Annotated in this window: 52 protein-coding genes and 2 pseudogenes; 24 read left to right on the forward strand and 30 right to left on the reverse strand. The window is 70.9% G+C overall.

All coding sequences use genetic code 11. The annotated features are described in order from the left end of the window. Positions 1 to 44: 44 nt before the first annotated feature. The 4 genes from AB0D04_RS24025 to AB0D04_RS24040 form a co-directional block, all read right to left on the reverse strand. Positions 45 to 1580, reverse strand: a complete 1536-nt coding sequence (locus AB0D04_RS24025) for an amino acid permease (RefSeq protein WP_362706799.1) — start codon at positions 1578 to 1580, stop codon at positions 45 to 47. 72 nt (positions 1581 to 1652) lie between these two features. Then, positions 1653 to 2594, reverse strand: a complete 942-nt coding sequence (locus AB0D04_RS24030; protein WP_362706801.1) for a hypothetical protein — start codon at positions 2592 to 2594, stop codon at positions 1653 to 1655. 465 nt (positions 2595 to 3059) lie between these two features. After that, positions 3060 to 3359 carry a hypothetical protein gene (locus tag AB0D04_RS24035; protein WP_362706804.1) on the reverse strand — a complete coding sequence of 100 codons (300 nt, stop codon included), beginning with the start codon at positions 3357 to 3359 and terminating at the stop codon, positions 3060 to 3062. Further along, a complete protein-coding gene (locus tag AB0D04_RS24040; RefSeq protein ID WP_362706806.1) occupies positions 3356 to 3517 on the reverse strand; it encodes a hypothetical protein in 162 nt (53 codons plus the stop codon). The genes AB0D04_RS24035 and AB0D04_RS24040 overlap by 4 nt, the downstream gene beginning before the upstream one ends. Positions 3518 to 3652: 135 nt before the next feature. Here AB0D04_RS24040 and AB0D04_RS24045 point away from each other — a divergent pair, with 135 nt between their 5' ends. The 3 genes from AB0D04_RS24045 to AB0D04_RS24055 all read left to right on the forward strand — a co-directional run bounded on the left by AB0D04_RS24045 (position 3653) and on the right by AB0D04_RS24055 (position 6787). Beyond that, positions 3653 to 4294 (forward strand): TetR family transcriptional regulator, encoded by a 642-nt coding sequence (locus AB0D04_RS24045; RefSeq protein WP_362706808.1) that lies wholly within the window; start codon positions 3653 to 3655, stop codon positions 4292 to 4294. A gap of 184 nt (positions 4295 to 4478) precedes the next feature. After that, positions 4479 to 5153, forward strand: coding sequence for a TetR/AcrR family transcriptional regulator (locus AB0D04_RS24050; protein WP_362706811.1), 675 nt, complete (start codon positions 4479 to 4481; stop codon positions 5151 to 5153). 104 nt (positions 5154 to 5257) lie between these two features. Continuing rightward, on the forward strand, positions 5258 to 6787 hold the full coding sequence (locus tag AB0D04_RS24055; protein WP_362706814.1) for an MFS transporter: 1530 nt from the start codon (positions 5258 to 5260) through the stop codon (positions 6785 to 6787). A 61-nt stretch (positions 6788 to 6848) separates the two neighbouring features. On the opposite strand, the gene AB0D04_RS24060 is transcribed toward AB0D04_RS24055, so the two are convergent. Beyond that, the gene (locus tag AB0D04_RS24060; protein WP_362706817.1) at positions 6849 to 7346 is read right to left on the reverse strand and encodes a MarR family transcriptional regulator; all 498 of its coding nucleotides are present in this window, start codon (positions 7344 to 7346) and stop codon (positions 6849 to 6851) included. A 146-nt stretch (positions 7347 to 7492) separates the two neighbouring features. Then, positions 7493 to 8539 carry a questin oxidase family protein gene (locus tag AB0D04_RS24065; RefSeq protein WP_362706819.1) on the reverse strand — a complete coding sequence of 349 codons (1047 nt, stop codon included), beginning with the start codon at positions 8537 to 8539 and terminating at the stop codon, positions 7493 to 7495. Positions 8540 to 8825: 286 nt separating this feature from the next. Between AB0D04_RS24065 and AB0D04_RS24070 the strand changes: the two genes are divergently transcribed. Beyond that, positions 8826 to 9251, forward strand: a complete 426-nt coding sequence (locus AB0D04_RS24070) for a pyridoxamine 5'-phosphate oxidase family protein (RefSeq protein WP_362706821.1) — start codon at positions 8826 to 8828, stop codon at positions 9249 to 9251. A gap of 69 nt (positions 9252 to 9320) precedes the next feature. Next, the gene (locus AB0D04_RS24075) at positions 9321 to 9899 is read left to right on the forward strand and encodes a pyridoxamine 5'-phosphate oxidase family protein (RefSeq protein ID WP_362706824.1); all 579 of its coding nucleotides are present in this window, start codon (positions 9321 to 9323) and stop codon (positions 9897 to 9899) included. A 13-nt stretch (positions 9900 to 9912) separates the two neighbouring features. Here the strand turns inward: AB0D04_RS24075 and AB0D04_RS24080 are convergent, their stop codons facing one another. The 3 genes from AB0D04_RS24080 to AB0D04_RS24090 all read right to left on the reverse strand — a co-directional run bounded on the left by AB0D04_RS24080 (position 9913) and on the right by AB0D04_RS24090 (position 11761). After that, positions 9913 to 10398 (reverse strand): PPOX class F420-dependent oxidoreductase, encoded by a 486-nt coding sequence (locus AB0D04_RS24080; protein WP_362706827.1) that lies wholly within the window; start codon positions 10396 to 10398, stop codon positions 9913 to 9915. 68 nt (positions 10399 to 10466) lie between these two features. Beyond that, positions 10467 to 11018 carry a hypothetical protein gene (locus tag AB0D04_RS24085; protein ID WP_362706829.1) on the reverse strand — a complete coding sequence of 184 codons (552 nt, stop codon included), beginning with the start codon at positions 11016 to 11018 and terminating at the stop codon, positions 10467 to 10469. 149 nt (positions 11019 to 11167) lie between these two features. Then, a complete protein-coding gene (locus AB0D04_RS24090) occupies positions 11168 to 11761 on the reverse strand; it encodes an N-acetyltransferase family protein (protein ID WP_362706832.1) in 594 nt (197 codons plus the stop codon). Positions 11762 to 11971: 210 nt separating this feature from the next. Here AB0D04_RS24090 and AB0D04_RS24095 point away from each other — a divergent pair, with 210 nt between their 5' ends. The 4 genes and pseudogenes from AB0D04_RS24095 to AB0D04_RS24110 all read left to right on the forward strand — a co-directional run. Continuing rightward, positions 11972 to 12973 (forward strand): sigma-70 family RNA polymerase sigma factor, encoded by a 1002-nt coding sequence (locus AB0D04_RS24095; RefSeq protein WP_362706834.1) that lies wholly within the window; start codon positions 11972 to 11974, stop codon positions 12971 to 12973. A 263-nt stretch (positions 12974 to 13236) separates the two neighbouring features. After that, on the forward strand, positions 13237 to 14010 hold the full coding sequence (locus AB0D04_RS24100) for a DeoR/GlpR family DNA-binding transcription regulator (protein WP_362706836.1): 774 nt from the start codon (positions 13237 to 13239) through the stop codon (positions 14008 to 14010). A gap of 19 nt (positions 14011 to 14029) precedes the next feature. Next, on the forward strand, positions 14030 to 14977 hold the full coding sequence (gene pfkB / locus AB0D04_RS24105) for a 1-phosphofructokinase (RefSeq protein ID WP_362706838.1): 948 nt from the start codon (positions 14030 to 14032) through the stop codon (positions 14975 to 14977). Between the two features lie 94 nt (positions 14978 to 15071). After that, positions 15072 to 16087 (forward strand): annotated as a pseudogene (locus AB0D04_RS24110) (fructose PTS transporter subunit IIB); the annotation flags it as partial. Between the two features lie 500 nt (positions 16088 to 16587). Here the strand turns inward: AB0D04_RS24110 and AB0D04_RS24115 are convergent. Continuing rightward, positions 16588 to 16998, reverse strand: a complete 411-nt coding sequence (locus AB0D04_RS24115; RefSeq protein ID WP_362706839.1) for a phage tail protein — start codon at positions 16996 to 16998, stop codon at positions 16588 to 16590. 187 nt (positions 16999 to 17185) lie between these two features. Here AB0D04_RS24115 and AB0D04_RS24120 point away from each other — a divergent pair, with 187 nt between their 5' ends. Further along, on the forward strand, positions 17186 to 17719 hold the full coding sequence (locus tag AB0D04_RS24120; RefSeq protein ID WP_362706841.1) for an NUDIX hydrolase: 534 nt from the start codon (positions 17186 to 17188) through the stop codon (positions 17717 to 17719). A 3-nt stretch (positions 17720 to 17722) separates the two neighbouring features. On the opposite strand, the gene AB0D04_RS24125 is transcribed toward AB0D04_RS24120, so the two are convergent. Then, entirely contained in the window at positions 17723 to 19048 is a 1326-nt protein-coding gene (locus tag AB0D04_RS24125; protein WP_362706843.1) for a hypothetical protein, read from the reverse strand. A 107-nt stretch (positions 19049 to 19155) separates the two neighbouring features. Between AB0D04_RS24125 and AB0D04_RS24130 the strand changes: the two genes are divergently transcribed. The 4 genes and pseudogenes from AB0D04_RS24130 to AB0D04_RS24145 all read left to right on the forward strand — a co-directional run bounded on the left by AB0D04_RS24130 (position 19156) and on the right by AB0D04_RS24145 (position 22807). Then, the gene (locus tag AB0D04_RS24130) at positions 19156 to 19596 is read left to right on the forward strand and encodes a DUF6415 family natural product biosynthesis protein (RefSeq protein ID WP_362706924.1); all 441 of its coding nucleotides are present in this window, start codon (positions 19156 to 19158) and stop codon (positions 19594 to 19596) included. Positions 19597 to 19801: 205 nt separating this feature from the next. Next, entirely contained in the window at positions 19802 to 20083 is a 282-nt protein-coding gene (locus AB0D04_RS24135; protein WP_362706846.1) for a hypothetical protein, read from the forward strand. Between the two features lie 2067 nt (positions 20084 to 22150). Further along, positions 22151 to 22453, forward strand: a pseudogene (locus AB0D04_RS24140) (PTS lactose transporter subunit IIC); the annotation flags it as partial. 30 nt (positions 22454 to 22483) lie between these two features. Further along, complete coding sequence (locus AB0D04_RS24145) at positions 22484 to 22807, forward strand: hypothetical protein (protein ID WP_362706848.1); 324 nt, start codon at positions 22484 to 22486, stop codon at positions 22805 to 22807. A 7-nt stretch (positions 22808 to 22814) separates the two neighbouring features. Here AB0D04_RS24145 and AB0D04_RS24150 read toward each other — a convergent pair whose 3' ends face one another. Then, positions 22815 to 24998 (reverse strand): efflux RND transporter permease subunit, encoded by a 2184-nt coding sequence (locus AB0D04_RS24150; RefSeq protein WP_362706851.1) that lies wholly within the window; start codon positions 24996 to 24998, stop codon positions 22815 to 22817. Between the two features lie 185 nt (positions 24999 to 25183). Between AB0D04_RS24150 and AB0D04_RS24155 the strand changes: the two genes are divergently transcribed. Then, complete coding sequence (locus AB0D04_RS24155; RefSeq protein WP_362706853.1) at positions 25184 to 26032, forward strand: AfsR/SARP family transcriptional regulator; 849 nt, start codon at positions 25184 to 25186, stop codon at positions 26030 to 26032. A gap of 139 nt (positions 26033 to 26171) precedes the next feature. Further along, a complete protein-coding gene (locus AB0D04_RS24160; RefSeq protein ID WP_362706856.1) occupies positions 26172 to 27056 on the forward strand; it encodes an NAD(P)-binding domain-containing protein in 885 nt (294 codons plus the stop codon). A 64-nt stretch (positions 27057 to 27120) separates the two neighbouring features. Here AB0D04_RS24160 and AB0D04_RS24165 read toward each other — a convergent pair whose 3' ends face one another. Continuing rightward, the gene (locus tag AB0D04_RS24165; RefSeq protein ID WP_362706858.1) at positions 27121 to 28446 is read right to left on the reverse strand and encodes an Ig-like domain-containing protein; all 1326 of its coding nucleotides are present in this window, start codon (positions 28444 to 28446) and stop codon (positions 27121 to 27123) included. 81 nt (positions 28447 to 28527) lie between these two features. Continuing rightward, positions 28528 to 29727: a CoA transferase gene (locus tag AB0D04_RS24170; protein ID WP_362706861.1), complete on the reverse strand. Its 1200-nt coding sequence runs from the start codon at positions 29725 to 29727 to the stop codon at positions 28528 to 28530. A gap of 333 nt (positions 29728 to 30060) precedes the next feature. Here AB0D04_RS24170 and AB0D04_RS24175 point away from each other — a divergent pair, with 333 nt between their 5' ends. Beyond that, positions 30061 to 30321: a hypothetical protein gene (locus AB0D04_RS24175; protein WP_362706863.1), complete on the forward strand. Its 261-nt coding sequence runs from the start codon at positions 30061 to 30063 to the stop codon at positions 30319 to 30321. Between the two features lie 41 nt (positions 30322 to 30362). Here the strand turns inward: AB0D04_RS24175 and AB0D04_RS24180 are convergent, their stop codons facing one another. Then, positions 30363 to 30935: a YIP1 family protein gene (locus tag AB0D04_RS24180; RefSeq protein ID WP_362706865.1), complete on the reverse strand. Its 573-nt coding sequence runs from the start codon at positions 30933 to 30935 to the stop codon at positions 30363 to 30365. A 138-nt stretch (positions 30936 to 31073) separates the two neighbouring features. On the opposite strand from AB0D04_RS24180, the gene AB0D04_RS24185 reads away from it, so the two are divergent. After that, on the forward strand, positions 31074 to 31802 hold the full coding sequence (locus AB0D04_RS24185) for a VIT family protein (protein ID WP_362706868.1): 729 nt from the start codon (positions 31074 to 31076) through the stop codon (positions 31800 to 31802). Positions 31803 to 31831: 29 nt separating this feature from the next. Here AB0D04_RS24185 and AB0D04_RS24190 read toward each other — a convergent pair whose 3' ends face one another. From AB0D04_RS24190 to AB0D04_RS24210, 5 genes are all read right to left on the reverse strand, one after another. After that, positions 31832 to 32956 carry a P1 family peptidase gene (locus tag AB0D04_RS24190; RefSeq protein WP_362706871.1) on the reverse strand — a complete coding sequence of 375 codons (1125 nt, stop codon included), beginning with the start codon at positions 32954 to 32956 and terminating at the stop codon, positions 31832 to 31834. A gap of 39 nt (positions 32957 to 32995) precedes the next feature. After that, positions 32996 to 33817: a L,D-transpeptidase family protein gene (locus tag AB0D04_RS24195; protein ID WP_362706873.1), complete on the reverse strand. Its 822-nt coding sequence runs from the start codon at positions 33815 to 33817 to the stop codon at positions 32996 to 32998. A 426-nt stretch (positions 33818 to 34243) separates the two neighbouring features. Further along, the gene (locus AB0D04_RS24200) at positions 34244 to 35389 is read right to left on the reverse strand and encodes a low temperature requirement protein A (protein WP_362706876.1); all 1146 of its coding nucleotides are present in this window, start codon (positions 35387 to 35389) and stop codon (positions 34244 to 34246) included. Positions 35390 to 35417: 28 nt separating this feature from the next. Beyond that, positions 35418 to 35744: a nuclear transport factor 2 family protein gene (locus AB0D04_RS24205; RefSeq protein ID WP_362706878.1), complete on the reverse strand. Its 327-nt coding sequence runs from the start codon at positions 35742 to 35744 to the stop codon at positions 35418 to 35420. A 151-nt stretch (positions 35745 to 35895) separates the two neighbouring features. Further along, on the reverse strand, positions 35896 to 36927 hold the full coding sequence (locus AB0D04_RS24210; protein WP_362706880.1) for a methyltransferase: 1032 nt from the start codon (positions 36925 to 36927) through the stop codon (positions 35896 to 35898). A gap of 180 nt (positions 36928 to 37107) precedes the next feature. On the opposite strand from AB0D04_RS24210, the gene AB0D04_RS24215 reads away from it, so the two are divergent. Both AB0D04_RS24215 and AB0D04_RS24220 read left to right on the forward strand, forming a co-directional pair. Continuing rightward, on the forward strand, positions 37108 to 38373 hold the full coding sequence (locus AB0D04_RS24215; protein ID WP_362706883.1) for an amidohydrolase: 1266 nt from the start codon (positions 37108 to 37110) through the stop codon (positions 38371 to 38373). Between the two features lie 132 nt (positions 38374 to 38505). Beyond that, on the forward strand, positions 38506 to 39603 hold the full coding sequence (locus tag AB0D04_RS24220; RefSeq protein WP_362706886.1) for a MerR family transcriptional regulator: 1098 nt from the start codon (positions 38506 to 38508) through the stop codon (positions 39601 to 39603). Positions 39604 to 39760: 157 nt separating this feature from the next. On the opposite strand, the gene AB0D04_RS24225 is transcribed toward AB0D04_RS24220, so the two are convergent. From AB0D04_RS24225 to AB0D04_RS24240, 4 genes are all read right to left on the reverse strand, one after another. Next, positions 39761 to 40651, reverse strand: a complete 891-nt coding sequence (locus AB0D04_RS24225; RefSeq protein ID WP_362706889.1) for a serine protease — start codon at positions 40649 to 40651, stop codon at positions 39761 to 39763. A 237-nt stretch (positions 40652 to 40888) separates the two neighbouring features. Next, positions 40889 to 42097, reverse strand: coding sequence for an FAD/NAD(P)-binding oxidoreductase (locus AB0D04_RS24230; protein WP_362706891.1), 1209 nt, complete (start codon positions 42095 to 42097; stop codon positions 40889 to 40891). A gap of 76 nt (positions 42098 to 42173) precedes the next feature. Continuing rightward, entirely contained in the window at positions 42174 to 42938 is a 765-nt protein-coding gene (locus AB0D04_RS24235) for a sulfite exporter TauE/SafE family protein (protein ID WP_362706893.1), read from the reverse strand. A gap of 1 nt (position 42939) precedes the next feature. Next, on the reverse strand, positions 42940 to 43740 hold the full coding sequence (locus AB0D04_RS24240; protein WP_362706895.1) for a GntR family transcriptional regulator: 801 nt from the start codon (positions 43738 to 43740) through the stop codon (positions 42940 to 42942). A 222-nt stretch (positions 43741 to 43962) separates the two neighbouring features. Between AB0D04_RS24240 and AB0D04_RS24245 the strand changes: the two genes are divergently transcribed. Together AB0D04_RS24245 and AB0D04_RS24250 are read left to right on the forward strand one after the other, a co-directional pair. Then, the gene (locus AB0D04_RS24245) at positions 43963 to 45375 is read left to right on the forward strand and encodes an MBL fold metallo-hydrolase (protein ID WP_362706898.1); all 1413 of its coding nucleotides are present in this window, start codon (positions 43963 to 43965) and stop codon (positions 45373 to 45375) included. Between the two features lie 246 nt (positions 45376 to 45621). Further along, positions 45622 to 46134 (forward strand): AMP-binding protein, encoded by a 513-nt coding sequence (locus AB0D04_RS24250; protein ID WP_362706901.1) that lies wholly within the window; start codon positions 45622 to 45624, stop codon positions 46132 to 46134. A 71-nt stretch (positions 46135 to 46205) separates the two neighbouring features. On the opposite strand, the gene AB0D04_RS24255 is transcribed toward AB0D04_RS24250, so the two are convergent. Beyond that, positions 46206 to 46601: a MerR family transcriptional regulator gene (locus tag AB0D04_RS24255; RefSeq protein ID WP_362706904.1), complete on the reverse strand. Its 396-nt coding sequence runs from the start codon at positions 46599 to 46601 to the stop codon at positions 46206 to 46208. A gap of 139 nt (positions 46602 to 46740) precedes the next feature. On the opposite strand from AB0D04_RS24255, the gene AB0D04_RS24260 reads away from it, so the two are divergent. Continuing rightward, positions 46741 to 46974 carry a hypothetical protein gene (locus tag AB0D04_RS24260; RefSeq protein WP_362706906.1) on the forward strand — a complete coding sequence of 78 codons (234 nt, stop codon included), beginning with the start codon at positions 46741 to 46743 and terminating at the stop codon, positions 46972 to 46974. A gap of 39 nt (positions 46975 to 47013) precedes the next feature. On the opposite strand, the gene mscL is transcribed toward AB0D04_RS24260, so the two are convergent. The 5 genes from mscL to AB0D04_RS24285 all read right to left on the reverse strand — a co-directional run bounded on the left by mscL (position 47014) and on the right by AB0D04_RS24285 (position 52900). After that, on the reverse strand, positions 47014 to 47517 hold the full coding sequence (gene mscL, locus AB0D04_RS24265; protein WP_362706909.1) for a large conductance mechanosensitive channel protein MscL: 504 nt from the start codon (positions 47515 to 47517) through the stop codon (positions 47014 to 47016). A gap of 662 nt (positions 47518 to 48179) precedes the next feature. Beyond that, complete coding sequence (locus tag AB0D04_RS24270) at positions 48180 to 49085, reverse strand: S-methyl-5'-thioadenosine phosphorylase (RefSeq protein ID WP_362706912.1); 906 nt, start codon at positions 49083 to 49085, stop codon at positions 48180 to 48182. 100 nt (positions 49086 to 49185) lie between these two features. Further along, positions 49186 to 49536: an FmdB family zinc ribbon protein gene (locus tag AB0D04_RS24275; RefSeq protein WP_362706915.1), complete on the reverse strand. Its 351-nt coding sequence runs from the start codon at positions 49534 to 49536 to the stop codon at positions 49186 to 49188. Between the two features lie 148 nt (positions 49537 to 49684). Further along, positions 49685 to 50986 (reverse strand): MFS transporter, encoded by a 1302-nt coding sequence (locus AB0D04_RS24280; RefSeq protein WP_362706918.1) that lies wholly within the window; start codon positions 50984 to 50986, stop codon positions 49685 to 49687. Positions 50987 to 51313: 327 nt separating this feature from the next. Continuing rightward, positions 51314 to 52900, reverse strand: a complete 1587-nt coding sequence (locus AB0D04_RS24285) for a potassium/proton antiporter (protein WP_362706927.1) — start codon at positions 52898 to 52900, stop codon at positions 51314 to 51316. A 245-nt stretch (positions 52901 to 53145) separates the two neighbouring features. Between AB0D04_RS24285 and AB0D04_RS24290 the strand changes: the two genes are divergently transcribed. Beyond that, positions 53146 to 55854, forward strand: a complete 2709-nt coding sequence (locus AB0D04_RS24290) for a penicillin acylase family protein (protein WP_362706921.1) — start codon at positions 53146 to 53148, stop codon at positions 55852 to 55854. The last annotated feature ends 62 nt before the right edge of the window (positions 55855 to 55916 follow it).

Here is a 55916-nt window from a genome sequence, read left to right on the forward strand (position 1 = left end):
GGCCGCGTCGCCGACGACGCGGCCCGCCCCGGAGGGGGAGGGGCCTAGCGCGGCGTACGAACCGCGTGCTCCGGCGCCGGTGTGCGCGCTGCGACGTTCCGCGAGTGCTGCGGATTGAGGAACCACTTGCGGGCGGAGACGAGCCACCATGTGCCGGCGAAGAGCAGCACCGCACCCACGGTGATGGGGGCGTAGTTGAACGTCTCGATGGTCACCGGGCTGGCCTGGGGCAGCATGAACAGCACGGTGATGATCGCGACCCACGCCACCGCGAGGACGCCGACGGGCGTGGACCAACGCCCCAGGTGCCACGGGCCGCGCCGGAAGTTGTCCCCTTGACGCAGGCGCAGGAAGGTGGGGACGACGTACGCGATGTAGAGGCCGATCGTCGCGATGGAGGTGACGGCGGCGTAGGCGGTGGTGTTGAAGAGATAGGGCAGGCCGAGGACGAACGCGCCTCCGGCGGCGAGCCACACGGCGTTGGTCGGCGTACGGGTACCCGGGTGGAGCTTGTGCCATACGGCGGAGAACGGGAGTGCGCCGTCGCGGGAGAAGGCGTAGATCATGCGGGAGTTCGCGGTCACCGAGGCCATGCCGCAGAACAGCTGGGCGCCGATGATGATGAGCAGCATCAGCTTGCCGGTGGTCGCACCGAGCGCGTCCAGGAAGATCTGCGCCGGTGGCACACCGGTCCCGGACTGCAGGGCGCCGGTGTAGGACTGGATGGCGAAGGTCAGGCCGAAGAGGAGCACGAATCCGGCCGCCCAGGACACGACGATCGACCGGACGATGCCCTTCGGCCCCTCCACCGAGGCGTTCTTCGTCTCCTCGGTCATATGGGCGGATGCGTCGTAGCCGGTGAAGGTGTACTGCGCCATCAGCAGACCGATGAGGGCAACGTAGACGGCGGAGCCCCAGCCGGTGTTGTTGACGAACTCGGTGAAGACATATCCGGGTGACTGGTGCTTCTCGGGGACCACCAGAAGCACACCGACGATCACGACGACGCCGATCAGGTGCCACCACACCGAGACGGTGTTGAAGAAGCCGACGATGCGCACGCGGAAGGTGTTCACCACGGCGTGCAGCAGGAGGATGATCCCGAAGAGCGTGATCGTGTGGCCAGGGGTGGCGGCGTACTCGAACTGAAGATTCAGATAGGCGTTCAGGAACGATGCGGCGCCGAAGTCGATGCCGGCCGTGACGGCCACCTGGCCGAGCGTATTGAACCAGCCGGTGAACCAGGCCCAGGCCGCGGCCGACTTCTCGGGGGCGAGCTTGTGCGCCCAGAAGTAGAGGCCGGCGGAGGTCGGGTAGGAGGAGCAGACCTCGGCCATGGCCAGGCCGACGAACAGCGTCATCAGGCCGACGAGGACCCAGCCCCACATGATCACGGCGGGCCCGCCGGTGTTCATGCCGAACCCGTACATGGTCAGGCAGCCGGAAAGGATGCTGATGATCGTGAAGGAGACGGCGAAGTTCTGCCGTCCCGACATCGAGCGGTCCAACGTCTGGGTAATGCCGAGTTCGGCGAGGCGTTCCTCTTCCGATTGCGTCACGCTCGGTATGTCCAACGGCATAACTTGGCCCTCTTCCGTAGATGGGACGGTGAATTGCCGGACAACATCGCCCTGATCGGTCACGGCACGGCGTTATGGTGCGGACGCCTTGACCGCCCAGGTTCGATGACGGGTGAACAGCTGCTGGGCGTCTCCGCAGTAGCTCCACGGCACGTCCGTGGCGTACGGGCCGATGGCGTCGAACACCTCGGCCGCAGTCCTGTGCTGGTTGGCGAAGGAGAGCGCGTGGGCGAGGTAGTTGGCGTCCTCGTGAAAGGCGGCATGGGGCTTGGCGGGGGCCCGGTACGTCCACCAGTTGTCCCACGCCTGCCGCGTCGCGGGGTTGTCCGTCCACGGATGCACCGTCAGTCCGTACCGGTGCCCTTCCTTCTTCATCCGCTGGCGGTGCGTCTCGGCGAGCGCGACGAGCGGCAGGGTGTGCAACGGCATCCCGCGGGGGACATGGGCGCACCGCTCCTGCGCCCAGTGGAACATCTCGCCCGCGACGCCGTGCCAGTCGGGGAACATGTAGGTGATCAGCTCATGATGCGCTTCCCTGTTCCACGGATCGCGCTCCTCCACCTCCTGCCACACCGTGTGCACCGTCGTCCGCCATTCCCGGTCGCGGTCGGGGGAGTGGTAGCGCAGCAGGGCGAGCATGATGACGTACGGCGTCGGATCGGCCGGCAGGGCATCACCGGCGGCATGGCACAGGTCCCACGCCTGCTCCATCTCCGGGCCGCTGCCCTGCCCCCGTGGGCCCGCCATCGAGCGCAGGGCCTGGACCGTGGCGAGGAGAGCCAGGGCATGGGGGGAACGGGGCTCGGCCTGTGCCCAGGTGTCGGCGAAGGTGAGCCGCGCGCCGGCGCGGGCGAGTACCTGGAGGCGGAAGCACCGGCGGTCCCAGTCCGTGCCGGTCGCGGCCAGCAGCTCGCGGGCGCCCTCCCACCTGCCCATCGCGGTGTCCTCCACCACCGCGCGCAGCAGGGCGTCATCACGTGCAGGGTTCCGGTCGAACACCGGTTTGCGTCTCACGGCTATCCCGTCACGGTCTTCGCGCGGATGCCGTTGCGGCAACGAAGCGGAGCCGTGGCGGGCGACGGGTGCGGCATGTACGCGATGGCCCGGGGCGGGCCCGCCTGCCGCGGTGTCTCTGGCGGAGGAGAGAGCCCGACTCGACCTGGAAGGGCAATCACCGGAATCTCCTGTACGTCTGGACGCAGGATGGGTACGACGCGCCCCGTCAACTTCCGTCACCAAGTGATGACTTGCGAAGCAGACTATTCACAGATGCGCGAGTGCGCACATTCCTTTGGTGATAAAGATCTCGCGAATATGGGATTCCGAAAGCGGAGTTGAGGTTACCGGCGCCGTCGTTGTGCGAGATCGGCGCGGTGTGTGAAGGGGGTGCGGCGCCCGGGCCCTGACCAGGTCAGTGACCTTGTCGGGCGCCGCTGCCGACTGCCGCTCGGCGCCCCCGCGTGGCGGGGGCGGGGGCCGTCAGCCTCCGATGTGCCAGCTGACCGTGCCGTCGGTGGTGGCGAGGGTGGCGAGGAGGATCAGGTCGACGACGCCGAGGGCGAGGCCGAGGAGGGCGCGGCCGCGGCGGGTGGTGCCGCGGGAGAGCGCCAGGCCGCCGAGGATCAGGGCGCAGGGGCCGAGGACCAGGTTGAGGACCAGGGTGCCGACGAGGCCGAGGACGAAGGAGGCCACGGCCATGCCGTCGGCGTGCCGGCGGGCGGTCGCGGGGGCCTTGGTGGCGGGCGCGGCCTGCGGCGTGGTGTCGGTGAGAGTGGTCATCGGGCGGTCCCCTCGTGGTGGCGGCGTTCGCGGATCGTGAAGACGAGCAGCCAGCCGGCGATGACGGCGGCAGCGACCAGGGTGACGGGGAGGGGGAGGTGTGCCGCGGTGCCCAGCATGATCCCCATCAGGAGAAGGGCTGCGACGAGGAAGAGCATGATCCTGCCTTTCCGGCTCGGGGCCGACAGGGGTGCCGCCGGCCTGTACTCAGAGGACAGTTGTTCACTGAGTTCCTCCAGTCTAGGGCCGCCTCCGAGTGGAGGAGTTCAGAGAACGGTTGTTTACTGGATGACATGAGTCACACCGTTGGGGTCAGGCAGGCCCAGAAGCAGAAGACCCGCCAGGCGTTGCTCGACGCCGCGCTCGGTCTGCTGGCGGAGCAGAGCCTGAGCAGCCTGGGACTGCGGGAGGTCACGCGGGTGGTGGGGATCGCCCCGACCGCGTTCTACCGGCACTTCAAGGATCTGGGGGAGCTGGGCGTCGCCCTGGTGGAGGAGGCGCTGGGGAGCCTGCACGCCATGGTGCGCGCGATCCTCGCCGAGCAGGCCGCGGCCGAGGAACGGATCGACCGCACGATCGCGGTCGTCGAGCAGCATGTGCGCGAACACCCCGCGCACGTGCGGTTCGTGGCGCGCGAACGGCACGGCGGCGTACGGGCCGTACGGCAGGCCATCGCGGGCGAACTGGACCGGTTCGCCGAGGAGGTCGCCGAGGCGCTCAAGACCCAGCCGGCGTCCGAGGGGTGGCGGGACGAGGACGTACGGATGCTGGCCGAGCTGTATGTGGACCGGCTGGTGACCACGGCCGCCGAGCTGATCGATGCCGAGGACGAGGGGGAAGGGGAGGGCGAGCGGGTGGTGCTCAGGGCGCGGCGGCAACTGCGGCTCATCGCCGTCGCGCAGCGCCACTGGGTGGCGGAGGGCGGGGCGGAGTAGATCGGGGCCGCCGGTGTCCTCGGCCGCACGGCGATCCTCATGCGTGGCCCAGGTCACATACCGGGTGGGAAATATCCGGGGAGGGGCTCCCCGTTTAAGCAGGCGTGCGGAGGAAACGGGGGGACATTCCCCGGTTCGCCGCCCCGAGAACAGCCTCGCGACATGAGGAGAGGAGTGAGCCGCTGTGACCGCCACGAAGACCGCGCAGCCGCGCCTGCGGGCCGATGCGCTGCGCAATCGGGAGCGGATCATCGCGGCCGCCCGCGAAACCATGGTCGAGTTCGGGGCCGAGGTCCCGCTCGATGAAATCGCTCGACGTGCGGGCGTCGGCAATGCGACGCTTTATCGTCACTTTGCGGATCGACGGGAGTTGATCCACCACGTCACGCTCTCCGTCATGGCCCGTACCGCGGACCGCGCCGAGAGCGCTCTTGCCGAGGAGTCCGATGCCTTCCAGGCGCTGCGGCGCTTTGTCCATGCCGCGGTGGGGGAGCGGATCGGGGCGCTGTGCACACTGCTCTCGGAGAGCATCGACCTGATCCACCCCGATCTGCTCGCCGCGCGCGAACGCCTGGAGGCGGCGGTCGAGGCCGTCATGGGGGCCGCGCGCGACAGCGGCCGGCTGCGTACCGACATCGCCGTCGGTGACCTGATGGTCGCGATCACCCAGCTCACCCGTCCGTTGCCGGGATGGGGGTCCCCCCGGACGGAGTTCGGGGGAAGCTGTCCCCACTTCGACACTTTCGTGCACCGGCATCTGCAGCTGTTCCTGGACGGCCTGCAAGCCCCCGCACGGTCTGAACTTCCCGGCTCCGCCGCCACCCTGGCGGACCTGAGGCGGCGTCAGCCACAGCAGTAGCCGAAGCCGTACTGCAGCCGTACGGCCCGGTCCTTCACGTCCCGTTCTGCAGCTCACTCTTACGTCCCGTTATTCGCTCACCGCACCACTAGGTGGACCTCTCCATGCCTGAAAAAGCCCCGACCGTCGATCCCCGGCGCTGGAAAGCGCTGATATTCATCGCTCTTGCCCAGCTGATGGTCGTCCTCGACGCGACGATCGTGAACATCGCGCTGCCCTCCGCCCAGGCGGACCTCGGCATCACCGACGCCAACCGGCAGTGGGTCATCACCGCCTACGCCCTGGCCTTCGGCGGGCTGCTGCTCTTTGGCGGACGCGTCGCCGACCTGTGGGGCCGTAAGCGGACCTTCGTCATCGGACTCGTCGGCTTCGCGGCCGCCTCGGCGCTCGGCGGGGCCGCCGGCGGCCAGGAGATGCTGCTGGGCGCGCGTGCGCTGCAGGGTCTGTTCGGCGCGCTGCTGGCGCCGGCCGCGCTGTCGCTGCTGGCGGTGACGTTCACCGAGGCCAGGGAGCGGGCCAAGGCCTTCGGCATCTTCGGTGCGATCGCCGGTGGCGGTGGCGCCGTGGGGCTGATCCTCGGCGGTGTGCTGACCGAGTACATGAACTGGCGCTGGACCTTCTTCGTCAACATCCCGTTCGCCGTGGTCGCCGCGACCGGCGCCGTCCTGGTCATCCGTGAGCCCGCGGAGGGCCGTAACCCTTCCCGGCTGGACGTCCCCGGCGTCATCCTGGCGACGCTCGGCCTGGTCTCGCTGGTGTACGGGTTCACCCGCGCCGAGTCGGACGGCTGGCTGGCCGGCCCCACGCTGGGCCTGTTCGTCGCGGCCGCCGTGCTGCTGCTGGCGTTTGTGCTGGTCGAGTCCAAGGTGAAGGCCCCGCTGCTGCCCCTACGGGTGGTCGCTGAGCGGAACCGCGCCGGGGTCTACGCCTCGCTCGGCCTGGCCGTCATCGGCATGTTCGGTCTCTTCCTCTTCCTCACCTACTACCTGCAGATCGTCAAGGGGTACAGCCCGGTCACGACCGGCCTGGCCTTCCTCCCGATGATCGTCGGCATGATCACCGGCTCGACGCAGATCGGCGCCCGGCTGATGACCCGCGTCCGGCCGCGGCTCCTGATGGCGCCCGGCTTCGTGGTCGCCGCGACCGGCATGCTGGTGCTGACCCAGATCGACCTGGACACGTCCTACCCGGCGCTGATCCTGCCCGCGTTCCTGCTGCTGGGGCTCGGAATGGGTACGGCGTTCATGCCGGCCATGTCGCTGGCCACGCACGGCGTCCAGCCGCGCGACGCCGGTGTCGCCTCCGCGATGGTCAACACCTCGCAGCAGGTGGGCGGCGCGATCGGTACGGCGCTGCTGAACACCATCGCGGCCAGCGCCACCACCGCGTACGCGACCTCGCACGCGGCCGGCGCGGCCGCGCCGAAGCTGCTCAAGCTGGAGTCGATGGTGCACGGCTACACCACCGCCATCTGGTGGGCGGTCGGCATCCTGGTGCTGGCGGCGGCGATCGCCTTTGTCTTCGTCACCACCGGGCATCAGGGTGGCGGTTCGCCGGCGGCCTCGTCCGATGACGGTGCCGCGGTGGGCGGGGGCACGGACGCGGACATTCAGGTTCCGGTCATGGCTCACTGAGGGAGGGAGGGGCGGCCGGGTACCGCCGCCCCTCCCTCGAAGGCGTCGACTCCCCGGTCCGTCAGCGGAGCCAGGGGAGATCGGCGCCTTTTGGCTGAAGTCCATCGGCCATCGCCCGGCAGATATCGGCCAGCTGGCCGATCTGCTCGGGGGAGAGCCGGTCGAAGATCGCGGCACGCACGGCGGCGACGTGGCCGGGCGCGGCCTTCTCCAGTACCCGCATGCCCTGGTCCGTGAGATAGGCGTTCTGGCCCCGCTTGTCGGACGCGCAGTTCTCGCGGTGCACCCAGCCGTTCCTCTCCAGGCGGGCAACGGCGTGCGAGAGGCGGGAGCGGGTGATCTTGGCGTTCTGGGCCAGCTCGGTCATCCGCATCCGGCGCCGCGGCGCACGGGAGAGCTGGACGAGCAGGCCGTAATAGACATGCGGCATCCCGGCGTCACGCTGCAGCTGGCGGTCCAGGTGATCCTCCATGAGCGTGGTGGCGTGGAGGTAGCACTGCCAGGCGTATTGCTCCTCGTCGCTGAGCCAGCGCGGCTCGGCTGCGGGTTCGGTGCTCATACCATCCACTCTCTCACCGCCGGGCAAGTTCTTGAAGGTTTAACAATGCAGAGGGGGTCGGAAAGTGGAGGTTTCGGTCCCCGGATGAGAGAACGCATACGCCCCCGTGCGGTCCAGGACCTCACGGGGGCGTTTTTCGTCCTCGCTCAGGTTTCCGAGGGGATCAGCTCCAGGGCGCGGAGGGCCGCGGACAGTGCGCGGTCGTCGCCGGACGGGCTCCAGGAGGCCGCGTCCAGCGCCGTATCGGTCAGCTTGACGGCGTGCTCGTCGCCGTGGGCGGCGGCGCGGGCGAAGACCTCGTCCGGGGTGAGCGCCCCGGCCCGTAGTGGCGGCAGCGCCTCGGCGGCCGAGTAGACGGAGGTCAGGGCGGCGGTGGCGGCCCAGGCGGCGCCGAGGGACGGGGCCCAGAGGTCGCGGGGCAGGGCCGGGAGGGTACGCAGGACGGCGTTCGGCGCGGTGGCGGCGTGGACGAGGAGGACCGGGCTGCCGTGGCCGTAATCGAGATAGCGGTGGGTCGCGGCCTGGACGACGGCGGCCAGCTGGTCGCGGACGGCGTCGGGGTGCTGCGGGGCGTGCAGTGCGTCGGCGGCCGCCGTCCAGCCGTCCGTGCCGGGCAGCTGGGCCAGCCCGTCGAGCGGGAGAACCTGCTGGTCGGCGATGTGCGGGAGGGCGGCCAGGGCATGGGCCGGGGAGGCGGTCCCGGCGGGCCGGACGGTCACCGGCAAGGTGGTGTGACGGGCCGCCCAGTAGCCGATCGCATGCGCCAACTCGGCGATGCGCGGCGGCTGTTCACCCTCCTCCAGGAGGACGCGCACGGCGTGGCCGACGCGGATCGCGGGGTGCGTCGCGGCGCCCGCTATGCCGGGCAGCAGCCGCGGCCACCACTCGGCCAGGACCTCGCGCCAGGGGCGCTCGGTGACCTGGCGCGTCAGATACGTGGTCCAGTCGGTGACCCGGCGCGGATCGCCCAGCGCCTGCCGCCAGTTGGTGTCGTCGAGGGGGGACTGCGGGCTCGGTACGTCCTCCAGCCTGGTGGCGTACGTGTCCAGCCACCGGTGAACGGTGCGGGCATGGCCGTGCCGGACCAGGACCTCCACGGCCATCGGCCCGTGATTGCTCAAGAAGCCGCGGAATTCGGGGCCGGTGGTGTGCAGGCGCTCCAGGGCTTCGTCGAGTGTGCCGCTCGTATCCATGGCCCGAGGCTAGGTCGGCACACGCCGCGGCGTAACGGGCTGCGGCCCTACGCCGCTGGTCGTAAGGCCGCAGGTGGAAGGCGTGGGGAGAGGTGTGGGGAGGGGTGTGGGGAGAGGTGCGGGGAGGGGACTGTCAGTGGTGGGTGGGACCGTGAAGTAGCGGGTGGGGACGGGGGGTTGAGCGGGGGAGAGGGCGGCGGGGCCGGGGGCCGGGCGTCGGTCCGAGTGGCGGTGCGGCAGGGGTGTGTGAGCGTGGAAGGGAGGGACCGATCACGAGGAGTCTGTGATGTCGCTGTCTGTCGAAGAGCGTGAGCAGTTTCTCGCCGAGCCGCTGGTGGCCGTGCTGTCCGTCGCGGCGGGGAGCGAACGCGGGCCGGTGACTGCGCCCGTCTGGTACGCCTACCGCCCCGGTGGTGACGTCCTCCTCTTCACGGGCCGTACGTCACGCAAGGCCCGGCTGATAGAGCAGACCGGCCGGTTCACGCTGACCGTGCAGACCACCTCGCCGACGTACCGCTACACGGCCGTCGAGGGCCGCGCCGCCTTCGTCACGGTGACGCCCGAGCTGGTCAACGAGGTGGCGGCCCGCTATCTGCCGGCCGAGAAGGTGGCGGAGTACGCGGCGGGGGTGCTGGAGCACGGCGAGGAGCTGATCGGCGTACGGCTGCGGCCGGAGCGGTGGAATGCGGCGGATCTGGGGCCGTCGGACTGAGGGGACGCGGACGGACACCCGCAAGGAATCCGGACAGGAGGTGTCGGGTATCGCGGGGAAGGTGGCCGCATGACGAGTGAGGACATGGGGCAGGGCGGCCGCGGCGGTCACGGTGGTGGTGCGGTGACGGGTACGGATGCGGGACCGGCCAGGGCGGTTGCCTGGGCGGTGGTCGAGGAGGCGGAGCCGGAGTTCGCCGGGCGGGTACGGGAGCGGTTCGGGCTGTTCCGGCATCACGTCCTGGCCACCCTCCGCAAGGACGGAGCGCCGCGGCTGACCGGCCTGGAGGCGGACTTCCGCCACGGCGAGCTGTGGCTGGGCATGATGGTGGGCTCGCGCAAGGCGCTCGACCTGCGGCGCGACCCCCGCTTCTCGCTGCACGCCAACCCGGGGTCGGGCACGGACCTGGACGGCGGCGATGTCCGGGTGTCCGGGCGGGCCGTCGAGGTGACCGACCCCGAGGTGGTCGCGCGCTATGCGGCGGCGGTGAAGCCTCCGGAGCCGTTCCATCTGTTCCGGGCCGGGCTGACGGAGGTGGTGCGGACCTCCACCGAGGCCCCCTGGATGGTGGTGGAGGCCTGGCGGCCGGACCGGCCCCTGCGCACGATCCGGCGGACGTCGGAGGACGCGCTGCCGCACGTGGAGTGAGGAGCGCCGCCGCTCAGCCGGCGTTGACGTTACGGGCGCCGGCGCGGCCGTCGTCCGGTTCCAGGTGCCAGCTGATGATGCGGCGCGGGTGGATGCGGATCACGTCGTTGCTGAAGAACTCGGGTGACATCGGCGGCGCTTCGAGGGTGAGCAGTTCGGCGCGGCCGCGGATCTCCACGCCGCGGCCCCAGCCGGGGGCGACCGGGTCGTCGGCGGGCGCCATGTCGTCGATGAGCAGCGAAACGTCGGGCCGGGCCTGGGCGTTGCGGTACTTCTGGCTGCGGCTCAGCTCGGGTCCGCCGATGTCGATGGTGTCGTCGTCGTTGAGCACAAAGGCAACCGGGCGCACCTGCGGCCCGCCGCCCGGCCCGGTGGTCGCCAGCCGGGCCAGCGGCTGACCGGCAAGGTACTCGCGTTCCCTCGGGGTGAAGACGGATGCGGAGGAGGCGGATGCGGCGGGCACGGATGCGGCGGTGGATGACGCTGATGTGGAGGGCATGGCCGTCACGCTAGGACCTCAAGTGTGATTGAGGTCAAGGCGTGGAGGAAGGCGGCGCGGGCGGTCCGTCAGTGCGCCGTGTGGACCCGCTCGGGCAGGTGGGTGCGGTGGGCCGTACGGGGCCGGTGCGGACCGTGCGGTTCGCGGACGCGGTGGCCCCGGAAGAGGTACAGCGAGACGACGAACATGACGGCACCCATGCCGAGGCCGAAGCCGCACGACTTCAGGAGGGTTTCGCCGCCGAGGCTGTAGTTCCAGCCCACCGAGGCCCCGAAGAGCGCGCCGTACGCCAGCGCCCGGACCTCGGTGATCATGGTCGACTGGAAGTGGACCAGCCACAGCCCCAGCGCCCCGGTGACCACGGCCGCGCACAGCCCGAACAGCATGGCCGGCCCGCCCTTGGTGCCGGCGGCGTGCACGCGGAAGATCGTGAAGCAGCCGAAGGCGAGCGCGGCGATGACCGGCAGCGCGACGGTTGCCGGGACCCGGCGCCTGGTGCCCGGGAGCGGGAGGCCCGTGTCGGGGGTGACGCCGGTCGCGCCGTGCTCCGGCTCGACGGTGCCGTGGGAGCGGGCCGCCCTTGCGTGGCCTGCCGCGCGCCGCCGGGGGTGCGTTTCCATGACGGGCTCCTCTCGCTTGCCCCACCGTCCGGGAGGCAGTCGAAACAGCTCTCCGTCCAGGCGACACCCGCGTAGGGGATGCGTCAACTGGATCACGGCGTCAACGGGATCGGAGGGGACGGGAGGCGAGGGGAGCCGGACCGGGCCGCTCAGCTCAGGTCCTGGCCCTGGCCCTGGCCCTGGCCCTGGCCCTGCTCCAGATCCTTCTGGTACCACGCGACGTCCCAGTAGCGGCCGAACTTGCGGCCCACCTCGGTGTACGTACCGACGTGCCGGAAGCCGCAGCGGGTGTGCAGGCGGTTCGAGGCCTCGTTCGGCTGGGTGATGCCCGCGAAGGCGCGGTGCACGTCCTCCGTGGCGAGCGCCTCGAACAGGGCCGTGTAGAGCAGCGTGCCGATGCCGCGGCCGGCGGCGTGCGGGGCGCAGTAGACGGTGACCTCGACGGACGGGGCGTAGGCGGCCTTCGGACGGAACGCGCTGCTGGTCGCGTAACCGAGCAGCGGACCGGCGGGCGGTGGAACGGCACCGTCCGGGGATGCTCCCGTCTCCTGCGCAACCAGAAGCCGGTGTGGGCCGTCTTTGGGGTGGGAGAGCAACCACGGGCGACGCTGTTCGGGAGTGAAGGGCTCCGTGTCGAACGTGATGGACGTCTCGCGAATGTAGTGGTTGTAGAGCTCCGTGAGGGCCTCGAGGTCGGCCTCATCGCCCGCTCTGACCTGCACGTCCCTGCTCTCCGGCAGCATCCGACCCCCCTCGTGAGTGGGCAGGGTACTGCATGATCACAAAAATAGGGTCGCGGCATGGGAATTCTGTCCGGATTCCAGCCGTTGTTTCCTTCGGACGGGTCGCTCGGTGAACCATCGGGTCTCCCGCCCCACCGTCCCGCGACCTTCCCCAAGCTCTCGGCTTCGCTCGAGCAGGGGATACCCCAACATCGCAAAGGGAGCACACGCATGGCAACCCGTGCCGTCGCCCGTCGTCAGGAAAGCAGCAGCGGTTCTGACGGGGCCAACAGTGTTCGCGCCGTAGGCGGGGAGATCGCCGACCGCGACCTGGTCGGCATGTACCTCGACGAGATCGCGCGCACACCTCTGCTCGACGCCGCCAAGGAGGTCGAGCTGTCCCAGACCATCGAGGCGGGCGTGTACGCCCAGCAGATCCTGGGCGGCGAGGTCACCGACGGCAACGCCGCAGGTGCCGGCCGCGAGGAGCTCGAGGCACTGGCCGCCGAGAGTGCCAAGGCCAAGGACGTCTTCATCCGTTCCAACCTGCGGCTGGTCGTCGCCGTGGCGCGCCGCTACCCGCGCGCCGGCCTGCCGCTGCTCGACCTGATCCAGGAGGGCAATGCCGGTCTGGTGCGTGCCGTGGAGAAGTTCGACTACGCCAAGGGGTTCAAGTTCTCCACGTATGCGACGTGGTGGATCCGTCAGGCGATCACCCGTTCCATAGCCGACCAGTCGCGCACGATCCGGCTGCCCGTCCACCTCGTCGAAGAGCTCGGCCGTATCCGCCGCGTGCAGCGCGAGTTCAACCGCGAGAACGGCCGCGACCCGGAGCCCGAGGAGGTCGCCGGCGAGCTGGGCTCCACGCCCGCGCGCGTCATCGACGTACTGGACTGGGCGCGTGACCCGGTCAGCCTCAACATGTCGGTGGACGACGACGGCGACACCCAGTTCGGCGATCTGCTGGAGGACACCTCCGCGGCCTCGCCCGAGCAGTCGGTGCTCACGCTGCTGCGCAGCGAGGAGCTGGAGGACCTCATCGACCGCCTGGACCAGCGCACCGCCTCCATCATCAAGGCGCGCTATGGCATCGAGGACGGCCGCGAGCGCACGCTGACCGAGGTCGGCAAGCAGCACGGCCTGACCCGCGAGCGGATCCGGCAGATCGAGAAGCATGCGCTGCTGGAGCTGAAGCGGATGGCGCGGGACACGGGGTTCGACGCGGCGGCGTAGTCCGTAGCCGGTAGCCCGTACTCCCTGCCCCGCAGGTCCCGCGGGCCCCGCGGAAGCCGCTGCCCTCGTGCCCGTAGGACGAGCCCCGGTGCCATGGATGGTGGATGGCGTCGGGGCTCCTTGATGTCCCGGCTCCTTCATGTCCCGGCGCCGCGATGTCTGTTTGAGTCTGCTTGTCGCCCGAACATGTTTACTTCGCCGATATCCAGGCGTAGCTTCCCGGTGAAACCACAGGTTCGGGCAGAGAGTGGACGCACACACAGATGTACGCACCGGAGCGCCAGCAGGAGATTCTGCGGCTCGCCCGTGAGGGCGGGCGGGTGGATGTGCTCTCCCTCGCGGAGGAGTTCCAGGTCACCGCCGAGACCGTACGGCGCGATCTGAAGGCGCTGGACCGGGCCGGTCTGGTGCGCCGGGTGCACGGCGGCGCCATCCCGGCCGGCCGGCTGGACTTCGAGCCCGACGTCGCAGAACGGGACGCCGTGGCCGCCGACGAGAAGCAGCGCATCGCGCGGGCCGCGCTCGCCGAGCTCCCCGGAGGCGGATCCGGCCCCGGCAGCGTCATCCTGGACGCCGGCACGACCGCCGCCCGGCTCGCCGCCGAGATCCCGCTGGAGGCCGAGCTCACCGTCGTCACCCATGGCCTGCCCATCGCCGCGCGGCTGGCCGACCACCCCGGGCTCACCCTCCACCTCGTGGGCGGCCGGATCCGGCACCGTACCCGCGCCGCGGTCGACGACTGGGCGCTGCGCGCGTACCGCGAGATCAACGCCGATGTGCTCTTCCTCGCCACCAACGGCTTCTCCCTCGACGGCGGCCTGACCACCCCCGACCTCGCGGAGGCCGCCGTCAAGCGGGCCCTGATCCGCGCGGCCCGCCGGGTCGTCCTCCTCGCCGACTCCAGCAAGTTCGGGCAGCGGCACTTCGCCCGCTTCGGCGAGCTGTCGGACGTGGACCTGCTCCTCACCGACACCGGGCTGAGCCCCGACGACGCCCTCGCCATCGAGCGCGCGGGCACGGAAGTGGTCCGCGCATGATTCCCGAGGAAGTACGCGGATGATCCTCACCGTCACCCCCAACCCCAGCCTGGACCGCACCTACGAGGTCCCGGCGCTGGACCGGGGCGCCGTACTCCGGGCCACCGCCGACCGGATCGACCCCGGCGGCAAGGGCGTCAATGTCTCGCGGGCGGTCGCCGCCGCCGGGCAGCACACCGTGGCCGTACTGCCGCTGGGCGGTCCCGCGGGCGCGGCACTGGCGGGACTGCTGGGGGCCGAGGGGATCGAGGTGGCGGGCGTGCCGGTGGCTGGGCAGACCCGGTCCAACATCTCGGTCGTCGAGCCCGACGGCACCCTCACCAAGATCAACGCTCCCGGACCCGAGCTCACCGCCGACGAGTCAAAGGCGCTGCTGCGGCGGGTCGGTGAGCGGTCGGCGGGAGCCGACTGGATCGCCTGCTGCGGCAGCCTGCCGCGCGGCCTCGCGCCCGAGTGGTACGCGGAACTGGTCGCCCGCGCCCACCGCGCAGGCGCCGGGATCGCCCTGGACACCTCCGGCCCCTCGCTGACCGCGGCGCTGCGCGAACGCCCCGACGTCGTCAAGCCGAACGCCGAGGAGCTGGCGCAGGCCGTCGGCCGCCCGCTCGCCACCGTCGGCGACGCGGTCAAGGCCGCCGAGGAACTGCGCGCACGGGGCGCCCGCGCCGTACTCGCCTCTCTGGGGGCGGACGGCCAGCTCCTGGTCGACGAGGACGGCAGCCACTTCGGCAGCGCCCCGGTCGCCCTCGTCCGCAGCAATGTCGGTGCGGGCGATGCCTCGCTGGCCGGCTTCCTCGCGGCGGGCGGTACGGGCGCGACGGCGCTGGCCGCCGCGGTGGCGCACGGCGCGGCCGCCGTTCAGCTGCCGGGCAGCCTGATGCCGGCGCCGAAGGATCTGGATCCGTCGGCGGTGACGGTCACGGACGCGGTGCCGCTGGACCGCGTTCTCACGGAGCCGGTGCGATGAGCCGCCGGCGGTCAGGTGTCCTCAGGTCCCCCCGGAAGGGCCCGGTGCCGGACGGCCTCGATTGTGTCCACCCCGCGAGCAAGGGAGCCGCGCGATGAGTGAGCTGATCACCGCGGAACTGGTCGACCTCGCCCTGTCCGCAGCAACGAAGGACGCGGCCGCACGCTCGCCGGCCGAGCGGATGGTCGCGTCCGGTCGCGTCACCGACCTGGACGGCTTCCTCGCGGATGTGGCCGCCCGCGAGTCCAGCCGGCCGGCCTGGACGGCGGGATCGGCATCCCGCACTGCCGCAGCGTGCACGTCACCGAGCCGACGCCGGCCTTCGGACGGAGCGCCTCCGGGATCGACTTCGGTGCGCCGGGCTTCGCTTCCGAAGACTCGAAAACGAGCGAAGGCGGAGCGCAGCGGAGCGGCCCGGCCGATCTGATCTTCCTGATCGCGGCCCCGGCGGGCGGCGACGCGGACCATCTGTCGATCCTCTCGACCTCGCCCGCCATCTGATGGACGAGGACTTCACCGGCGTGCTGCGGTCCGCCACCGCACCGGAGCGTGCGGCGGCGCTGATCCGCGGCGAGGAACCGGCCGCGGACGAGTCCGCCGCGGAAGCCGCCGGGCCGGCCGCGGAAGCCACCGCGCCCGCCCCGGAAGCCCCCGGGCCGGCCGACGAAGCCCCGGCGGCCGCCGCCCCCTTCCGTATCGTCGCCATCACCTCCTGCCCCACCGGCATCGGCCACACCTACATGGCCGCCAAATCGCTGGAGAAGGCCGGAGCGGCCGCCGGCGTCGAGGTGTTCGTCGAGACGCAGGGGTCGGCGGGCTTCAAGCGGCTCGACCCGCGGCTCGTCGCGGACGCGGACAGCGTGATCTTCGCGCATGACGTCGAGGTACGCGACAAGGACCGCTTCGCCGGGAAGCCCACCGTCGACGTCGGGGTGAAGGCGGGCATCAACCGCCCCGCCGAACTCATCGCCGAGGTACGGCAGAAGGCCGAGCGGGGCGAGGTGAGCGCCCCGGCGCGGGCCGCAGCCCCCATGGACAAAGGACGCCGACGCGGCCGACGGCTTCGCCACCCGCCTGCGTAAGTGGCTGATGACCGGCGTCATGTACTTGAGTCAAGACACTTGGAGAAAGTGCAGGTCAGAGCCACCATGGACGAAATACTGGAGCGCTGGGCGGCTGAACATGCGGCCAAGGCGTCCGCCATCCCCGTCGAAGATCTCCGAGATCTGGCGGACAGCTTGGGCATCGAACTGCCCGAGTGATTGTCCCGACCGCAGACGCCCCCGGTTCCTTTTCGGAGCCGGGGGCGTGCGTTATGAGCGGCTCATTCATTTAGGCGGTGAGCCCGGCACCTTCGCACGCTGCCCCTGTAGGCCGGTTGGGTGCGGGTGCGGGTGCGGGTGCGGGTCCGGGTGCGGCGGCTCGGCGGAGGCGGTAACGACGGGAGTGCTTTTCAGCAGCAATGCTGGCGGGACCCCTTTGGCGGCCAGGCCGGGACCGAAGTACGCGCGCGCACTACGAGGCGGTTCTGGGCAAGGTCCGTGTGCTGTTCGCGTGGGCTGCGAACGCGGAATCACGGGCGCGGCCCGATCTCTGGGCCGGCGCCGTCACTACGACCGTTCGACGGTGCACTCCTCATAGGTGATCGTCACTTGCTCTGTTGCCGGACTGCTGCTGCTCGCATCCAGGTCAGCACCTTGGCGCTGGCTCGCCCACGCGTTGGTCAAGTGGTAGCGCAGGACAGGATTCTTTTTGACGTCATATTGGACGATGGTGACATTCTGCCGGGCCGTGCTGATGTCCTTCTTCTCCAGACTGGTGTTGATCCAGTCGGTAAACGCCTTACTTTTGTCCATGCCACGAGTGATGGTGATCTCGCCGGCCTGGGGCCGAGGGGCAGGCTGAGTCTCGATTGCGTCGAGCTGCATGGAGGGAACGGACACGCTCTGCACTGTTTCGACCTGGAATTTTCCCAGTTCGACGCTGAACAAGTTCGCGGGATAGACGTCGCCGGTGGCCATGACATGACTCCGCTCTGAAGTGGTTTGGTTACGCACGGTCATTGACCGGGCGGCGTAAGGCTTACCCCAGGCCAAAGAGCAACACACCCCCTCCCCGTCGGTTGACCTGAAAGAGGTCCTCGACGCACAACGGGAGCCCCTGAGTGCGTCTGAGATGCTGGGGCCACCGGCGAGAGGGGCGGCGAGCATGCAGTGGAAGACGTACGGCGAGCGGCAGATCTACACCAACCCATGGGTGAACCTGTGTCTTATCGATGTTGAGCAGCCCGACGGCCGGCGCTGGGAACACCACGTCGTACGGCTGCGGCACCTCGCCGTGGCGGCCGTGGTGAATGATCAGCGCGAAGTTCTCATGATGTGGCGGCATCGCTTCATCACCGACTCGTGGGCCTGGGAACTGCCCATGGGGCTGATAGAGGAGGGCGAGTCACCCGAGACTGCTGCTGCACGCGAGGTCGAGGAAGAGACCGGGTGGCGGCCTGGTCCCATGAAGCCGTTGATCTACGCTGAGCCGGCAAACGGCATCACGGATTCGCAGCACTACGTGTTCCGAGCGGACGGTGCCGCCCACATCGGCGAACCGACCGAGAAGAACGAGTCCGACCGCATCGAGTGGATACCGCTGGATCGTGTGCGGGCCATGATCGACCGCCGGGAGATCGTCAGCAGTGGTTCCCTTGTCGGCCTGCTGTACGTGCTGATGGACGAATCGATTCGCTGACTGTCACCGCAGCGTGGCCCGTAGTCGTGCCTCGAACGCGATGGCTGCGGGCTCCTTGCGGAACGGGGCCAAGCGCTGGTGGAACTCGCGCAGATGCCCTGTGATGCGCTCGGAATCCACTGCCGTGGCTGTCTCCAGCGCCACCGTGGCGGTGTGACATGCCTTTTCGACCTTGCCGAGCTGGAGCTGGGTGGTGGCGAGCCAGAAGGAGTGAAAGGCGCGGCCTCGGTGGTTGCTTGCGGGCTCACGCCGCAAGGCATCGGCGATCAGCGGTTCGGCGGCGTCGGCCTCACCGAGTCGGGCGCGGGCGATTCCGGTATCCACGATGAGCTTCGGCTCATCGAAGTAGGCCACCCAGGCAGGGTCAGAGTCAGCGTCTGAGATCTGCTCGAACTGCCGGTGCGCCTCGGCCAGTGCCGCATGTGTCGCGCTCCGGTTGCTCATCGACGCATGCGCGAACGCTTCGCGCATCGACAGCATGGCCATCACTCGTGGTGTGCCACCGCGTCTACGAGCGCTGTCCTGTGCTGCCGTCGAAAGCGCCACTGCATCCGCCGGCCGGTCCTCGTAGGTGCCTTGCAAGCTCATGCAGGCCAGCACGTTCGCCATGAACTGGTGGTCGTCGATGGCCTTGGCGAGTTGCAGGGCTTCGGCGAAGTAGATGCGGGCCTGGCTGTACTGGCGCGCATCGAAGTACGTCCAGCCCGTGAGCCTGGCCAGCTCGGCGGCGACGCTGTAGAGGCTGCGCCGGAACTCGCCTTCGCTCGCTTCCTTGATCATTCCTACGACGTAGCGCAGCTGACCGACGACTGCCGGGCGCAGCGCCTCGCCTCCATGCTGGTCGTCGCGGCGCCAGTAGTCCTCGATGGATGAGTGAAGCGCGCGGAGCGTGGATGGACTGAGCCGTGGTCCTGTGGCAACGGCCAGAATGCTGTCCAGGTCCACTCCGGGCAGCGCGTTGACCGGATCGGCGCGCGCGCTAACTACAGGCAGGACGGGGCTCGTTGGCGTGGCGGGGCCCGTGCTCAGCACTGCGGGAGTCTCCCACTCTCGCTGGGCGAGTCCGAGCATGTGGCCAGGGATGCGAAGCCCGTCAGCCACGCGCTCGATGACGCTCATCTCTTTGATGACCCGCTTGCCGGCCAACACCTCGCCAACCCGACTGGGCGTCATGTCGCAGCGGCGTGCGATCAGCGACGGATAGAAACCGCCCCGCGTCTTTGCCAACTCGAAGACCTTCGAGAATTCACGCTCTCGGCAGGCATCGATCATCCCGGTAGAGCTCAGCAGTCGGGCCGGGAGCCCTTCTGGCTGCTCGTACTTGGGCATGAGCGGCACTCCGTGGGTGCGATGCGGTGCGTGGCCGAGAGGTTACCGGCGATTTTACCCACCGTGGGTAATCACCTGGATGGCGATTTTGGGGCCCGCTCGCCGTGATGCTGTTTGTCATGCAGCCGCAGACACGTATCAACCGGCATGAAGCGGTACAGAGTTGGGCTGATCCGCAGGAGACGCGGACGCCCGCAGCAGCCGATGGCTCCAGGCGGTCGGTGGATGTGGATGAGGTCAAGGCGGCGATTGTCCGGGCCCTCTCCGAGCGGTCGGCGTTGCCTCCGTACGCAGAGCTGTGCGAGTTGCATCAGGTGCTGCTGAGCCACATTGAGGTGCTGAAGCCGTTGGCGGCGGACCGGATCGACGGTCTGGACCACGGCACGGTGGCGTGGGACGGGAAGCGGGCCAAGCTGGACTCGATTCCCTACGAGGTGTGTCGGGGGCTCGGCGCTGGTTTGCAGTCGGCCGCGTCGCATGTGCAGAGCCTGGGCCACACCTTGCGGTTCCTCCTGGAGAACTCTGGCGTACAGGGGCGGGTCGAATGAGCGGCCGGCACTCGCTCCCGAAACCGACAGCCGACGGCGTGCTGTCCGCTGTCTGGGCCCTCGGTTCCGTCGCAGCCCTTGGCCTGCTGGGCGTGCAGGTCGCAGACGCATCCGCCCCTGCCATCCCTGCCCCCGTCTCTCAACCGGACGCCGAGCCGTTCGTGACGCAGCCGGACCGTACCGGCCTTAGTGGGGAGGTCCGCTGATGCGCTGGGACTGGACGGTTCCACAGGAGACCGTGCGGGCGGTGTTGGATCCCGCCCGGCCGTTGGATGAGCGTCTACGAGTGAAGCTGCGGGCTCATGCGGCGGTGCTGGTGTCGGTCATGAGGGCTCGTCCCCATGCCTGCGCTGCTGAGGATGTCGCCCTGGCGGTGAAGGTGCTCACCGAAGCTCTGTACGGCTACACCGACTTGCCCATGGTGGCGATGGCCGTGAACGTGCGCATCCTGCTGGATGTGGTGGACCCGGTCGGAGCCCTGCCGTGATCGGCCGTCGTCGCTGGTCGGAGGGCCTTACCTCGATGCACGGCGCCTAGGCATCCCTGCTGCTGCGGACTCCGCAGCACCCTCTAGCTCCCGGCGGTCGGGCGGTGAACCTCCCTTCCCCCGCCCGGCCGCCGGGTTACCAACCCCGCTGGCGGCCCTGTGCACCATCCCACGCCCGTGCAGGCGCTAGGCGGAAACGCTGTCTGCCCGCACTTTCCTGGCAATCGGCCGGGCAGACAACGGCGCCGGTCACCCACCCCCGAGAGTGACCGGCGCCACATCCGGAACCATCCGAGCGATCGAGAGGACACACCAATGGGTACCGAAGAAGTCAACGGCTACGACGTGGCTGCCGAAGAGATCGTGAGCGCTCCGGAGCCTCAGCCGGAAGAGGGCGGCGATGATCAAGAGGGATGACGACGGGCGGCGTTGGTTCGTCGGTTTCATGCACCAGCCGCCGCGCAAGCGGGCGAGTGATCCGGATGAGTCCTGCCCGGATCACCCGGACACTCGGCTTGTGAGGATCCTGGGCCGGTCGTGGTTCTGCCCGCGCTGCACTCGGAAACGGCCGGCCTCTTCCTGAGCCTTGCTGTACGAGTCTGTTGGCGTGATGGGCGGCGGTTGGATGGCTGTCTCCGCCATCGATGACTACGCGACGCCTTCGAACCTGCCTCTTCCTAGGTCCGAACGGGCCTGGTTCACCCCTTCAAATGAAACCGGACCACCCCCTGAGCCTGGAAGCAAGCGGGGGTGGTCCGGTCGGAGAGTCCCTGTTCAGGACCCCGGTGCCGATGGTACCGGGGCCGTTGTCGTGCTCGCTTTCGGGCGGTCTCAACCACGGTGACCGGTAGTCGCCTTGACGGAGCGAGAGGGGCAAAGGGTTGTACGGCGGACAGACGGCGGGGGTAGTTGCGGGTCATGGGTGGGTGGCGCGCTGGACCACGCGGACGGCTGGAGGGGCTTTGGCCGGTGTCCTGCCCGGTTTGGGGTCGGGCATGGTCAGGGGGCCTTACGCTGGCCCGCGAAATCGGGCAGCCCTTGGCCTGCCCGCTGTTGTGCCCGATTGGCCCCCTGGCCTTGCCCGACGCGGGACCCGAATCGGGGAGGTGGGTAAAGCCGCTTCAGCCGGTCGCCCCAGCCACAGAAAGTCAGCCACGACGCTCCCGCGCTGTGGGGAGCACCCGCCACGTGTGCCACCCGCACCCCCGCCGGCCTGTGCCACGCTGCCCTGTTTTGGATTGGCCCGCGAACTGCGAGGTGTCACCGCGGATTCGGCGTCGCCTGGCTGCTGGTCGCGTGCGCCTGGTCGCGGTGGCTGCGAGGGTCGCTGTCGCGGCGTCGGCCTGGTGGTGCTGCTTCGGGCTGGTCGGGTTACTCCCTGGCCCCGTTGGACCGCTTGCTTGGCCTTGCGCGCTGAGCTGCCGGGGGCTGCCGAGAGCGGGGCGGTAGACAGGAGCGTCGGCGGCCTTCGGCTGCCAGCGCGCGCGGCCCGCGTAGCGGGCCGCCTTGATCCAGTAAGGAAACTTTGAACAGCTCGGCCGCCGCTCCTCCTTGGCTGCTGCTGCGAAGCGTCCCGCCGCTGCCTCCTCGTCCATGCCGCTCGCGCCCCTGCTTGCCCCGGACTGCGCCGATTAATGCGGGTTCGTCTCGCGGATCGCCGGAAACTATCCACAGGCTTCCTGGCAGAGAGTTCCAACATGCCGATTTCAAACGAGCGTGGTTCGAGATCTGTTCTGCCTTGTGCGCAGGATGAACGGGGCGTCAGGCGCCGTGTCGCACGGTCTTTGCGCTGCCTGCATTCGTCGCTGCATCCCTGGGGCTCGGCTTCGCAATCGCCGAAAAGTTGTCCACAGGGGGAGGTGTCCGCTTTCCGTGACTGGATGGCCTCGACGGTGTCCGGCGGGCGGAAAGGCCAAAGGCGAATGAAGTGGCGTGGATCACGTCTGGGGTGCGTGCGTCACATCTGGGGGCCAGCGGCTCCCCTCTCTGTAGTGAGAGGAGGGGACGGTATGGCTCACCGAAGGAATCTGCGGGTTGGCGTCACACGGGCCGTCTTGTCGACACCCCGAGGGCGCCATCCCCTTCGCCGCCGCCGACCCGCTGCGCGTCATCCCCTCCGCCATGGTCGGCGGCGCGGTCACCGGCGCCCTCTCGATGGCCTTCGGCTGCACCCTCCGCGCCCCGCACGGCGGCATCTTCGTCGTCCCCCTGATCGGCCGGCCGCTGCTCTGCCTGGTGGCCGTCGCGGCCGGTACGGGCATCAGCGCGGTGCTGGTGATGGTGCTCAAGGGCCTGCGGAAAACCCCCGATGCGCAGGGACCGGCTACGGTGGCCGCTCCCGACGAACGTGACGTCCCGGCGGCGGCCTGAGCCGTCGCGGGACGCTTGACGGAGGTGCACATGGACAGCGGAAGGGGACTTCCCTCGCTCGAGCTCGAGGTCGAGCAGCGCAACCCCGGGGAGGAGGCCCTGCAGCGGCAGGTGCGGTCCTGGGCGAGGCTCCCGCCCGCCTTCGCGGTAGGCGTTCCGTGGATGTGGCTGTATCTCGCGTTCAGCGACGGCCTGTCCACGATTCCCCCGATACTCGCCGTGGTCCTGACGCACGCCGCGCTGGCGCTGGTCTGGTTCGGCCGCCGCCGCGGGCGCCGCGTCCTGACCTGGGTCGGCATCGGCTGCTACCTGCTCGCCGTGGCCCTCTGCATGCAGCTGGCAAAAGTGCTCTGAGGCGGCCCTACTCGGATATCCCGAACCGGCGGTGCAGCGCCCGCAGCGGCCCGGGCGCCCACCAGTTGGCCTTCCCGGCAAGCCGCATGAGGACGGGCACCAGCACCGCCCGGATCAGCGTGGCGTCGAGGAGAATCACCACCACCATGCCGAGGCCCAGCATTTTCAGGAAGACGATTCCGGATGAGGCGTAGGTGGCGAAGGACGCGGCGAGAATGACCGCCGCCGAGGTGATCAGCGGGCCGCTGCGCTCCAGGCCCGCGGCCACCGCCCCGGCGTTGTCGCCGGTACGGTCGTACTCCTCCTTGATCCGCGACAGCATGAACACCTCGTAGTCCATGGACAGGCCGAAGGCCGTGCAGAACATCAGGATCGGGATACTGGGCTCGATGGAGCCGCTCGGGGTGAAGCCCAGCAGCCCGGACAGATGGCCGTCCTGGAAGATCCACACCAGGGCGCCGAACATCACCGCCATGCTGAGGGTGTTGAGCACCATCGCCTTCGCCGGGAGCAGCACACTGCCCGTCATCAGGAAGAGAATCACGAAGGTGACGGCCAGGATGAGCCCGAAGACCAGGGGCAGGCGATCGGTCAACACCCGGCGGAAATCGCCGAGTTCGGCCGGATAGCCGCCTGTCCGGACCGCCGCCTCGGCCGGTTGGCCGCCCGCCGCCCTCCGTACGTCCGCGAGGACTCGGTCGATGTCCCGGTCCAGGCCCCGGTGCGTGGCCACCACCGAGAACCAGGTGTCGCCCGCACCGCCCTCGAACCGCGCCGCCGAGCCGTTCGGTGCGGAGATCCTGCGGCCGTCGGCGTACGAACCGGTCAGCGCGTCCACCTGCTGCACCTCATCGATACGGGACAGCGCCACTGCCGTCGCTTCGACCGAGGACCGGTCGGGGAAGGCCCCCGCCCCCCGGCGCAGGACCTGGATCGCATCCATCTCCTCCCCGGCGAAGTTGTCGCGGATCTGCTGCTGCACCACCCGGCTGGACGTGTCCGCGGGCAGCACCCGGTCGTCCGGTACGCCGAAGGTCAGGCCCAGCGCCGGCGACGCCAGCCCCAGGAGCACGGCCGCCGCCGGAATGCCGTACAGCAGGGGCCGCCGCATCATCCGCAGCGCCGTGGCGTGCCACCAGCCGGTGCCGCCGTCGCCGGACCGCTCGGCCGCGCCCTTGCGGGCGACCCGTTCCCCGAGCCGGGCCAGGGCCGCGGGCAGCAGCACCAGCGCCGCGAACACCGAGGTCAGCACGGTGCCGATACCGGCGTAAGCGAAGGAACGGAGGAAGGGGAACGGGAAGAGGAGGAGGCAGGAGAGGGACACCAGCACCGTCAGGCCGCTGAAGGCGACGGTACGGCCGGCGCGGGCGACGGCGTGCTCGGCGGACGCGGCGACCGTACGCCCGGCCGACAGCTCCTCCCGGAAGCGGTTGATGACGAACAGGCTGTAGTCCACGCCGAGCCCGATGCCCATCACCAGCGCCAGGTTGGCGGCGAAGGTGGAGACATCGGTGACGTAGGTGACGCCGCGCAGCAGCGCCAGCGTGGTGATCACCGAGAACAGGCCCATGGCAAGGGTGAGGAGGGCGGCCGAGAACCGGCGGTAGATGAGGAACAGCAACAGCAGCACCAGCGGGACGGCGATCAGCTCGGCGCGCAGGAAGTCCCGCCGGGACTGTTCCGCCGCCTGCCGGAACACCTCGTCCCCGCCGCCCACCGCGACCCTCACCCGCGCCCCGTTCCGGGTGAAGTCCGGTGAGAGAGTGGCGAGCCGGGTCCGGGCCTCGGTCACCGTGCCCGCCATCCGCGCGATGATCAGGGCCTGTCTGCCGTCGGTGCCGCGCATGGCTGGCGAGTTGCCCCGCGACCAGTACGAGGCGACCTCGGCCACGCCGTCCCGCCCCGCCAGCTCCCGCTCCAGCCGGCGGCCCTCGGCGGCCACCGCGGCCCCGTCGACCGTGCCCCGCTTGGCCGTAACCATCAGCAGCACACCGGGTGTGCCCGTGCCGAACTCCTGCGCCAGGACGGCCCGCGTGCGCACCGACTCGGATCCGGGGCTCTCGAATCGGCTCAGCACCAGACGGTCCATGGCGCCCGCGGCGAGCACCAGCCCCACCACGGCCAGCAGGACCCCGGCCCAGATCACCGGCCGCGGCCGCCCTGCGACCACCCGCCCCCAGCGTCGTATCACGTGCTCCACTCCTGCCTCGCTCGCCCCCGCCCGGTGTGACGGGGGTCCGTACCACCCTGGCGCGGGGCGTTTGACGGACCGCTGGTGAAGTCGCTGGCACGGACGCTGGACGAAAGGCTGAAGCGGGAGGAATGGCCGAAGGTAGCCTTACGAGGGGCGCGTTCGGGGCATAACCGGGGGGACTCATGTCAGGTGTGCTGTTGCGGGAACGCGGCTTCCAGGGCGACGGCGAGGACGGCGGGGCGCGGCTGCGCTTCCAGCTCTTCGGGCCGCTGCACGTCACCCGCGGCACCGCGGTGGTCGATCTGGGGCCGCCCAAGCAGCGCGCCCTGCTGGCCGTACTCCTGCTGCGGCCCGGCCTCGAGACCGGTGTGCAGCAGCTGACCGAGGCGCTGTGGGGCGAGGAGTACCCGGCGTACGCGAAGAATCTGATCCAGAAGTCCGTCTCCGGGCTGCGGGGCCAGCAGATCGCGGTGGAGTGGTCCGGTGGCGGCTACCGGCTGGACGTCGGCGGTGCCGAGGTCGATCTGTATGTGTACGAACGGCTGGCGTCGGCGGGCATCGCCGCGGCCCGCAGGGGCGACATCCGCGAGGCGGCGCAGCTGCTGGAACAGGCCCGCACGATGTCGACGGGGCCGCTCGCCGAGGGCCTGGACGGGCCGATGCTGGAGCGCGAACGGCTCTACCGGCAGGAGCGGTTCCTGGCCGACATGGAGGTCCGCGCCGAGCTGGAACTGGAGCTGGGCGGCCACCGCAACGCCATTCCGTATCTGCATTACGCCGCGCACAAATACCCGCTGCGGGAGCGGTTCGTATGGCTGCTGATGCTGGCGCTCCACCGCTCCGACCGCGGCAACGAGGCGCTGGCCGTGTACGCCGCCCACCGCCGCCGCGTCATCGACGAGCTCGGGACGGAGCCGGGCCCGGCGCTCCGGGCGCTCCACGAGCAGCTGCTGCGCCAGGACCCGCAGCTGCTGACGGCACCGACGCTGCGCCGGGACGACGGCCTGATGGGCTCCCACCTGCTCACCTAAAGGTAAGTACGCACTAAATGGTGGGTACTTGTCCGGACCCCGCGCCCCGCAAAGACTGGCTCCGCAGCAGCAACCGGTGACCGGCAGCCAGTAGCCGGTCAGCGGTCATGGGTCGGCAAAGAGCGGGAGAGCGGAAGTCATGTCGGTGACGAAGAAGAATGTCGCGGTGCTCGGGCTGGGCGCCATGGGCACCGCCCTTACGGACGCCCTGCTGGCGGCCGGCCACCGGGTGACGGTGTGGAACCGTACGGCCGCCAAGGCGGACGGACCGGTCGAGCGGGGTGCGCGGCGGGCCGCAACCGTGGCGGAGGCGGTCGCCGCGGGCGAGGTGGTGATCGTCTGCATCCTCGATTACGCGGATGCCGGGGTGCTGCTGACGGAGCGGGCCGGCGGTGACGATGCGCTGCGGGGCCGGGTCGTGGTGAATGTGACCAACGGGTCGCCCCAGGAGGCCCGGACCATGGCGGAGCGGGTGACGGGGCTCGGCGGTACGTATCTGGACGGCGGGATCATGGCGGTGCCCGAGATGATCGGCCGGCCCGGGGCGCTGGTGCTCTACAGCGGGTCGTGGGCGGCGTTCGAGGCGCATCAGGGGGTGCTGGAGACGTTCGCCCGCGGCGTCTACCTGGGGGAGGACCCGGGGGCGGCGCCGCTGCACGACCTCGCGCTGCTCAGCGGCATGTACGGCATGTTCGGCGGCTTTGCGCACGCGGCGGCGCTGGTGCGCTCGGCGGGCGGGCCGGTGGCGGAGTTCACGACGGAGCTGCTGGTGCCGTGGCTGCGCGCGATGTGCGGGGGCCTGCCCACGATGGCGGCGCAGATCGACTCCGGCGAGTACGGGGCCACCGGCTCCAACCTGGGGATGCAGGTCTCGCACGACAGCATCGGTGCGGTGAGCCGGGCGCAGGGCGTCAGCGACGAACTGTTCGCGCCGGTCCTCGCGCTGATGAAGCGGCGGGTGGCGGGCGGTCACGGGGCCGAGGGGTTCGCGGGCGTGGTGGAGGAGCTGGTGGCGGCGCCGTAAGGGGAAAAGGCCGGTGGCCGGCCCCGAGGAGGACCGGCCACCCTGTGCGCTTGTCGCCAGGCGGTCAGGCGCTGCCCGCCTGCCACTCCGCCCAGGACAGGTTCCAGCCGTTGAGGCCGTTGTCCGGCTTGACGGTCTGGTCGGGGGAGTTCTTCACGACGACGACATCGCCGATCAGCGACTCGTCGAAGAACCACTTGCCGGGGGTGTCGCCACCGCCGCCCTTCTGGTCGCGCAGGCCGACGCAGCCGTGGCTGGTGCCGGCCTTGCCGAAGATGGACGGGGAGCCCCAGTAGTTGCCGTGGATGAAGGTGCCGGACGACGACAGCCGCATGGCGTGCGGCACGTCCTTGATGTCGTACTCACCGCCGAAGCCGACCGTCGAGCCGTCCATCCGGGTCTGCTCGAACTTCTCCGAGATCACCATCTGGCCGTTGTAGGTGGGGTTGTCGGGGCTGCCGCCGGAGATCGGGATGGTCTTGGCGGTCTTGCCGTCCCGCTTGATCGTCATCGTTTGGGTCTTCATGTCGACGGTGGAGACCTGCGAGCGGCCGATGGTGAAGGAGACCGTCTTGGACTGGACGCCGGTGATGCCCTGGCCGCCCTTCACACCGTCCAGGTCGATCTTCATGGTGATCCTGGAGCCGGCCTTCCAGTAGTCCTGCGGCCGGAAGTCGAGACGCTGGGCGCCGAACCAGTGGCCGACGACCTGCTGGCCGCTGCTGGACGTCACCTTGATGTGGGACTGGACGTCCTTCTTGTTGGTGATCACCTTGTCGAAGTTGAAGGACACCGGCATGCCGACGCCGACGGTCTTGCCGTCGTCGGGGGTGTAGCTGCCGATGAAGCTATTGGTCGAGGAGACGGTGGTGAAGGTCGCGTTCTCGGTGGCCGAGCGGCCCTTGGCGTCCTTGGCGTTCGCCACGAGCTTGTACTTGGTGCCCCGCTCCAGCTGGACGCCGGGCTTCCAGGAGGTCTTGTCGCCCGATATGGCACCGGCCACCGGGGCGCCGGAATCGGCGACGGTGAGCTTCACATCGGTCAACTTGCCGCCGGTGACCGTCACCCCGGTGTCGTTGATGCTGGCGTCGGTGGCGCCGTCCTTCGACGTCACCTTGATCTTGGCCTGCGAGGCGTCCTTGGCGGCCGCGGCATCCGCGCCGGCCTGGCCGTTCTTGGCGTCATGGCCGCCGGCCTCGGCGTCGCCGCCGCAGGCCGACAGGGCCAGCGCGCCCGCCGCGATGAGCGCGGTCACGGCCAGCGTGCGGCGGGTCCGGCGGCTTCGGAGCGGTGCGCCCGCCGCGGGCTGCTCGGCCTGTAGGAGCGGCTGGTGCGGGGTGCGGGACCAGGCGGGCGCGGGGTTGTCCGGCGATGTCACGAGCTGCTCCATACAAGGGTGTTGTGATTCCGTGCTGGTAAACAGCACCTACAGGCGGGTTTGGTTGCGGGTGCGGCCATGGTGTGACGAAGGTCACACTCGCGGAGGCAGGGGCCGGTCGGCGGGCCCCGACAACCAGGTTCGCAGCGGCGTGCCGTGTTCGTCCAGGCGGGGTGGCGCGGAGGGTTGCGTGACCGGGGTGCCCGAGAGGCGGAGGGGGCTGGTGACTAGGGGGATGCGGTCCTCGCCGACGCAGGTGACCGGATCGAGCCCCAGCCGCGCCGCCAGATCGAGCGCCTCGGACAGTGTATTGACCGGCCCGCACGGTACGGACACGGCGCCCAGCCGCTCGGTCCAGCCCTGTGGGCTGTCGGCCGCCAGCCGCTCCTCCAGCGATGCGATGAGATCCGTACGGTTTTCCACCCGGTCCTGGTTGCGGACGAAGCGCATATCCTCGGCCAGTTCCGGCGCGCCGAGCGCCTGCGCCAGCGCCCGGAACTGCCGGTCGTTGCCCACCGCCACCGCAAGCAGCCCGCCCCGGCAGGCCAGCGTCTCGTACGGGGCGATGCTCGGGTGACGGTTGCCCATCGGCCCCGGATCGCGCCCGGTGGCCAGATGGCCGGACGCCTGGTTGACCAGCGAGCCGAGCAGCGACGACAGCAGATTGACCTCCACCAGCTGCCCCTCGCCGGTGCGGTCGCGGTGCCGTAGCGCCGCGAGGATGCCGGTGGTGGCGTCCTTGGCGGTCAGGACGTCCACCAGCGCGACGCCCGCCTTCAGGGGCGTACCGCCGGGCTCCCCGGTGATGCTCATCAGGCCGCCGACGGCCTGCACCACGAAGTCGTAGCCCGGCAGGTGGGCGCCCTCGCCGGAGCCGAAGCCGGTGATGGTGCAGTGCACCAGGCCGGGGTTGGCGGCGCGGGTGGCCGCGTGGTCCAGGCCGTACTTGGCGAGCGAGCCGGGGCGGAAGTTCTCGATCAGTACGTCGGCCCGGCGCGCCAGTTCGCGGGCGGCGGCCGCGTCGCCGGGATCGCCGAGGTCCAGGGCCAGGCCGCGCTTGGAGCGGTTGGCGGCGTCGAAGTACGCGGCGGTCCCCTCGGGGCCGAACGGCGGGCCCCAGGCGCGGGTGTCGTCGCCGGTGCCCGGCCGCTCCACCTTGATCACCTCGGCCCCCAGGTCGGCGAGCGTCGCGGCGGCGAGCGGCCCGGCCAGCACCCGGCTGAAGTCGGCCACGAGAATGCCGTCGAGGGCGCGGGCCGGTGGCCGGGACGGCGGCGGGGACTGCTGAGGCACGTGCGTACTCCTCACTTCGCGGACGAGGTGCCGCCATCGTCGGGGGCGGATTTCGCCGGGGGGAAGCCTCCGGGGTGTCCAAGGGGAAGGGGCGCACCCTGCCGTGCCGGAAGGTGGCGGCGGCACGCCGGGTGCCGGCCACCGGGAAAGAATCGAAATGTCATAGGAGATACATCACTTGGCGCATTCTGGCGCTAGATCCCCTGTTGGAAGGTGTCAGCCGTGGTGTCCAATGGAACGGCCCGGTCCGGTCCCCTTCCGTCCGGTCCGGTGCCGCCCAGCCGAGTCCCGTCGAGCCCAGTTCACCCAGCGCCCGCCGTCCTGGAGGACCGTATGTTCCCCTCCGTCTCGATTCTGCAGCAGGTCACCCTCGCCGCGCTGCTCGCCGCGACCGTCGCCTGGTTCGTCGCACTGGGCAGAGTGCTGCGACGGACCCGCCGCCAGACAGCGGCCGGGCGCGGGCGGCGGCCGCTGCTCGGCTCGGTGCCGCGGCAGACGGGGCCGGCCGGGCCGCCCTCGGAGTGCGTGGAGCTCAGCGCCGCGGAGCGGGAGGCGTTCGCGGGCCTCGTACGGCAGCTGACGGGCCGCGGCTAGGCGGGCACCCCGGGCGCCCCCGGCGCCCCCGGAGGCGTGCCTCAGCGGACCGGCCCCAGGCGCAGCAGCGCCAGCGCCGCCAGCATCTGCACCGACACCGCGGCCGCCGACTTGAGCGTCGGCAGATGGTGCTGACCGCGGATCAGCAACACCGCGAGGACATAGCCGAATCCCCAGGTCGCATACGTCGCGGCCTGGACGAAGGTGGCGTCGGCCGACAGCCAGGCCACGATGGCCAGCCGCGGCAGATCCGTCACCCAGAACAGCACGATGAACAGGCTCGCGGTCGGCGCATACCGGCCGCTGCCGCCGAGCGTACGGGCGATGGCGTGGGTGACCGACCCCAGCGCGAGGCTGGCCACCAGCAGGCCCGCCTCGGCCAGCCCGGCCACTTGCAGCGCCATGGTCCGGCCCGTCTGCCACTGCTGCCGGAACGCATCCACCGACAGAATCCCGACACCGCCGCTGACCAGCGACAACAGCACCGCCGCACCCCACGCGCTGCGGTCCCGCGCCTCGTCCAGGACCTCCACCGGCCGGTACCAGAGCCCGAAGATCAGCCGGTGCCACCACAGACGGCGGCGCGGTGCGGGCTCACGGGGCGCCGGCCTCACGAGCGTGGGCGGAGGCGTGGGGGGAGGGGAGTGGGAAGGTGGCGATGCGGACATACGGCCGTTTCTACCACCGGTGATTTCCCGGCGGTGCGGGGGCGTCGGGTGCCGGCACCCGGGGCCGGATGAGACGCTCGGCCGGTGAGTCCTCAGACACCCGAGCACGACGAGGCGCACGACGAGGCCCATGGCGGCGGCCTCGGCAGCCGGCTCAACTGGCTGCGCGCCGCGGTCCTCGGCGCCAACGACGGCATCGTCTCCACCGCCGGACTCGTCGTCGGCGTGGCCGGCGCCACCGGCGAGCGCGGCACCCTGCTGACCGCGGGCCTGGCCGGACTGCTGGCCGGATCGATGTCGATGGCCGCGGGCGAATATGTCTCGGTCTCCACCCAGCGCGACTCCGAAAAGGCCGCCCTGGCCCTGGAGAAGCGCGAGCTGGCCACCGCGCCGCAGGCCGAACTCATCGAGCTGACCGAGCTGCTGGAGGGCAAGGGGATCAGCGGCGAACTGGCCAGAGAGGTCGCCGAGCAGCTCACCGCGCACGACGCGCTGCGCGCCCACGCCGAGGTCGAGCTGGGCATCGATCCCGACGATCTGACCAACCCCTGGCACGCGGCCGGCGCCAGCTTCCTCGCCTTCACCGCCGGTGCCCTGCTGCCGCTGCTCGCGATCGTGCTGCCGCCCGCCGCGCTGCGGCTGCCCGTCACCGTGGTCGCGGTGCTCGCCGCGCTCGCGCTCTGCGGCTGGAGCAGCGCCCGCATGGGGTCCGCCCCGGCAGTCCGCGCGGTGCTGCGCAATGCCGGGGGCGGCGCGCTGGCGATGGCGGTGACGTATGCGGCGGGGTCGCTGCTCGGGGCCGCGGGGGTGTGAACGCGACGGCTCCCGGGCCCGCCGCCCCGTCAGCCCCCGTACAGATCCCGGTACGAGGGAAACAGCCCGCCCGGCCCGTCCACCGTCTCCGCCGCCAACGCCGCTTTGACCACGGCCCGCATCAGGACGTCGGCTCCCGCCGCCAGGATCTCGTTCACCGCGTTGGCCTCCGCATGCACCCCGAACACCGGGTCGGCGAGGGCGTCTTGCGGGGCGAGCGGGCGGGTGCCGGTGGACAGCGCGAACACCGTGTCGCCGTCGGACAGCAGGTGTACGGGGCGGACCGCGCGGGCCAGTCCGTCGTGGGCGGTGCCCGCGAGTTTGTGGGCCTGGGCGCGGGTGAGGGCGGCATCGGTGGCGACCACCGCGAGGGTGGTGTTGAGCGGTGGCAGGACCGAGGCGGCGGCGCGGGCCTGGGAGATGCCCCGGGCCTCGGCGAGCCGGCGCTGGGCGGTGGCGTGCACATCGGGCGAGGGGAAGGCGGCCGGGCCGCCCGCGAGCCGCCCGTAGAGCGCGCCGGTGTCCGGATCGGCGAAGCCGCCCGCCGCATTGACGGCAGCCAGCGCGGCGACCGTGGCGCCCGAGGGCAGCACCACGCTCGCGGTCCCGATGCCGCCCTTGATGCCGCCGGCCACCGCACCCGTACCGGCGCCCGTATTGCCCTGCGCCACCGGCGAGCGGGGATCCGTACCCCCCGCCGCCTCGGCCGCCGCACGCCCCAGCGCGGCATCCGGCCGGGCCCGCCAGTCGCCGCCGCGCCCCAGGTCGAACAGCGCCGCGGCCGGGACCACGGGGACGACCTGCGCGGGATCGGGCCCGACCCGGAAGCCGCGGCCCCGATCCTCCAGCCAGGCCGCCACCCCCGACGCGGCATCCAGCCCGAACGCACTGCCGCCGGTCAGCACCACCGCCTCCACCCGCTGCGCCAGATTGCGCGGATCCAGCGCATCGGTCTCCCGGGTGCCGGGCCCGCCGCCCCGTACGTCGACGGCCGCGACGACGCCGCCCTCGGGGGCCAGGACCACGGTGGTGCCGGTCAGATATCCCTCGCCGGTCCGCTCGGCGTGGCCCACCCGCAGGCCGGTGACGTCGGTCAGCGCGTCGTGCGGCCCCGGCAGATGCGGCACGTCCCGTCCCTGCTGTGCGTCAGCCATGGGTCATGGGTACCACGCCGGCGGGCGCCGGGCCGGGTGTCAGCGGCCGGCCGGGCCCATCACGACGACCGGGTGCAGCCGGGGGTCCAGGGTGCGCAGCAGCTCCCGCATCACGTCCGGCTTGAGGCTCACACATCCCTGGGTGGGGCCGTCGTGGTCGACGTGCAGCCAGACGCCGCCGCCCTTTTGCGTGCCGTCCGGCCGCTGCTGGTCCAGCGGGGACGTGTCCGCCACCCGGTTGTAGTTGATGGCGATGACGTAGTCGAAGGCGCCGTCCAGCGGCTCGCCCTCGACGCCGGTGCCGTTCGCAACGAAGCTGCGGTTGTGGTCGTAGGGGAGCTTGGTGCCGTCGGGGGCGGGGAGGCGGCCGCCGGCGTCGGTGAGGGTGTAGACGCCCTCCGGGGAGCGGAGGTCGCCGTAGTGGTGGTCGCGGGTCCAGCCGCGGGCGGCATTGTGCGCGCCCCAGATGCGGCCGGGCTGCCAGTCGTCGGAGTCCTTGGCGCGGGTGTAGAGGACGACCTGGGACTCGTAGGAGTCGCCGTCCCTGCCGGCGACGACCAGCACCTGGCGGGTGGCGGACGGTATCTGCTTGCGGACGGCGTCGCTCAGACCGGGGATCCGGCGGGCGGCGGGGGCGGCGTCCGGCGCGGCCTTGGCCACGGGCCTGTCGCCGGCCGTCTCCGGGCCGGCGGCGGTCTTCGGTGCGCCGTTCTTGCCGTCGGCCAGGCTGTCGTGATCGTTGCCCGAGGCCGGCCAGGCCCACAGGGCGGTGCCGACCAGTGTGGTGAGGGCCAGACCACCGACGGCCTTGCTGCGCCGGGACAGGCTCTTGCCCGCGCGGGGCTGTGCATGGCGGGCCATGGCTGGCGTCTCCTCAGGTGCGGACGGATGGCTCGGGTACGGCTCGAGTGCGGACGGACGGCCCTGCGAGGCATAAAAAGGGCAATCTGCACCCTACCGCGTTCACATCGGGGCCCGTTCCCCGCCCCCGGTGAAGGGTGGGGAACGCGAGGGTGAAGTCAGGGGAAGTGGTTCCCGTTCGCGGGGAATTGGTGGGGAATGAGGGGGGTGAGGTGAGGCTGGGGCGGACTGGCCCCGACGTCTCAAGATGGCCGAATCCATTGCCAACTCGGCGTATCCGTCACCGAGTTGGGGCCCCACGGGCCGGCATCCTCACGGCATTCCCCCGGACCGGTGGCCGCGCACGGCCGTTCGGCACGCTTACGGGCGAATTGGCGCCCCGGGCCGTAACGGACCGGCTCCCCGCACCCAGGTCCAGGTGCCCGGCTACGCCTCCAGCGCCGCCCCCTGCCGCGCAGTCAAGGTGGCCCCCACCGCGACCGTGACGGAGGCCACCAATCCGGCCGCCGGCACCGCGAGCTGCCCCGCGAAGGTGCAGGCCAGCACCAGCACCGACGACACCGGGAGCACCAGCTGCTGCGCGAGGCCGCGCTTCTGGTGGCGGGAGTGGATCAGCCAGACGGTGAACAGGAACAGCGCGGCCGGCACCGTCACACACGCGGACGCCGCGAACAGCGACAGATGCGCCTTGCCCACCGACTCCTCCACCGCGATCTCGATGCCCGCCCCGATCGCCGCCGCCGCGCCGTACACCAGGTAGTGGCCGTAGCCCCACAGGAACGCCTGGGTGTGGGAGCGCAGATGCAGATGGATGGGCACCGCGAAATAGATCCAGTACGCGGCGAAGACCAGCAGCAGGCCGCCGCCCGCAATCGGCAGCAGGGTGCCCAGCTCGTCGTTCTCGTCGAGCGCGGACTGTACGGCGACGGTGGCCGCGGCGACCGTCTCGCCCAGCACGATGATGGTGAACAGGCCGTAGCGCTCGGCGATGTGATGCGGATGCCAGGTCGTCTCCCGCTCCCGCTCGGCGACGGCGGGCACCGACAGCTCCAGCAGGCCCATCACCACGAATACCCAGGGCGCGGCGGACGCGGGCACGAACAGCAGCGCCACCCAGCCGACCTGGCAGATGGTGACGCCCGCCGCATAGCGCAGCGCGGTACGCCGCTCGGCCCCCTGGCTGCCGTGCGCGGCCCGCAGCCACTGGGAGACCAGCGCCAGCCGCATCACCACATAGCCGAACCAGACCACCGCGAAGTCACTGTCGGCGAAGGCGCGGGGGACGCCCGCGGCCAGGATCAGCACACCGGAGATCTGGACGAGGGTCACCACCCGGAAGAGCGCGTCATCGGTGTCGTACGCCGACGCGAACCAGGTGAAGTTGAGCCAGGCCAGCCAGATGGCGAAGAACACCATCAGATAGCCGATGACGCCATGGCCCGGATGGCCCTCGGCCAGGGAGTGCACCAACTGGCGGCCGGCCTGGGCGACGGCCACCACGAAGCACAGGTCGAAGAAGAGCTCCAGCGGGGTGGCGGTGCGGTGGACCTCGTCGCGGCTGCGCGCCCGCATGGGGACCGTCACAGGGGCCGTCCGGTGGTCAGCCGGTGATCCGCATCATCGCGATGCGGTCGCCCTGGACGGTGAAGGCGAAGTCGGACGGCCCGGTGTTGGCATTGCCGCCGACCTGGAGGCTGACCGTGGTGGTGTCGCCCCGGGTCCGTACGGCCGTCACCTCGAGGGTGACCTGCCGCCCGATGAACTCCCGGTCGCTCCAGCCGCGGATCTCCTCCTGCCCCCGGAACTCGCGGCCCCAGTCGTTGACCGCCCCGTCGTCCGCGAAGGCGGCGAGGAAGCCGTCGATGTCGCCGCCGTTGGCGGCGCGCAGGGCACGGTCGACGGGCGCGGGGAGGGGCGGGATGGGCATGGCGGCTCCTTGGCTCCTTGCGCGGGTTCCGGCCCCGGGCGAGGGGCGCGGGATGCCCTCAGTACAACCCGGCCGGGCCGTGGCACCGCAGAGGGGAGCGGGGGCGCGGCGTGTCGTGTCGCGGGGCCGCGCCCCTGGTGGGGCCGGGCGGCTACTCCGCGACCGCCTCCACGATCGAGGGGAACGCCGCCGTCGGCAGCACCCGCGTCAGCCGGAAACCCCCGGCCGACAGCAGCGTCGAGAACTCCTGCGCGGTGCGCTCCTGCCCGTCCAGGACCGTCATCATCGCGACATCCATCGTCTTGCCGAAGTGCGGCGCGTTGCCCGGCGGCAGTACGGAGTCGATGACCAGCAACCGGGTGCCGCGGTCCATCGCGGCACGGCAGGTACGCAGAATGCGGCGGCAGTCCTCGTCCGCCCAGTCGTGCAGCACATGCTTGAGCACATACACGTCCCCGCCCCGCGGCACGGACGAGAAGAAGTCGCCCTCCTCGGTGCGCCAGCGGCCCTTGAGCTCGTCGCCGTCCAGAAGGTGGTGGGCCAGCGGGGGCGGCTGGTCGAAGAGCACGCCGGTCAACTGGGGGCGGCGGCGCAGCACGGCACGCAGCAGGCCGCCGCGGCCGCCGCCGATGTCCACGACCGTGCCCGTCTGCGGAAACGGATACACGGCGACCACCGCCTCGTCCACCGGCCCCGACAGCGACGACATACCGCTGTCGAACAGCTCGCGCTGGGCCGGGTCGGCCGCCAGATGAGCAAAGAGCGGCACCCCGAAGAGCCGCTCGAAGGCCGCGCCGCCCTCCCGTACCGCTTCCGGCATCCGCGCCGACGTCCGCAGGAACAGCTCATCGGTGATCATCATGACGGCGGGGTGCAGCGAGCCGGGGACATCGGTGCGCAGCGCCCTGGCCACCGGCGTCAGCTGGTACGCGCCCGACGCGTCCTCCCGGAAGATGCCGCGGGCGGCGAGATAGCGCAGCACCCGGCGCAGATGCGGGGCATGCGTGTCGGTGGCGACCGCCAGCTGCTCGGGGGTGCGCGGGCCCTCGGCGAGATGGTCGGCGATGCGGTACTGGGCCGCGGTGCGCAGTGCGGCGGAGAAGAGGTGGCCCATGGCCTGGTCCATCAGATGGGCCGCGATGTCGTCGGGCGCGCCGTTCGGCGGGGTGGATGAGGTGGCCAAGGCCGGCCTCCAATCAACGTCGTGGGGGGCTGGTTCACGTTGGCAGGAGGGCGCGCGGGTGTCACGGGTCGGCCGCGGGCGACCCGCGAAGTCCGGCCAGGGCGGGGCGCATACGGACCGACGCTGTCCGGTACGCTCGCCGCCCGGTGCGGGTGTACCCGTTCATGGTCGAATGCCCGTATGAGCGACAGCGACCCCTCCCGCCCCGTCATCGACTCCGTCCTGGCCCCGCTCGACACCCGTCTCGCGGACCTCGTGGCGCTCTACGAAGACCTGCACCGCCATCCCGAACTCGGCTTCCAGGAAACGCGTACGGCCGCCGAGGCCGCCCGCCGGCTGACCGCGTACGGCTATGACGTCACCACCGGCATCGGCGGCACCGGCGTCACCGGAGTGCTCCGCAACGGACCGGGCCCGGTGGTTCTCCTGCGCGCCGACATGGACGCCCTCCCCGTCACCGAACGCTCCGGCCTCGACTACGCCTCCACCACCCCCGGCCGGATGCACGCCTGCGGCCACGACGTGCATGTCACCTGCCTGCTGGGCGCCGCCGACCTGCTCGCCGCGGCCCGCGACCGCTGGTCCGGCACCCTGATCGCGCTGTTCCAGCCCGCCGAGGAGGTCGGCAACGGCGCGCAGGCCATGCTGGACGACGGCCTCTACAGCAAGGGTCTGGTACCCGTCCCCGATGTGGTGCTGGCTCAGCATGTCGCCCCGTTCGGCGCCGGGTTGATCGCGTACTGCCCCGGCGCCTGTATGGCCGCCGCCGACACCCTGGAGATCACTTTCCACGGCATCGGCGGCCACGGCTCCCGCCCCGAGACCACCATCGACCCCATCCTGATGGCGGCGTCCTTCGTCCAGCGGGTGCAGTCCGTCGTGGCCCGCGAGGTCGCCCCCAAGGACCAGGCCGTCGTCAGCGTCGGCTCCTTCCACGCCGGGGACACCGCGAACGTCATCCCCGACCACGCCGTCGTACGGCTCAGCGTCCGCAGCTTCGACGAGTCCGTACGCACCCGGATACTGGCCGCCGTCGACCGCATCGCCCGCGCCGAGGCCACCGCCTCCGGCGCCGACCGCGCCCCCGAGGCCAAGGTCCTCGACTCCTTCCCCGTCACCGTCAACGACTCCCGCACCCTGCGCCAGGTCAACGCGGAATTCACCGAACTCTTCGGCGAGCAACGCCTGTTCGCCTACGACCCGGCTTCCGGCAGCGAGGACGCCGGGGTCCTGGCCACCGCCGCCGAGGCGCCCCTCTACTACTGGTGGCTGGGCGGCTGGGACCCCGACGAGTTCCGTACGGCCCTGGCGGCCGGCCGGCTGGCACAGGACATTCCCTCCAACCACTCCCCACATTTCGTCCCGGTGGTCCGCCCGACCCTGACCATGGGCGTGCAGGCCCTGACGGCTGCGGCGATCAACCGGCTGGAGCCGGCGGCCGGTTGACGAGACGACGGTCCGTCTTCCGTCTTCCGTCCGTCCGTCCATCCATCCCTCCGTCCCTTTGACCTTGTCCTTGGGGGAGGGATCAGCATCGGCCGTACCGGGCGACGGGCCCGGTACGAGGAGGGCAGAGCGATGGACGCGCGCGGTGACACGGCCGACGGGCTGCTGACCATCGGGGCGTTCGCCCGCGCGTCCCGGCTCTCGGCCAAGGCGCTGCGCCTGTACGACGAGCTCGGGCTGCTGACCCCGGCCCATGTCGACCCGCACAACGGCTACCGCCACTACGCCCCGGCCCAGCTGGAGCGCGCACGGCTGGTCGCCTGGCTGCGCAGGCTCGGCATGCCGCTGGCCCGCATCCGCGAGGTGTGCGAGCTGGCGCCCGGTCCGGCGGCCGGGGCGGTCGCCGCGTACTGGGCGCAGGTCGAGGCCGACACCGCCGCCCGCCGGGATCTGGCCGCCTTCCTCGTCGACCAGCTGAAGAGGAAGGACGACACCATGAGTGAGCCACGCTCCGTACTGACGATGCGCTGTGCCGCCGGGACCGACCGGGGGCTGGTCCGCCCGGCCAACCAGGACGCCGCATACGCGGGCCCGCGGCTGCTCGCCGTGGCCGACGGCTACGGCGAGCTGGGCGACCGGGCCGCGGCCGACGCGATCGACGCGCTGAAGGCCCTGGAGGACACCGACCCGACCGCCACGGACCTGCTCACCGCCCTGGAGGAGGCGGCCGGCCGCGCCCACCGGGCGGCCCCGACAGCAACCGGGGCGACCGGCTGCACCCTGACCGCGCTGCTGCGCAACGGCTCGCAGCTGGGGCTGCTGCACATAGGGGACTCGCGCGCCTACGTCCTGCGGGACTCCGGCCTCTTCCGCATCACCCACGACCACAGCGTGGTGCAGTCACTGATCGACGAGGGCCGGCTCACCCCGGAGGAGGCACCCTCGCACCCCGACCGCGCGCTGCTGCGTCAAGCACTGGGCGCCGGGCTGGAGTTCACCCCCGACCTCCACCTCCTGGAAGCCCGCCCCGGCGAACGCTTTCTCCTGTGCACCGACGGCCTGTCGGGCGTGGTCCCACCCGAAGCACTCCAGGCCACGCTGACGACGGCGGCCGCCCCCGAGGACGCCGTACGGGACCTGATCGCCCTGGCCCACGCAGCGGGCGCACCGGACAACGTGGGGTGCGTGGTGGGGGAGGTGGGTGTGGAGCAGGGGCACGCGTCGGCGTGATCCCCGCTCCGGGCGTGATCCCCGCCCCCGCGTATCCCCCCGCCCCCGCGGGCAGGGATCTGCAAGGGGCGCCCGCCACCCCTAAGGGTCCACCCGTACGGGAAGGGGCACAGCTCCGCGAGCTGTGCCCCTCCCTCACCCACTGCGCATCACCGGTTCAGCCGATGACCTTGGACACCCAGCTCTTGAAGGAGTGGATCTCGGTGTAGACGTCCGGCGACTCGCCGCAGACGTGGCCGACGCCGCGGCTGTCGACGCCGACGATCTGCCAGCGGCCGGCGACCTTCTTCAGGAGCGGGGAGCCGGAGTCACCGCCGCACGGGCCGAACTTGCCCGTGGGGTTGTCGGCGCACACATCGCCCTTGTGGATGCCCCAGGAGTCGTCACCGTCCGAGCCCTTCACGCACTTGGGCGTGTCGGCCGGAATGGTCTTGGTGTCGAGCTGCTGGAGGGCCTTCGGGAGCTTGTCCTGGCCCTGGTCCCCCGGCTTGGTGTAACCCCAGCCGATCTCCCGGACGGCGGTGCCGGCGGGAGTTGCCGCGGTCGACATCGCGACCGGCGCCTGCGACACCTTCTTGCTCAGGTGCAGCAGGGCGAGGTCGTTGCCGGTGTTGCGGTCGTCCGACGCGACGTAGTCGGGGTGCACCGAGATGCTCTTGACGCCCACGACCGTGCCGCCCGCAGTCCGGTCCTTGGAGCCGATGCGTATGGTGAATTCCTTGGCCGGGATGACCTCGGTCTTCCCGTCCTTGCCCGGCTTGGAGACGCAGTGCGCCGCGGTGACCACCCAGTCGCCACGGACCAGCCCGCCGCCGCAGGTGAAGTTCTCCGGCTTGCCCCAGCCGCCGTGGATCGCGGCCATGAACGAGTAGGCCGGCGCCGCGCCGCCACCAATGATCTTCGCCGAGGTGTCACCGGTCCCGGACAGGGGGGCCGCCCCTGCCGTCCCCGTACCCGCCATCGCTCCGACGAGAGCGGTCGCAGCGATCGCGACCGGCGCGTAACGCGCCCGCCTGACGGTGTTCTTCAACTTCCTACCGCGTATCACGTATGAACTGCTCCTTCGAACATGTGTTCAACTTCGCGGCCACACTAGCCACTTGAGCCGTCACTCACAATGCCGACAACAAGTGACCCAGTGGTCACGGAAGCAACTTCTGCATCAACGAACACAACAATCACAGGAGTTGCAGGGGGCGCGGTATCCGTTGTCGTACTCAGATGGAAGCCCGGAAAGGGCTAAGTCCGCGGTACCGAAGGCGAGTTGAGGTCCGCGCGCTCCGGGCTACGCCAAGCCCTTGAGCATGCCCTTGAAGTACAGCTGCGGCAGTCCGTAGCGCTTGAGGAGCCACATGTCGGTCCGCTCGCGTGTGGTGTCGAGGAACGGGATCGAGGGGGCGGGCCGCAGGTCGTAGTCGAATTCGGCCAGCAGCATCTTGTGGCGGGCGGTGACCAGGGGGCAGGAGGTGTAGCCGTCGTAGCGGGCGGTGGCCGGGCGGCCGCGGAGTCCGGCGAGGAGGTTGGCGACCAGGACGGGGGCTTGCTTACGGATGGCCGCGCCGGTCTTGGAGGTGGGGAGGCTGGCGACGTCGCCCAGCGCGAACACCTCGGGGAAGTCGGGGTGCTGGAGGGTGCCGCGGTCGGTTCTGACGTACCCGTGGGGGGAGTCGGGGTCGGCGAGCGGGCCGTTGGCGAGCCACTCGGGAGCGCGCTGCGGGGGCACGGCGTGGAGAAGGTCGTAGCGGACGGTCTCGGTGGTGCCGGTGGTGTGGTCGGTGATCGCCGCCTCGCGGGCGGCGCCGTCCAGTCCGGTCATCTCCGAACTCAGCCGCACCTCGATCCCGTACCGCCGGGCGGTCTCCTCCAGCGCCCGGGAAAACACCGGCACCTTGAACATCGCGGGCTCCGGGAGCACCAGAACCGTACGGATCGCGCCCAGCACGCCACGCTTGCGCCAGTAATCGGCCGCCAGATACGCGATCTTCTGCGGGGCGCCGCCGCACTTCACCGGGCCGGACGGCATGGTGAACACCGCCGTGCCGCGCCGCATCCGGCGGATCAACTCCCAGGTGTGCGGGGCGAGATCGGGCCGGTAGTTGCTGCTGACGCCGTCGTGGCCGAGCGCCTCGGCCAGGCCGGGTATGCCATTCCAGTCGAGGTGCAGGCCGGGGGCGAGGACGAGGCGCCCGTAGGTGAAGACCCGGCCGGATGCGGTGGTGACCGTACGGGCGGCCGGATCGACGGCGGTGGCGCGCTCGCGCAGCCAGCGCACGCCGGGCGGGATCACCTCCGCCTCGGTGCGCAGCGCGGCGCGCAGGGGCGCCTGGCCGCCGCCGACCAGCGTCCACAGCGGCTGGTACCAGTGCGTTTCCGAGGGCTCCAGCAGCGCGATGTCCCGTACGCCGGCGCGGCGTAACCGGGCGGCGACGGTGATGCCTGCGGTGCCGCCGCCGATGATCAGGATCTGGTGGTGGGGCGTGGTGGGGGGCGTCATGGGGGTTCCTTCGGTAGGACCGGTAAGGGGCTCGGTAGGGAGTCCGGTAGGGGATGCGTGGTTGCCGGTACCGCCCTCACAGGCGGGGTATGGCGGTGGCCGCCATGGCGACGGCAAGGATGGTGACGAGGGAGGCGAACGCCCTGGTCAGGGTCGGTGCGGGCAGCCGGGCGGCGAGCCGGTTGCCGACATAGCTGCCGACCGCCGTGCAGGCGGCGAAGGCGGCCAGGAGGGGCCAGTCGAGGGCACCGGTGCCGGCCCGGGTGGTCAGCGCGGTGGCCGAGTTGATGAGGATGACGAGGAGGGACGTGCCGATGGCGACCGGCATCTCCAGGCCCAGTACGAGTGTCAGAGCCGGTACGACGACGAAGCCGCCGCCGACGCCGAAGAAGCCGGTGAGCAGGCCGACGGCGGACGCGGTCGCGGCGATCCGGACGGGGCCGCGGCGCACGGTCGTCGCCGTCTCCCGCTCCCGCCGCCCCCGTAACAGCAGCGCCGCCGCCACCGTCAGCATCAGCCCCGCGAACGCCGTCATCAGCACCGTCGGGTCCAGCGCCGCGCTCCACCGGGTCCCGAGGTAGCTGCCGGCCGTGCCCAGCGCCCCGAAGACCGCCCCGGCCGCCCAGCGGACCCGGCCCGCGCGGGCGTGGCACACCAGCCCGCTCACCGCGCCGACCGCGACCACCACCAGCGCGCCCGCCGTCGCCTCGTGCGGCGACTGCCCGAGCAGATAGACCAGCGTCGGTACGGCCAGAATCGACCCGCCGCCGCCCAGCGCACCCAGCAGCACCCCGATCAGCAACCCGCACGGCAGCGCCGTAACGGCTAAGAGGACCGACACGTTACGAGGACGGACCGGCGGCCCGCGGCGCCAGCGCGACGGCCCGGCTCTCGTCGGACCACTCGGCGACGAAGGTGAACCGGTCGCCGCGCACCACCGTCTCGCGCCACTCCACCGGCCGCTCCCCGGCCCGCCCCAGCCGCTCGATCGCGAACGCCGCCTCCCGGTCGGCCAGCCCCAGCAGCCACGCCTGCCGGATGTCCGGCAGGAACGGCTGGATCTGCTCCCGGCCACCGGTGACCTTCACTCCGCAGCGCCGCGACAGCTCACCGTAGAGCGAGGTGTGCCCGAAGTCGGCCGCCAGCAGCGGCTCGGCGATCTCGGCGGGCAGATAGGCGGTGTCGTGCGCGAGCGGTTCGCCGTCCGCCAGGCGCAGCCGCTCCAGTACGACCAGCGGCGCGTCCGGGACCATCCCCAGCTGCCCGGCGACCGTGGCGTCCGCGGTCCGCTCCAGGCGCAGTACCTCACTTCGCTGCTCGACGCCCTGGCCCTCCAGATCGCGGTAGAGGCTGTAGAGGGAGCCGAGCGGCTGCCGTATGCGGCGGGTGTCCAGGCGGCTGGCGCGGCCGCGTTCGGCGATCACCAGGCCGTCGGCGCGCAACTTGCGCAGCGCCTCGCGGACGGTGTGCCGGCTGACCTCGTACTCGCCGGTGAGCCGGTGCTCGGCCGGGAACTCCTCGGTGAACGCGCCGGCTTCCATCCGCCGCCGCAGATCGGCGAAGAGCTGCGCCCAGAGGGGCAGCGGCGAGCCCCGGTCCAGGGGGCGCGGGGCGTGGTCCCCGGGCGGCTGCTGGGTCGTCATGGGTTCCTCCGCGAGCGGGCGTACGGAAGTGGGCGTACGGGAGCGGGTGTAGGGGAGCGGTCGGGCGGGAGTGGTCGTGCGGGAGTAGTCATACGGGGGCGATTGTGGTGGGTGGGGGCGGACTTGTTGCCGTCCACCGCGCTGCTTAATGTACGTACATCCGTGCATCCGCACAACGGACCCTGCCCGAGCGGGCCTTGGGCACATCCCCTGGAGGCCACCGTGCATTTCGCGCAGTACTACCTCGACTGCCTCTCCCAGGCGTCGTACCTGATCGGCGACCAGCGCACCGGACGCGCCGTCCTGGTCGACCCGCGCCGCGACATCGACGACTACCTGCGCGATGCGGACGAGGTCGGCCTGCGCATCGAACTCGTCATTGAGACGCACATTCACGCCGACTTCCTCTCCGGCCATCTCGAACTCGCCCGGGCGACCGGCGCCACCATCGCCTTCGGCGAGGCCGCGGCGACCGGCTTTCCGATACGGCGGTTACGGGACGGCGAGCGGATCCGGCTCGGCGCCTTTGAGGACGGATCCGACGGCGAATCCGGTGGTGGATCCGGCGGCGAATCCGGCGGCGAGGGCGTCACCCTCACCGTTCTCGCGACCCCCGGCCACACCCCCGAGTCCATCTGCCTCGTCATCCACGAACACGCCGACGACGCAGTGCCGTTCGGCGTCCTGACCGGCGACACCCTCTTCGTCGGCGATGTCGGCCGCCCCGATCTGCTCTCCGCCGCCGGGCACTCCCCGTGCGACATGGCTCTGCGGCTGCATCACTCCCTGCACGACAAACTCATGGTTCTCCCGGACGCGACCCGGGTCTTTCCCGCACACGGCGCCGGCTCGGCCTGCGGCCGCAACCTCTCCACCGAGACCAGCTCCACCATCGGCGACCAGCGGCGTCTCAACTACGCCCTCCAGCCGATGCCGGAGAGCGAATTCGTCCGGCTGGTCACCGCGGGCCAGCCCGCCACACCCGGCTACTTCGCACATGACGCCGCCCTCAACCGGGACGGGCATCCCCTCCTGGACGCCGCCCCGTTGGCGGCCCTCACCCTGGAGGAGGCTCGTACGGCCCGCGACGAGCACGGCGCCGCCCTCCTGGACTGCCGCCCCCTCGCCGCCTACACCCACGCCCATCTCACCGGCTCCCTGCACGCCGGCCTGGCCACCCGGTTCGCCGAATACGCCGGCAGCGTGGTGGCACCGGGCACCCCCATCGTGCTGCTCGCCGACCCCGGCACGGAGGCCGAGGCCCGCCTGCGCCTCGCCCGTATCGGCTACGACCGCGTCCTCGGGCATGTGCCGGATCCGGCAGCCGTCCTGGCGCAGGAACCGACGCTGACGACGCGCAGCCGCCGGATCCCGTTCGACCAACTCCCGTCTCTGCGCCACCAGTTGATCGACGTCCGTAATCCGGCCGAATACGAGGCGGGCGCCCTCCCCGGCGCCCGCAACATCCCGCTGGCCACACTCGTCGACCACATCACCGAGCTGGACCGCGACCGCCCGGTCGTCCTGTACTGCCGCAGCGGGAACCGGTCGGTGATCGCGGCGGCCCTGCTGGAGGCGTGGGGGTTCGCGGATGTGCGGGACGTGGTGGGGGGTTACCAGGCGGCGGTGGGGTGAGGGAGCGGTCCCGGTGGCGGCAGCGGCCGATGACCGCCCGGCGGGCCCGGTCCGCCGGCACCGGACCCGGGATGAGATCAGGGAATGCACGCGTAGGGGAGGGTTGGCGGCATCGGATACGGGGCAGAAAAGTCCGGCAGGAACGCGCGAGGCCCAAGCGCGACCGCCGTGCATCGAACATCCGTACAACGGACGTTCAGCAATCGTTGATCGCTCATCTTCATGCTGAATCGCATGTTGCGCCGTGTGACCACAGAGCATGTAGATGACGCCCGGGAAATACAGCAGCCGCAGGCGTCGCGGATCGCCCTCACCTGGGCCGGGGAGCCGGGCCGGATGGAGGAGCTGACGCATGGCATGCTCCTCGACCAGGCCGACCGCGCCGCCGCGGCGCTCGCGCGGCTCGGCGTGCGGGCCGGTGACCAGGTGGCGGTGCATCTGCCGTTGGTGCCCGAATCGGTGATCGCCACCCTCGCCTGCGGCCGCCTCGATGCGACCCGTATCACGCTGCCGGTCTCGCTCACGGTGCCCGAACTTGTCGCCCGGACCCGGGAGCCGGGGGCCCGGGTGCTGATCACGGCGGACGCGGCGTTCTGGGACGGGGCCATACGGCCGGTGAAGGCGGCGCTCGACCACGCGCTGGCGCGGTCCGGGTCCGCGAAGGACCGTACGGTCCTGGTGGTGAACCGGTGCGCGCGGCCGGTGTCCTGGACGCCGGGGCGCGACCGGTGGTGGCACGAGGCGCTCAGCGAGGGCTGAGCCGAGGAGACGACGCCTGCCCGGCACCGGCCAGGCCCGTCGCAGGACCGCTCACCGCCGCCGCACCCTGATCACCCCGGGAGAACGGCCGGGGCCTCGTCCGGACGCTTGGTGCTCCGCACCACCTCGAGGTACTCGGCCACCGCATCCCTGTTCCGGACCAGGCACGCGATGCGCTCCGTCATCCGGTCGCGCTCGAGCTCCAGCGTGGCGAGCATCTCCGGTGTGGCGTCGGCGAAGTGAATGGTCCGGGGCTTGTCCAGGCAGGGCAGGATCTGCTTGATGATCCTGGTGGGCAGCCCCGCGTCCAGCAGCCCCCTGATCTGCGTCACCCGGTCCACGAACCGCTCGTCGTACTCGCGATAGCCGTTCGCGGACCGGCCGGCGACGATCAGCTCCTGTTCCTCGTAGTACCGCAGCAGCCGGCGGGGCGTGCCGGTCCGCTCCGAGAGCTCTCCGATGCGCATGCGCTCCCCCTCATGTGGCCGCATTGACCCTCACATGAATGTGACCGTTCGAGCGTACGACTCCGCCCAGCCGCCCCCGGTCCAGCCGTGTCCCGTCCACCCGTGCCTTCGCGCGCCCCGACGCCCGTACCCTGAAGACGTGAGCACCACCCACGAACCCGATCCGGCCCCCGTCGCCGAGACCCCCGCCGCCGAGGCCCCGGCGGCCGAGACTCCCAGGACGGCCCGCCCCGCCGCGCTGATCTTCGACGACCCGCTGGACCAGCAGTCCTCGGACGACACGGACCGTGGCTGGGGCGAGCGCCCCGCCTCCTCCGGCAGCGCCGCCGATCTCGCCCGCTTCCTCGACGAAAAGCCGCCCCACCACCTCTGAGCGAGGCGAGGGGGCGGCGGTGCCGGTCCGTGGCGCTCGCTACTGTCGGCGCTGCTGCGTGATGACGGCGGCGGCCGTGGCCGACGCCGGCCCCGAGCCGTTGCGCTGCGCGAGGAGCGCGTCGCGGATCTCGATGAGCAGCTCGACCTCGGTCGGGTCGGCCGGGGCGTCGTCCACCGGCTGCTTCGCGTCCTGGCGGGCCTTCCACTTGTTCATCGGAAGGATCATGAGGAAGTAGACGACCGCGGCGGTGATCAGGAAGGTCAGCGCGGCGCTGAGCACCGAGCCCCACAGGATGTAGATCCCGTCGGTGAATTCGCCCGTCTTCGGGTTCGGGTGGCAGCTGGCGCTGAGGCAGGCCTTGTAGTGGTCGAGGTTCTGCGAGCCGAGTGCGCCGATGATCGGGTTGATCACGCCCTTGACCACGGCATTGACGATGTTGGTGAACGCCGCACCGACGACGACCGCGACCGCGAGGTCGATGACGTTGCCGCGCATCAGGAATTCCTTGAATCCCTGCAGGACGCCCTTGTTCTCGCTCACCTGACAGCCTCATTCCACGCTCGGTACGGATGGTGCGCCAACAATCGGCACCGCAACTTACGGCAGGGCAGGGCCGAGGTGTCCAGTCGCGCCACACGAACCAGCGATCGGCCGGAGCATCAGCGCGGATCTGACGGACGGGCTCTTCCCCAAGCTCTTGAAGAGCAGGGGGCACCCCCACCGCGGAGAAGTTTTGCGTGCGAGGGGAGGAGGACGCCACTCGATCTTGGGGCACGGCTACCGCCCGCCGGAGTGCGCCACTGCCGGGCATCCGGTCGGCGGTGGTGTTCGTACGGCACCGTACGAAACGCCGGCGGCCAGTGCTGCGGCGGCCATCGCCAGCCCCGCGGCGAGCAGCCGCCGACGAGTCGTCCGCTGCCATCGGCGTCGCCCGGCGCCGGAGCGTACCGGTGCGAAGTGGGGCACTTCACAGGGCGGGGGAATCGGGAGCGGCGGGTCGGGGAGGGGAGCCGGAGGGAGCGGAGCCGCGGAGAGCCGTGGATCGGTGGGGGCAGCAGAGGTGGGGGACATCGTCGTCACCGCCTGTCGGGTGCGTGCGGAATGCGGAACCGGCGATCACCACCGTGCCGGAACTCCGCGCAGCCCGCTCCAGGCTGTGGATGAACCTGTTGTTGTGGACAACTTCGTCACCCACGGGGGCCTCACGGCAGCTCGATGCCCAGGTCCCACCCTTCGAGAGCGCGCCCGCACTCGCAGTCGCGGGCAGCGGTGCCGGGGAGGGCGGCCACCGCGTCGAAGAGGACCTCGCGCAGTCGGCCGACGTTCTGGCCGAAGACCGTGAGGACCTCGGTGTGGGAGACGCCGTCGCCGGTCTCGGTGCCCGCATCCAGGTCCGTGACCAGTGTCAATGAGGTGTAGCAGAGGCCGAGCTCGCGGGCGAGTACGGCCTCGGGGTGGCCGGTCATACCGACCACCGACCAGCCCTGCGCGGCGTGCCAGCGGGACTCGGCGCGGGTGGAGAAGCGGGGGCCTTCCACGACGACGAGGGTGCCGCCGTCGACCGGCTCCCAGTCACGGCCTCGGGCGGCCGTCACCGCCGCCCGGCGTCCGGTGGCGCAGTAGGGGTCGGCGAACGCCACATGGACGATGTTCGGCACGCTGCCGCTCCACTTCGTTCCGCCTCCGCTCTCTGACGAGATTCCGGAAGCGGAGCCGGGCAGCGGTTCGCCGTCGAAGTAGGACTGGGCGCGGGACTTGGTGCGGTCGACGAGCTGGTCGGGGACGAGCAGCGTGCCGGGACCGTATTCGGGGCGCAGACCGCCGACGGCGCACGGGCCGAGGACCTGACGGACGCCGACCGAGCGCAGGGCCCACAGGTTGGCGCGGTAGTTGATGCGGTGCGGCGCGAGGTGGTGCCCGCGGCCGTGGCGGGGGAGGAAGGCGACCCGGCGGCCGGCGACCTCGCCCAGGAAGAGGGAGTCGCTGGGCGGCCCGTACGGGGTGTCCACCGTGATCTCGGTCACGTCGTCGAGGAAGGAGTAGAACCCCGAGCCGCCGATTACGCCAATCTCTGCGCCGGTCCCGGCGCCCGTCTCCGCGTCAGACATGCCGGTCACACTATCGGGGCGGTCCAGGCAGCCGCCGCAGAGGGCCGGAAAAAGCCGCGGACCCCGACGTCGGTAACGGCGGGGTCCACAGAAGTGCTGGTCAGGCGGCGGAGCTGCTGCCGGAGGACGACGAGGCGGCGGCCGGGGCGGACGCCTTCGAGTCCGAGCCACCGGAGGAACCGCTCGACGAGGCCGAGGACGAGGAGCTCGACGAGTCCGAGGAGGACGAGCCGCTCGAGGAGGAGCTCTTCGCCGGGCTGCTGCTGGACGACGAGCCGCGGCTGTCGTTGCGGTAGAACCCGGATCCCTTGAAGACGATGCCGACCGCGGAGAACACCTTCTTGAGGCGTCCGTCGCAGCTGGGGCACTCGGTGAGCGCGTCGTCGGTGAACTTCTGCACGGCCTCAAGGCCCTCGCCGCACGCGGTGCACTGGTACTGGTAGGTCGGCACTTGACTTCCTCCTGGCACTCTCACTCGTTGAGTGCTAACGACGTTCCATAGTGCAGTATTCCGGCCCGTCAGTCCACTGTGACCGGCATACGGTGACCGACCCCACGTTCGTATCCGGGGCCGGCTCCGCGTTCCGTACCGCGTCGGCTCAGGCGTTCGCCAGCTCCCGCTCCCGGTCCTTGGCGACGGCCACGGCCTGGTAGTCCGTGCCGTGGGCAGTGCTGCCGGCGACCACGGCCGACGCGTGCGGCCGCAGGTGCGCGCGCAGCGTCAGCAGCACCGACAGCGCCAGCGCCGTACCGGCCAGCGGCACCAGGAATCCGGCGCTCGGGCCGAAGCGGTCCGACAGCTGGCCGGCCGCGGAGGACGCGGCCGCCTGGCCCAGCGCGACCGCACCGGTCAGCCAGGTGAAGGCCTCCGTACGGGCGGCGGCCGGCACCAGCGACTCGACGAGGGTGTAGCCGGAGATCAGCGCCGGGGCGATGCACAGGCCGACGATCAGGCCGACGGCGGCCAGCAGCGGCACCGCGGTCACCGCCCACAGCGGGGTGGTGGCCACCGCCAGCAGCCCGAAGGCCACCAGGAGCCGGCGGCGTGGGCCGACCTTCCAGGCGATGGCGCCGCAGGCGATGCCCGCGAGCATGTTGCCGGCCGCGAAGATGCCGTAGAGGACGCCGTTGATGCCGGGGTGCCCGATGTGCTGGGTGAAGGCGGTCAGCGAGACCTGCATCCCGCCGAAGACGGTGCCGATGCCGAGGAACGCCACGATCAGGACGCGGACGCCGGGCACCGACAGTGCCGAGACGCGCGGCCGGTCGTCGGCCTGCGCCCGGTGGACGGGCGGCTGGGTGCGCCGCTGGGAGGCGAACAGCAGCCCGCCGGCCAGGGTGAGGACGGCCTCGGCGACCAGGCCGGCGGCCGGGTGGATGCCGGTGCACAGGGCGGTCGCCAGGACCGGGCCGACGACGAAGGTGAACTCATCGGTGACCGACTCGAACGCGGCGGCCGTCGGCATCAGGGGGCTGCCGCCCAGCCGGGCCGCCCAGCGGGCCCGCACCATCGGGCCGACCTGCGGCGTCGAGGCGCCGGTGGGGACGGCGACCGCGACCAGCGCCCACAGGGGGGCGTGTGCGAGGGCGAGGACGATCAGTGCGACGACGCCGACGACATGCATCACGACGCCGGGGAGCAGTACGGCACGCTGGCCGAAGCGGTCGGCGAGCTTGCCGCTCTGCGGGGCGCACAGCGCCATCGAGACACCGGTGGCGGCGGTTACCGCGCCCGCGGAGCCGTAGGAGCCGGTGGTGTGCTGGACGAGCAGGGTGATGCCGATCGTCAGCATCGCGAACGGCTGCCGGGCCAGAAAGCCGGGCAGCAGGAATGTCCATGCACCAGGGGTGCGCAGCAGTTGTCCGTAACCGGGACGGGAGTCCTTGACCGCGGATGCCACGGTCGGGCCTTTCTGCCGCCTGGTAGCGCGCCGCCGCAAGGTCGTCACGGGTACGCGCCGAGAGCTGTCCTCTCGCGCAGGACCGAGTGATACCGCGTGGTCCGCACTAAGGAAGTGGCTGCATGTGACGCAGAGGACCGCGGCCGCCGAGCGGTCGCGCCAGCTCTGCTTCAGGCAGAGGTGGTTCGTTTATTGCTCCTTCATACTACAGACCGAGGCGCGTGAAGTCCTGGGATTAACCAGGGCTTCACGCGGATTTCCTTGGGATTCATGGAGAGATACGGCACATACCGGCTGGTCGGCGCCAAGTCCGGCACGCCGCGGCCGTCATCCGGCCTCCCGGCGCCCGCCCCGGTGCTCCCCGGCCCCGCCGTTCCGCCGGCCGCCGCCGGGTCCGCCGTGTCCGGCCGCCCCCGGCCCCGTCCCCAGCCCCGTCCCCAGCCATCCGGCCAGCTTGCCGCCCTGCGAGACCGCCTGGAGCCGCCGCTCGGCCGCATCCCGTACCGGGTCGGTGGCCACCACCAGCAGTTCGTCGCCGTGCCGCAGCACGGTCGTGGGTGACGGGACGAAGCTGGAGCCGTCCCGTACGACCAGGGTGACCGCGGCGCCGGCGGGCATCCGCAGCTCGCCCACCTCGACGCCGTGCATCCGGGAGCCGGGACCGATGGAGGTGGACAGCAGATGGCCGCGCAGCCGCTCCAGAGGGGCCGACTCGATGCCCAGGTCGGCGGGCTCCTCACCGTCGCCCAGCCGCAGCCGCCTGGCGAGCCAGGGCAGCGTCGGGCCCTGGATGAGGGTGTAGACGACGACCAGGACGAAGACGATGTTGAAGACGTGTTCGCTGCCGGGGACGTCGGTGACCATCGGGATGGTGGCCAGCACAATCGGCACCGCGCCGCGCAGTCCGGCCCAGGACAGCAGGGTCTTCTCGCGCCAGGGCACCCGGAACGGCAGCAGGCTCACGACGACGGACAGCGGCCGGGCCACGATCGTCAGGATCATGCCGATGACCAGTGCCGGAACGATGTCGCCGAGAAGGTTGTGCGGGGTGACCAGCAGGCCCAGCAGGACGAACATGCCGATCTGGCCGATCCAGCCGAGCCCCTCCGCGAAGCCGCGGGTGGCCGGCGAGTGCGGCAGTTTGGCGTTGCCGAGGATCACCGCGGCCAGATAGACGGCAAGGAACCCGGAGCCGTGCGCCAGGGCGCCGGCCGCGTAGGCGGAGACCGCGATGGCCATGACGGCGATCGGGTAGAGGCCCGAGGCGGGCAGCGCCACATGCCGCATGCCGTAGGCGCCGAGCCAGCCGACCGCCAGCCCGACGGCGGCGCCGATGGCCAGTTCCAGGGCTATCTCCCCCAGCAGGGCGGTCCAGTGCTCGACCGGTCCGGCCGTGGAGAAGGCCACGACGAGGATGACCACCGGGGCGTCGTTGAAGCCCGATTCGGCCTCCAGGACACCCGTCAGGCGGGCGGGCAGCGGCACATTGCGCAGTACGGAGAAGACCGCGGCCGCGTCCGTCGAGGAGACCACCGCGCCGATCAGCAGTGCCTGACGCCAGTCGAGGCCAGCCAGGTAGTGCGCTCCGGCCGCGGTGACCCCCACGCTCACCGCGACGCCGACCGTCGAGAGCAGCGCCGCCTTGGGCAGCGCCGGTCTGATTTCCTTCCACTTCGTCCCCAGGCCGCCCTCCGCCAGGATCACGACCAGCGCCGCATAGCCGAGCAGTTGGGTCAGTTCGGCGTTGTCGAAGACGACGCCGCCGGGGCCGTCCTGGCCTATGGCGATGCCTATCCCCAGATAGATGAGCAGGCTGGGGAGCCCGCTGCGCGAGGAGAGCCGTACCGCAGCCACCGCGATGAGCAGCACGAGTGAGCAGACCAGCAGGAGTTGATTGAGGTGGTCGACAGTCAGGAGCCGGTCCTTTCTCGCGCAGGGGCCGGGAGGGGCGGTCCTTGGGCTTACGGGGTCTTACGGGGCCTTGCGGGGTTTTCCAGGTGGTTCCGAACCTATGATCCTTACCGTATCTAGTTACTGAGACTAACAATTTACCATTACTTGAAACTTGTATGTGCTGGTGGTGACTCCGCGTAGGGCTTGCCGGACCCGTGCGCCTATGGTTGCTCCAGCACTCCCACCCTGCCCCTCGAAGGACAGAGATGCCCGCCAACAAGTCCGGCCCTGCCCCAAAGAAGAAGAAGGGGCGGCGCGGCCGCCTCGTCGCCATCACGGTCGTGCTGCTGCTCGTGGCGGGCATCGGCTTCGGCGCGTACTGGGGCGTCAGTACCGTCCGCGCCTCGTACCCGGAGACCACCGGGTCGCTCAAACTCCCCGGTCTGACCAACCCGGTGGACGTCGCGCGGGACGGCAACGGCATCCCGCAGATCTACGCCGACACCGACGAGGACCTCTTCCGCGCCCAGGGCTACGTCCAGGCCCAGGACCGCTTCTGGGAGATGGACGTCCGCCGCCACATGACGGCCGGCCGCCTGTCGGAGATGTTCGGCAAGAGCCAGGTCAAGACCGATGAATTCCTGCGCACGCTCGGCTGGCACCACGTGGCGCAGAAGGAGTACGACACCAAGCTGTCGGCCGGCACCAAGAAATACCTCCAGGCCTACTCCGACGGCGTCAATGCCTACCTCAAGGAGCACCAGGGCTCGGCGCTCTCCCTGGAGTACGCGGCGCTGGACTTCGAGAACGACTACACGCCCGAGAAGTGGACGCCGGTCGACTCGGTCGCCTGGCTCAAGGCGATGGCCTGGGACCTGCGCGGCAACATGCAGGAAGAGATCGACCGCTCCCTGATGACGAGCCGCTTCACCCCGGAGCAGATCGCCCAGCTCTACCCGGGGTACCCCTACCGGCGGAACAAGCCGATCGTCGACGGCGGTTCGGTCGACCCGGCCACCAAGCAGTTCAAGCCCAAGGGCGCGGTGAAGGCCACCCCGGCCGGCACCGCCACCGTGGGCCTGCAGTCGCAGCTGTCCTCGCTGTCCAAGACCCTCGACAAGGTCCCGGCGCTGCTCGGCCCCAACGGCAACGGCATCGGCTCCAACTCCTGGGTCGTCTCCGGTGCGCACACCACCACCGGCAAGCCGCTGCTGGCCAACGACCCGCACCTGGCGCCGCAGATGCCCTCGCTCTGGTACCAGATGGGCCTGCACTGCCGTACCACCGGCCCCAAGTGCAACTACGACGTCTCCGGCTTCACCTTCTCCGGCATGCCCGGCGTCGTCATCGGCCACAACCAGAACATCTCCTGGGGCATGACCAACCTGGGCGCCGACGTCTCCGACCTCTACCTGGAGAAGATCAGCGCCGACGGCTACCTCTACGACAACACCCAGCGCCCCTTCATCACGCGCAAGGAGACCATCAAGGTCGCCGGCGGGGAGAGTCACCGCATCACCGTCCGCGCCACCAGGAACGGGCCGATCGTCTCCGACCGCGACGACGAACTGACCGGCGTCGGCAAGAACGCCCCCGTGGGCAACGCCGCACCCGACCGCGGCGACGGCTACGCCGTATCGCTGCGCTGGACCGCCCTGGACCCCGGCAAGTCCATGGACGCCGTCTTCGAGCTCGGCCGCGCCAAGGACTGGACGAGCTTCCGCAAGGCCGCCGAGCACTTCGAGGTCCCCTCGCAGAACCTGATCTACGCCGACACCAAGGGCAACATCGGCTACCAGGCGCCCGGCCGGATCCCGGTCCGCGGCGCCGGCGACGGCACCTACCCGGCGCCCGGCTGGGACCCGAAGTACGGCTGGAAGAAGTACGTCCCGCAGCAGGCCCTGCCGTACGAGTACAACCCCCAGCGCGGCTACATCGTCACCGCCAACCAGGCCGTCATCGACGAGGACAAGTACCCCTACCTCCTCACCAAGGACTGGGGCTACGGCGCCCGCAGCCAGCGGATCAACGACCTGATCCAGTCGAAGATCAAGGACGGCGGCAAGGTCTCCACGGACGACATGCAGACCTTCCAGAAGGACAACAGCAGCGAGATCGCGCGGCTGCTGACCCCGTACCTGACGAAGATCGACATCAAGGACAAGTACGTCCGCGACGCCCAGCAGCTACTGGAGGGCTGGGACTTCACCCAGGAGCCCGACTCCGCCGCGGCCGCCTACTTCAACGCCGTCTGGCGCAACACCCTCAAGCTCGCCTTCGGCAACAAGATGCCCAAGGAGCTGCGGCTCGAGGGCCAGTGCCTGACCGTCCGCCCGGCCGACGAGACCGGCCCCGCCGACGACCTGAACAAGCTGGTCCGCGAATGCGGCGAGCGGGCCGCCGACTCGGCGCAGCCCGACGGCGGCGACCGCTGGTACGAGGTCGTCCGCAAGATCCTGGGCAAGCCCTACAACGCCTGGTGGACGACCGAGGACCGGCCCGGCCACCCCGGTGACAAGAACCGCGACCAGCTCCTCGCCGAGGCCATGAAGGACGCCCGCTACGAGCTGACCGCCAAGCTCGGCAAGAACATCGACAACTGGAGCTGGGGCCGGCTGCACCAGCTGTACCTGAACAACCAGACCCTGGGCACCGACGGACCCGGCTTCCTGCAGGGCCTGTTCAACCGCGGCCCGTGGAACGTCGGCGGCGGCGAGGCCGCGGTCGACGCGACCGGCTGGAACGCCGCCGGCGGCTACAAGGTCACCTGGGTCCCGTCCATGCGGATGGTCGTCAACCTCGCCGACCTCGACAAGTCCCGGTGGATCAACCTCACCGGCGCCTCCGGGCACGCGTACAACGACCACTACTACGACCAGACCGACAAGTGGGCCAAGGGTGAACTGCTGCCCTGGGCGTTCAGCGAGTCGGCCGTCAAGAAGAAGACGAAGGACACGCTGACGCTGTCGCCGTAAGGCCGCCACGCAGCGCTCTCACGCCGTCGGGGCGCGCCGGTGAATACAAGCCCCCCCCCCCC

The sequence above is a fragment of the Streptomyces sp. NPDC048483 genome, assembly GCF_040651455.1.
Lineage (GTDB): Bacteria > Actinomycetota > Actinomycetes > Streptomycetales > Streptomycetaceae > Streptomyces.

Bases quoted from the DNA above. Each gene is read 5' to 3' on its own strand.
- AB0D04_RS24025 (WP_362706799.1), bottom strand. From the start codon at position 1,580: ATGCCGTTGGACATACCGAGCGTGACGCAATCGGAAGAGGAACGCCTC.
- AB0D04_RS24035 (WP_362706804.1), bottom strand. From the start codon at position 3,359: ATGACCACTCTCACCGACACCACGCCGCAGGCCGCGCCCGCCACCAAG.
- AB0D04_RS24040 (WP_362706806.1), bottom strand. From the start codon at position 3,517: ATGCTCTTCCTCGTCGCAGCCCTTCTCCTGATGGGGATCATGCTGGGC.
- AB0D04_RS24045 (WP_362706808.1), top strand. From the start codon at position 3,653: ATGAGTCACACCGTTGGGGTCAGGCAGGCCCAGAAGCAGAAGACCCGC.
- AB0D04_RS24055 (WP_362706814.1), top strand. From the start codon at position 5,258: ATGCCTGAAAAAGCCCCGACCGTCGATCCCCGGCGCTGGAAAGCGCTG.
- AB0D04_RS24060 (WP_362706817.1), bottom strand. From the start codon at position 7,346: ATGAGCACCGAACCCGCAGCCGAGCCGCGCTGGCTCAGCGACGAGGAG.
- AB0D04_RS24065 (WP_362706819.1), bottom strand. From the start codon at position 8,539: ATGGATACGAGCGGCACACTCGACGAAGCCCTGGAGCGCCTGCACACC.
- AB0D04_RS24070 (WP_362706821.1), top strand. From the start codon at position 8,826: ATGTCGCTGTCTGTCGAAGAGCGTGAGCAGTTTCTCGCCGAGCCGCTG.
- AB0D04_RS24075 (WP_362706824.1), top strand. From the start codon at position 9,321: ATGACGAGTGAGGACATGGGGCAGGGCGGCCGCGGCGGTCACGGTGGT.
- AB0D04_RS24080 (WP_362706827.1), bottom strand. From the start codon at position 10,398: ATGCCCTCCACATCAGCGTCATCCACCGCCGCATCCGTGCCCGCCGCA.
- AB0D04_RS24085 (WP_362706829.1), bottom strand. From the start codon at position 11,018: ATGGAAACGCACCCCCGGCGGCGCGCGGCAGGCCACGCAAGGGCGGCC.
- AB0D04_RS24090 (WP_362706832.1), bottom strand. From the start codon at position 11,761: ATGCTGCCGGAGAGCAGGGACGTGCAGGTCAGAGCGGGCGATGAGGCC.
- AB0D04_RS24095 (WP_362706834.1), top strand. From the start codon at position 11,972: ATGGCAACCCGTGCCGTCGCCCGTCGTCAGGAAAGCAGCAGCGGTTCT.
- AB0D04_RS24100 (WP_362706836.1), top strand. From the start codon at position 13,237: ATGTACGCACCGGAGCGCCAGCAGGAGATTCTGCGGCTCGCCCGTGAG.
- pfkB (WP_362706838.1), top strand. From the start codon at position 14,030: ATGATCCTCACCGTCACCCCCAACCCCAGCCTGGACCGCACCTACGAG.
- AB0D04_RS24115 (WP_362706839.1), bottom strand. From the start codon at position 16,998: ATGGCCACCGGCGACGTCTATCCCGCGAACTTGTTCAGCGTCGAACTG.
- AB0D04_RS24120 (WP_362706841.1), top strand. From the start codon at position 17,186: ATGCAGTGGAAGACGTACGGCGAGCGGCAGATCTACACCAACCCATGG.
- AB0D04_RS24125 (WP_362706843.1), bottom strand. From the start codon at position 19,048: ATGCCCAAGTACGAGCAGCCAGAAGGGCTCCCGGCCCGACTGCTGAGC.
- AB0D04_RS24130 (WP_362706924.1), top strand. From the start codon at position 19,156: ATGCTGTTTGTCATGCAGCCGCAGACACGTATCAACCGGCATGAAGCG.
- AB0D04_RS24135 (WP_362706846.1), top strand. From the start codon at position 19,802: ATGCGCTGGGACTGGACGGTTCCACAGGAGACCGTGCGGGCGGTGTTG.
- AB0D04_RS24145 (WP_362706848.1), top strand. From the start codon at position 22,484: ATGGACAGCGGAAGGGGACTTCCCTCGCTCGAGCTCGAGGTCGAGCAG.
- AB0D04_RS24155 (WP_362706853.1), top strand. From the start codon at position 25,184: ATGTCAGGTGTGCTGTTGCGGGAACGCGGCTTCCAGGGCGACGGCGAG.
- AB0D04_RS24160 (WP_362706856.1), top strand. From the start codon at position 26,172: ATGTCGGTGACGAAGAAGAATGTCGCGGTGCTCGGGCTGGGCGCCATG.
- AB0D04_RS24165 (WP_362706858.1), bottom strand. From the start codon at position 28,446: ATGGAGCAGCTCGTGACATCGCCGGACAACCCCGCGCCCGCCTGGTCC.
- AB0D04_RS24175 (WP_362706863.1), top strand. From the start codon at position 30,061: ATGTTCCCCTCCGTCTCGATTCTGCAGCAGGTCACCCTCGCCGCGCTG.
- AB0D04_RS24190 (WP_362706871.1), bottom strand. From the start codon at position 32,956: ATGGCTGACGCACAGCAGGGACGGGACGTGCCGCATCTGCCGGGGCCG.
- AB0D04_RS24195 (WP_362706873.1), bottom strand. From the start codon at position 33,817: ATGGCCCGCCATGCACAGCCCCGCGCGGGCAAGAGCCTGTCCCGGCGC.
- AB0D04_RS24200 (WP_362706876.1), bottom strand. From the start codon at position 35,389: ATGCGGGCGCGCAGCCGCGACGAGGTCCACCGCACCGCCACCCCGCTG.
- AB0D04_RS24205 (WP_362706878.1), bottom strand. From the start codon at position 35,744: ATGCCCATCCCGCCCCTCCCCGCGCCCGTCGACCGTGCCCTGCGCGCC.
- AB0D04_RS24215 (WP_362706883.1), top strand. From the start codon at position 37,108: ATGAGCGACAGCGACCCCTCCCGCCCCGTCATCGACTCCGTCCTGGCC.
- AB0D04_RS24220 (WP_362706886.1), top strand. From the start codon at position 38,506: ATGGACGCGCGCGGTGACACGGCCGACGGGCTGCTGACCATCGGGGCG.
- AB0D04_RS24230 (WP_362706891.1), bottom strand. From the start codon at position 42,097: ATGACGCCCCCCACCACGCCCCACCACCAGATCCTGATCATCGGCGGC.
- AB0D04_RS24240 (WP_362706895.1), bottom strand. From the start codon at position 43,740: ATGACGACCCAGCAGCCGCCCGGGGACCACGCCCCGCGCCCCCTGGAC.
- AB0D04_RS24255 (WP_362706904.1), bottom strand. From the start codon at position 46,601: ATGCGCATCGGAGAGCTCTCGGAGCGGACCGGCACGCCCCGCCGGCTG.
- AB0D04_RS24270 (WP_362706912.1), bottom strand. From the start codon at position 49,085: ATGTCTGACGCGGAGACGGGCGCCGGGACCGGCGCAGAGATTGGCGTA.
- AB0D04_RS24290 (WP_362706921.1), top strand. From the start codon at position 53,146: ATGCCCGCCAACAAGTCCGGCCCTGCCCCAAAGAAGAAGAAGGGGCGG.